This is a genomic window from Paenibacillus rhizoplanae, assembly GCF_042684125.1.
Taxonomy (GTDB): Bacteria; Bacillota; Bacilli; order Paenibacillales; family Paenibacillaceae; genus Paenibacillus_AQ; species Paenibacillus_AQ rhizoplanae.
On sequence record NZ_JBHUKY010000018.1, the window covers coordinates 1 to 57,671 of the forward strand.

General features: G+C 53.5%; 52 protein-coding genes. 34 read left to right on the plus strand and 18 right to left on the minus strand.

The features are described 5' to 3' along the window. Positions 1-467: 467 nt before the first annotated feature. Positions 468-1,334 carry an AraC family transcriptional regulator gene (locus tag ACFSX3_RS07260; RefSeq protein WP_209989433.1) on the minus strand — a complete coding sequence of 289 codons (867 nt, stop codon included), beginning with the start codon at positions 1,332-1,334 and terminating at the stop codon, positions 468-470. Positions 1,335-1,524: 190 nt separating this feature from the next. Between ACFSX3_RS07260 and ACFSX3_RS07265 the strand changes: the two genes are divergently transcribed. Next, a complete protein-coding gene (locus tag ACFSX3_RS07265) occupies positions 1,525-3,603 on the plus strand; it encodes a beta-galactosidase (protein WP_209989436.1) in 2,079 nt (692 codons plus the stop codon). A gap of 104 nt (positions 3,604-3,707) precedes the next feature. Here the strand turns inward: ACFSX3_RS07265 and ACFSX3_RS07270 are convergent, their stop codons facing one another. From ACFSX3_RS07270 to ACFSX3_RS07280, 3 genes are read right to left on the minus strand one after another with little or no spacing between them, the layout of a single operon-like run. Then, positions 3,708-4,349: an NUDIX hydrolase gene (locus ACFSX3_RS07270; RefSeq protein ID WP_209989439.1), complete on the minus strand. Its 642-nt coding sequence runs from the start codon at positions 4,347-4,349 to the stop codon at positions 3,708-3,710. 27 nt (positions 4,350-4,376) lie between these two features. Further along, positions 4,377-4,829 (minus strand): hypothetical protein, encoded by a 453-nt coding sequence (locus ACFSX3_RS07275; protein ID WP_209989442.1) that lies wholly within the window; start codon positions 4,827-4,829, stop codon positions 4,377-4,379. Further along, entirely contained in the window at positions 4,816-5,037 is a 222-nt protein-coding gene (locus tag ACFSX3_RS07280) for a helix-turn-helix transcriptional regulator (protein ID WP_209989445.1), read from the minus strand. The genes ACFSX3_RS07275 and ACFSX3_RS07280 overlap by 14 nt, the downstream gene beginning before the upstream one ends. A 167-nt stretch (positions 5,038-5,204) precedes the next feature. On the opposite strand from ACFSX3_RS07280, the gene ACFSX3_RS07285 reads away from it, so the two are divergent. Together ACFSX3_RS07285 and ACFSX3_RS07290 are read left to right on the plus strand one after the other, a co-directional pair. After that, positions 5,205-5,963, plus strand: coding sequence for an ABC transporter ATP-binding protein (locus ACFSX3_RS07285; RefSeq protein WP_209989448.1), 759 nt, complete (start codon positions 5,205-5,207; stop codon positions 5,961-5,963). Then, a complete protein-coding gene (locus tag ACFSX3_RS07290) occupies positions 5,956-7,380 on the plus strand; it encodes a hypothetical protein (RefSeq protein WP_209989452.1) in 1,425 nt (474 codons plus the stop codon). The genes ACFSX3_RS07285 and ACFSX3_RS07290 overlap by 8 nt, the downstream gene beginning before the upstream one ends. 64 nt (positions 7,381-7,444) lie before the next feature. On the opposite strand, the gene kduD is transcribed toward ACFSX3_RS07290, so the two are convergent. The 3 genes from kduD to kduI are packed head-to-tail and all read right to left on the minus strand — an operon-like array spanning position 7,445 to position 9,862. Continuing rightward, positions 7,445-8,200: a 2-dehydro-3-deoxy-D-gluconate 5-dehydrogenase KduD gene (kduD, locus tag ACFSX3_RS07295; RefSeq protein WP_209989457.1), complete on the minus strand. Its 756-nt coding sequence runs from the start codon at positions 8,198-8,200 to the stop codon at positions 7,445-7,447. Between the two features lie 38 nt (positions 8,201-8,238). Continuing rightward, entirely contained in the window at positions 8,239-8,994 is a 756-nt protein-coding gene (locus ACFSX3_RS07300) for a DeoR/GlpR family DNA-binding transcription regulator (protein WP_209989460.1), read from the minus strand. 34 nt (positions 8,995-9,028) lie between these two features. Then, entirely contained in the window at positions 9,029-9,862 is an 834-nt protein-coding gene (kduI, locus tag ACFSX3_RS07305; protein WP_036699154.1) for a 5-dehydro-4-deoxy-D-glucuronate isomerase, read from the minus strand. Between the two features lie 223 nt (positions 9,863-10,085). Here kduI and ACFSX3_RS07310 point away from each other — a divergent pair, with 223 nt between their 5' ends. From ACFSX3_RS07310 to ybaK, 4 genes are all read left to right on the plus strand, one after another. After that, positions 10,086-11,765, plus strand: a complete 1,680-nt coding sequence (locus tag ACFSX3_RS07310) for a hypothetical protein (RefSeq protein ID WP_209989463.1) — start codon at positions 10,086-10,088, stop codon at positions 11,763-11,765. Between the two features lie 240 nt (positions 11,766-12,005). Next, a complete protein-coding gene (aspA, locus tag ACFSX3_RS07315) occupies positions 12,006-13,430 on the plus strand; it encodes an aspartate ammonia-lyase (protein ID WP_209989466.1) in 1,425 nt (474 codons plus the stop codon). Between the two features lie 89 nt (positions 13,431-13,519). Continuing rightward, positions 13,520-13,792, plus strand: a complete 273-nt coding sequence (locus ACFSX3_RS07320; protein ID WP_209989470.1) for a YolD-like family protein — start codon at positions 13,520-13,522, stop codon at positions 13,790-13,792. A gap of 11 nt (positions 13,793-13,803) precedes the next feature. Next, positions 13,804-14,274: a Cys-tRNA(Pro) deacylase gene (ybaK, locus tag ACFSX3_RS07325; protein ID WP_209989472.1), complete on the plus strand. Its 471-nt coding sequence runs from the start codon at positions 13,804-13,806 to the stop codon at positions 14,272-14,274. A gap of 70 nt (positions 14,275-14,344) precedes the next feature. On the opposite strand, the gene ACFSX3_RS07330 is transcribed toward ybaK, so the two are convergent. The 3 genes from ACFSX3_RS07330 to ACFSX3_RS07340 form a co-directional block, all read right to left on the minus strand. Continuing rightward, complete coding sequence (locus tag ACFSX3_RS07330) at positions 14,345-15,184, minus strand: phosphotransferase (protein WP_209989475.1); 840 nt, start codon at positions 15,182-15,184, stop codon at positions 14,345-14,347. Positions 15,185-15,245: 61 nt separating this feature from the next. Beyond that, positions 15,246-15,998, minus strand: coding sequence for a YdcF family protein (locus tag ACFSX3_RS07335; protein WP_209989478.1), 753 nt, complete (start codon positions 15,996-15,998; stop codon positions 15,246-15,248). A 112-nt stretch (positions 15,999-16,110) separates the two neighbouring features. Further along, a complete protein-coding gene (locus ACFSX3_RS07340; protein WP_209989481.1) occupies positions 16,111-17,055 on the minus strand; it encodes a helix-turn-helix domain-containing protein in 945 nt (314 codons plus the stop codon). Positions 17,056-17,229: 174 nt separating this feature from the next. On the opposite strand from ACFSX3_RS07340, the gene ACFSX3_RS07345 reads away from it, so the two are divergent. Together ACFSX3_RS07345 and ACFSX3_RS07350 are read left to right on the plus strand one after the other, a co-directional pair. Beyond that, positions 17,230-19,347 carry a glycoside hydrolase family 52 protein gene (locus ACFSX3_RS07345; RefSeq protein ID WP_209989484.1) on the plus strand — a complete coding sequence of 706 codons (2,118 nt, stop codon included), beginning with the start codon at positions 17,230-17,232 and terminating at the stop codon, positions 19,345-19,347. Positions 19,348-19,470: 123 nt separating this feature from the next. Further along, positions 19,471-20,112 carry an alanyl-tRNA editing protein gene (locus ACFSX3_RS07350; protein WP_209989487.1) on the plus strand — a complete coding sequence of 214 codons (642 nt, stop codon included), beginning with the start codon at positions 19,471-19,473 and terminating at the stop codon, positions 20,110-20,112. Between the two features lie 155 nt (positions 20,113-20,267). Here the strand turns inward: ACFSX3_RS07350 and ACFSX3_RS07355 are convergent, their stop codons facing one another. From ACFSX3_RS07355 to ACFSX3_RS07365, 3 genes are all read right to left on the minus strand, one after another. Beyond that, on the minus strand, positions 20,268-21,374 hold the full coding sequence (locus ACFSX3_RS07355; RefSeq protein WP_209989489.1) for a glycoside hydrolase family 88 protein: 1,107 nt from the start codon (positions 21,372-21,374) through the stop codon (positions 20,268-20,270). A 118-nt stretch (positions 21,375-21,492) separates the two neighbouring features. After that, the gene (locus ACFSX3_RS07360) at positions 21,493-22,350 is read right to left on the minus strand and encodes a helix-turn-helix domain-containing protein (protein WP_209989492.1); all 858 of its coding nucleotides are present in this window, start codon (positions 22,348-22,350) and stop codon (positions 21,493-21,495) included. 100 nt (positions 22,351-22,450) lie between these two features. Continuing rightward, on the minus strand, positions 22,451-23,563 hold the full coding sequence (locus ACFSX3_RS07365) for a GerAB/ArcD/ProY family transporter (RefSeq protein WP_209989496.1): 1,113 nt from the start codon (positions 23,561-23,563) through the stop codon (positions 22,451-22,453). Between the two features lie 177 nt (positions 23,564-23,740). Here ACFSX3_RS07365 and ACFSX3_RS07370 point away from each other — a divergent pair, with 177 nt between their 5' ends. The 8 genes from ACFSX3_RS07370 (at position 23,741) to ACFSX3_RS07405 (ending at position 32,086) form a co-directional block, all read left to right on the plus strand. After that, complete coding sequence (locus tag ACFSX3_RS07370; protein WP_209989499.1) at positions 23,741-25,249, plus strand: spore germination protein; 1,509 nt, start codon at positions 23,741-23,743, stop codon at positions 25,247-25,249. Position 25,250: 1 nt separating this feature from the next. Then, positions 25,251-26,474, plus strand: coding sequence for a Ger(x)C family spore germination protein (locus ACFSX3_RS07375; RefSeq protein WP_209989502.1), 1,224 nt, complete (start codon positions 25,251-25,253; stop codon positions 26,472-26,474). 6 nt (positions 26,475-26,480) lie between these two features. Further along, positions 26,481-26,711 carry a hypothetical protein gene (locus tag ACFSX3_RS07380; RefSeq protein ID WP_339218205.1) on the plus strand — a complete coding sequence of 77 codons (231 nt, stop codon included), beginning with the start codon at positions 26,481-26,483 and terminating at the stop codon, positions 26,709-26,711. 187 nt (positions 26,712-26,898) lie between these two features. Next, entirely contained in the window at positions 26,899-28,416 is a 1,518-nt protein-coding gene (gene zwf / locus ACFSX3_RS07385) for a glucose-6-phosphate dehydrogenase (RefSeq protein ID WP_209989505.1), read from the plus strand. Between the two features lie 24 nt (positions 28,417-28,440). Then, the gene (gnd, locus tag ACFSX3_RS07390; protein WP_209989510.1) at positions 28,441-29,334 is read left to right on the plus strand and encodes a phosphogluconate dehydrogenase (NAD(+)-dependent, decarboxylating); all 894 of its coding nucleotides are present in this window, start codon (positions 28,441-28,443) and stop codon (positions 29,332-29,334) included. Between the two features lie 126 nt (positions 29,335-29,460). Next, the gene (locus tag ACFSX3_RS07395; protein WP_379256426.1) at positions 29,461-30,084 is read left to right on the plus strand and encodes a hypothetical protein; all 624 of its coding nucleotides are present in this window, start codon (positions 29,461-29,463) and stop codon (positions 30,082-30,084) included. A 420-nt stretch (positions 30,085-30,504) separates the two neighbouring features. Beyond that, positions 30,505-30,699, plus strand: coding sequence for a hypothetical protein (locus ACFSX3_RS07400; RefSeq protein ID WP_209989519.1), 195 nt, complete (start codon positions 30,505-30,507; stop codon positions 30,697-30,699). Positions 30,700-30,793: 94 nt separating this feature from the next. Next, the gene (locus tag ACFSX3_RS07405) at positions 30,794-32,086 is read left to right on the plus strand and encodes an L-cysteine desulfidase family protein (RefSeq protein WP_209989520.1); all 1,293 of its coding nucleotides are present in this window, start codon (positions 30,794-30,796) and stop codon (positions 32,084-32,086) included. Positions 32,087-32,117: 31 nt separating this feature from the next. Here the strand turns inward: ACFSX3_RS07405 and ACFSX3_RS07410 are convergent, their stop codons facing one another. Together ACFSX3_RS07410 and ACFSX3_RS07415 are read right to left on the minus strand one after the other, a co-directional pair. Next, on the minus strand, positions 32,118-33,173 hold the full coding sequence (locus tag ACFSX3_RS07410; RefSeq protein ID WP_209989523.1) for an ankyrin repeat domain-containing protein: 1,056 nt from the start codon (positions 33,171-33,173) through the stop codon (positions 32,118-32,120). 53 nt (positions 33,174-33,226) lie between these two features. Next, positions 33,227-33,982: a DeoR/GlpR family DNA-binding transcription regulator gene (locus tag ACFSX3_RS07415; RefSeq protein ID WP_209989526.1), complete on the minus strand. Its 756-nt coding sequence runs from the start codon at positions 33,980-33,982 to the stop codon at positions 33,227-33,229. Positions 33,983-34,247: 265 nt separating this feature from the next. On the opposite strand from ACFSX3_RS07415, the gene ACFSX3_RS07420 reads away from it, so the two are divergent. From ACFSX3_RS07420 to ACFSX3_RS07445, 6 genes are all read left to right on the plus strand, one after another. Then, a complete protein-coding gene (locus ACFSX3_RS07420) occupies positions 34,248-35,399 on the plus strand; it encodes an iron-containing alcohol dehydrogenase (RefSeq protein ID WP_209989531.1) in 1,152 nt (383 codons plus the stop codon). Between the two features lie 29 nt (positions 35,400-35,428). Continuing rightward, positions 35,429-36,901 (plus strand): rhamnulokinase, encoded by a 1,473-nt coding sequence (gene rhaB / locus ACFSX3_RS07425; RefSeq protein WP_209989535.1) that lies wholly within the window; start codon positions 35,429-35,431, stop codon positions 36,899-36,901. 15 nt (positions 36,902-36,916) lie between these two features. Beyond that, the gene (rhaA, locus tag ACFSX3_RS07430) at positions 36,917-38,173 is read left to right on the plus strand and encodes an L-rhamnose isomerase (protein ID WP_209989538.1); all 1,257 of its coding nucleotides are present in this window, start codon (positions 36,917-36,919) and stop codon (positions 38,171-38,173) included. Positions 38,174-38,251: 78 nt separating this feature from the next. Then, a complete protein-coding gene (gene rhaD / locus ACFSX3_RS07435; protein ID WP_209989543.1) occupies positions 38,252-39,097 on the plus strand; it encodes a rhamnulose-1-phosphate aldolase in 846 nt (281 codons plus the stop codon). A gap of 118 nt (positions 39,098-39,215) precedes the next feature. Next, positions 39,216-40,310, plus strand: coding sequence for an NADH:flavin oxidoreductase (locus tag ACFSX3_RS07440; RefSeq protein WP_209989547.1), 1,095 nt, complete (start codon positions 39,216-39,218; stop codon positions 40,308-40,310). A gap of 225 nt (positions 40,311-40,535) precedes the next feature. After that, positions 40,536-41,759, plus strand: a complete 1,224-nt coding sequence (locus ACFSX3_RS07445) for a BclA C-terminal domain-containing protein (protein WP_209989549.1) — start codon at positions 40,536-40,538, stop codon at positions 41,757-41,759. A 910-nt stretch (positions 41,760-42,669) separates the two neighbouring features. Here the strand turns inward: ACFSX3_RS07445 and ACFSX3_RS07450 are convergent. Beyond that, on the minus strand, positions 42,670-43,146 hold the full coding sequence (locus ACFSX3_RS07450; protein WP_209989554.1) for a hypothetical protein: 477 nt from the start codon (positions 43,144-43,146) through the stop codon (positions 42,670-42,672). Next, the gene (locus tag ACFSX3_RS07455) at positions 43,139-43,924 is read right to left on the minus strand and encodes a MerR family transcriptional regulator (protein WP_379312777.1); all 786 of its coding nucleotides are present in this window, start codon (positions 43,922-43,924) and stop codon (positions 43,139-43,141) included. The genes ACFSX3_RS07450 and ACFSX3_RS07455 overlap by 8 nt, the downstream gene beginning before the upstream one ends. A 169-nt stretch (positions 43,925-44,093) precedes the next feature. Between ACFSX3_RS07455 and miaB the strand changes: the two genes are divergently transcribed. The 9 genes from miaB to ACFSX3_RS07500 all read left to right on the plus strand — a co-directional run bounded on the left by miaB (position 44,094) and on the right by ACFSX3_RS07500 (position 55,081). Further along, positions 44,094-45,644, plus strand: a complete 1,551-nt coding sequence (gene miaB / locus ACFSX3_RS07460) for a tRNA (N6-isopentenyl adenosine(37)-C2)-methylthiotransferase MiaB (RefSeq protein ID WP_209989558.1) — start codon at positions 44,094-44,096, stop codon at positions 45,642-45,644. 24 nt (positions 45,645-45,668) lie between these two features. Continuing rightward, positions 45,669-46,121 (plus strand): RicAFT regulatory complex protein RicA family protein, encoded by a 453-nt coding sequence (locus tag ACFSX3_RS07465; RefSeq protein WP_209989561.1) that lies wholly within the window; start codon positions 45,669-45,671, stop codon positions 46,119-46,121. Between the two features lie 150 nt (positions 46,122-46,271). Next, positions 46,272-47,042 (plus strand): NUDIX domain-containing protein, encoded by a 771-nt coding sequence (locus tag ACFSX3_RS07470; protein ID WP_209989564.1) that lies wholly within the window; start codon positions 46,272-46,274, stop codon positions 47,040-47,042. A gap of 48 nt (positions 47,043-47,090) precedes the next feature. Continuing rightward, on the plus strand, positions 47,091-47,639 hold the full coding sequence (locus tag ACFSX3_RS07475) for a cysteine hydrolase family protein (RefSeq protein ID WP_209989566.1): 549 nt from the start codon (positions 47,091-47,093) through the stop codon (positions 47,637-47,639). Between the two features lie 18 nt (positions 47,640-47,657). Continuing rightward, a complete protein-coding gene (locus ACFSX3_RS07480) occupies positions 47,658-49,109 on the plus strand; it encodes a nicotinate phosphoribosyltransferase (RefSeq protein WP_209989568.1) in 1,452 nt (483 codons plus the stop codon). A 237-nt stretch (positions 49,110-49,346) separates the two neighbouring features. Further along, the gene (locus ACFSX3_RS07485) at positions 49,347-50,576 is read left to right on the plus strand and encodes a glycosyl hydrolase family 8 (RefSeq protein WP_209989571.1); all 1,230 of its coding nucleotides are present in this window, start codon (positions 49,347-49,349) and stop codon (positions 50,574-50,576) included. Positions 50,577-50,971: 395 nt separating this feature from the next. Further along, positions 50,972-51,982: a 2-oxoacid:acceptor oxidoreductase family protein gene (locus tag ACFSX3_RS07490; protein ID WP_209990189.1), complete on the plus strand. Its 1,011-nt coding sequence runs from the start codon at positions 50,972-50,974 to the stop codon at positions 51,980-51,982. A 26-nt stretch (positions 51,983-52,008) separates the two neighbouring features. After that, positions 52,009-54,315, plus strand: a complete 2,307-nt coding sequence (locus ACFSX3_RS07495) for a thiamine pyrophosphate-dependent enzyme (RefSeq protein WP_209989573.1) — start codon at positions 52,009-52,011, stop codon at positions 54,313-54,315. 166 nt (positions 54,316-54,481) lie between these two features. Then, the gene (locus ACFSX3_RS07500) at positions 54,482-55,081 is read left to right on the plus strand and encodes a DUF1349 domain-containing protein (protein WP_209989576.1); all 600 of its coding nucleotides are present in this window, start codon (positions 54,482-54,484) and stop codon (positions 55,079-55,081) included. Positions 55,082-55,509: 428 nt separating this feature from the next. On the opposite strand, the gene ACFSX3_RS07505 is transcribed toward ACFSX3_RS07500, so the two are convergent. Beyond that, complete coding sequence (locus ACFSX3_RS07505) at positions 55,510-56,025, minus strand: MogA/MoaB family molybdenum cofactor biosynthesis protein (RefSeq protein WP_209990192.1); 516 nt, start codon at positions 56,023-56,025, stop codon at positions 55,510-55,512. A 183-nt stretch (positions 56,026-56,208) separates the two neighbouring features. Here ACFSX3_RS07505 and ACFSX3_RS07510 point away from each other — a divergent pair, with 183 nt between their 5' ends. Further along, positions 56,209-57,207, plus strand: a complete 999-nt coding sequence (locus tag ACFSX3_RS07510) for a CobW family GTP-binding protein (protein WP_209989578.1) — start codon at positions 56,209-56,211, stop codon at positions 57,205-57,207. A gap of 94 nt (positions 57,208-57,301) precedes the next feature. Then, on the plus strand, positions 57,302-57,649 hold the full coding sequence (locus tag ACFSX3_RS07515) for a four-helix bundle copper-binding protein (RefSeq protein WP_209989581.1): 348 nt from the start codon (positions 57,302-57,304) through the stop codon (positions 57,647-57,649). Positions 57,650-57,671 lie beyond the last annotated feature (22 nt).

Sequence of the window (57,671 nt, forward strand, 5' to 3'; positions counted from 1 at the left end):
AAGCCTCTCTTTTGTGGTTTCATGATGATTCCTCCAAGTTAGGTCTTACCTGTTATTACCCGATTTCAGGATAGTTAGAGAGATAATCAACCGTAGTTTTTTTTTGCGTTATACAAGCAGTGCTTAGAGTTTTGCATAAGAATTAGCGGTGACTTTGTGAGAATCCTGCCTATGTTGCAACATTCTCCTCACTCATTCGAACCAAATAGAAAATGTTGCACCAAAAGCAGAATATCCCGGCCTTAAGGCGGCTGAGCAGTACAATTCCTGCATTTCGGGCAACAATCCTCTTGAACACCCTGATATTCAGGGGTCAAAGTGGCAATTAGAACAACAATATTGAACTGACAGGGGAGCCGTCGCGAAATGCGCGCGAAGCCTCCCGCTAGTTTGGTTAGGCAGCGGGAAAGGATGGCGGCACAGGGGGAATATAAACGGCTTGCAGAGCTATGATCGCTTCCGGACTGTCATTCTGTGCTCCTGTGCAGCCGGCTGCGCATCACCCCGGGAGTCACTCCATGGGCCTTGCGGAAGACGCGGATGAAGTAATTGGTCTCCATGCCGAGGTTGAGGGCGATGTCCTGCACAGGCCGCTCCGGGTCCTCGGTCAGCATCTGCATGGCGCGCTGCAGCCGCAGGTTCTGGAGATACTTATGCGGAGTGACGCCGTATTCCTGCAGGAACAGACGCTGGAAATGCTGGACGGAATAACCGACAGCCGCCGCCAGATTGGTGATCAGCAGCGGCTCGGTGAAATGCTCGTTGATCAGACTGACCGCTTTGTTCAGCGCCTCGTTGCGGACGTTTTCGTTCTCCAGCCGGGTCGCTGCACCTGTGGAGACTTCACTTCTGCGCAGCATCAGCAACAGCCGGTACAGCGTCACCGACAAGTCCTGCATCGCCTGTTCCTCCTGACGCGCCGAGCTGTTCCCGTTCACCGTGTGCCAGATCCCGCCCAGCAGCTCCCAGCACTCCTCGAACCGTTCGAGGCGGAACGGGGCTGGCGGCAGCAGGCCGAGACCCTCCAGAACAGAGGCGGACTGGCTGCCGTGGAACCCGATGAAGCCGACATGCCACGGTTCGTGGGATAACGGATAATATTCATGTCCGCGGTCGGGCGGAAATGCATAGGCCATCCCCGGCTGCAACACCGTTTCGGTGCCATCCTCCAGGTCGCGGAACCGCCCGCTGCCGCTGCGGATCAGAAAAATCTGATGCACCGGGAATCCGGCAGGACGCACATGGTGATACTGGATATGACGGCCGACAGAGTACGGATAGAGAGGGAAAGCATTCAGGTCACGCGGCATTTCAATCAGAGAGAAGGGGAGCATACGAACACCTCATATTCATTTTGTGCTATGCAAACGCTATTATTATCCTACCATTGATCACAGATTATCCTTTATTATAAATAGTATCAAACGTTACAAGCAAGAGGGACAGAGCTATAGAAGAAATTGTATCAGTGAAAAGTCCCATCCTGACATCTACCATCACACCTAATCGAGAGGATGAAATAATATGAGCAGCAAAGTTCCTGCAATCAGCAGCAAGGCTCCTGTAATGCTTCACGGCGCCGACTATAATCCCGAGCAATGGCTGAAATATCCGGGGGTGCTGGAAGAAGATATCCGTATGATGAAGCTGGCAGGCTGTAATGTCATGTCTGTCGGGATTTTCTCCTGGGTCTCCCTGGAGCGCGAAGAAGGGGTATTTAACTTTGAGTGGATGGACCAGCTGCTGGACCGTTTTGCGGAGAATGGAATTTACGCCTTCCTGGCTACTCCGAGCGGTGCGCGTCCGGCATGGATGTCCGAGAAGTATCCTGAAGTGCTGCGGGTGGAACGGAACCGGGTGCGCAACCTGCACGGCGTCCGTCATAATCACTGCTTCACTTCACCGGTCTACCGTGAAAAAACAGCGCTGATCAACTCCAAGCTGGCTGAGCGTTATGCGCATCATCCGGCAGTGATCGGCTGGCATATCTCTAATGAATTCGGCGGCGAATGTCATTGTAATTACTGTCAGGATGCCTTCAGAGACTGGCTCAAGGCGAAGTACAATAACGATCTGGATGAGGTGAACCACGCTTGGTGGGCTACCTTCTGGAGCCATACGTACACTTCGTGGGAACAGATCGAGTCCCCTGCTCCGCATGGTGAGACACAGGTTCACGGGCTTAACCTGGACTGGCGCCGGTTCGTAAGCGATCAGACGATCAACTTCTGCCAGCATGAGATTGACGCCGTGCGCGGGTTCAATCCTGATCTGCCTGTGACTACCAATATGCATATGATTGATGGCGTGGACTACCGCAATATGGCCAAGATTCTTGATGTGGTATCATGGGATGCTTACCCGGACTGGGGATATACCGAGGACGATGATGACGCCCGTCTGGCCGCTTGGACAGCCATGCACCATGACATGTACCGCAGCTTCAAAAAGAAGCCGTTCCTGCTCATGGAAAGCACGCCTTCCCTCACGAACTGGCAGATTGTCAGCAAGCTGAAGCGTCCGGGAATGCACAAGCTGTCCTCCCTTCAGGCAGTAGCGCATGGTTCTGATTCCGTACAGTATTTCCAGTGGCGTAAAAGCCGCGGCTCCAGCGAGAAATTCCACGGCGCTGTTATTGACCACAGCGGGCACACGGAGACCCGTGTCTTCAAGGATGTAGCTGAGGTGGGCCGTACCCTTGCAGGACTGGAGGATGTTGTAGGTACAACAACTCCTGCTGAGACAGCCATTCTGTTCGACTGGGATAACCGCTGGGCGGTGAAGGATGCCCAAGGTATCCGCAATTCCGGCCTGAAATATGAAGAGACTGTGCTTCAGCATTACCGGGGACTGTGGGAGCTGGGAATTCCGGTGGATGTCGTAGGCTCAGGCGATGACCTGTCCGGCTACAAGCTGGTGATTGCTCCTATGTTGTACCTGATCAGCGAAGAGAACGGGAAGCGGATTGAGAAGTACGTAGAGCAAGGCGGAACCTTCCTTGCCACCTATTGGTCGGGAGTGGTCGGCGAGACCGATCTGTGTCACCTGGGCGGCTTCCCTGGACCGCTGCGCAGAACGCTGGGCATTTGGGCCGAAGAGACAGAAGGGCTGCACAGCCGCGACCTGAACGGTCTGGTGCTGGACCCTGGCAACAGCTTGAAGCTGAGCGGCGAATATGATGCGCATGAGATCGCCGAGCTGATTCATCTGGAAGGCGCCGAGGCGCTGGGCCATTACCGCAGTGACTTCTACGCCGGACGTCCTGCACTCACTGTGAACAAGCTGGGAGCAGGTAAGGCATATCATCTGGCAACACGTGTGAAGGACGCGCAGTTCTATGTGGATCTATACGCCGCAATTACCGGAAAAGAGCGGATCAGCCGCACCCTGAACAGTGAGCTTCCGACCGGAGTAACCGCCCAGCTGCGTTCCGATGGTGAGCATGAGTATGTATTCGTGCAGAATTTCAGCGGCTCCGAGCAAGTAGTGACGCTGGACGGACAAGCCTACACCGATGTAGAATCCGGCGCAGCCGCTCCGGCCGAGCTGAAGCTGGCAGTGAACGGACTTGCAATTCTGAAGCGTGCAGCGGCTAAAGCATAAGTGAAGCGGCTTAATCGCGTAATATAGTTACATGTATCTGCAAAGTTACATGGAGTTACAGAAAAAGGCAGAACCCATCCACGGGTTCTGCCTTTTAGTTTTGGTTATATTTCTGGCTCTGGTTCTTTATACAACCGCTCAATCCCCTCAATCACCCGCCTGAAATATTCAAGCTCATGCGGGACAAAGTGCGTGAAGTCCACCAGCTCGTCGATGCCCGTTCGTTCGCCGTTCCCGTTGATCTGGAAGCCCTGCACATGAAGGTTGCTGTCTGCTCCCGAGATGAAGCTGCGGAAGTCAGCGAAGCGGGCCTCCACGATTCCTGCCACTTCTTCCACCTGCGGGGTGAATTCACTTAGTGCATAGCGGTTCTCATAGACATATACATGCGCCCGTTCACGGTCCATGAATCCTGCGGAGTCCATCTGGTAGGGGATGACCCCCAGCGGCTGCAACTCGTCAAAAGCAATCTCAAGCCCCAGCTCCTCCTGCACCTCGCGGATACCGTCCATAACGGTCTCGTCAGCCAGCAGATGTCCGGCAGCCGTAATATCGAGCAGCCCGGCATAATCTCGCTTCTCCGGACTGCGCAGCTGGAGGCATATCCTCAGCCCGCTGTCAGCTTTGCGGACAAACCAGCAGTGGAAGGTCTCATGCCAAAGGCCTTGGCGGTGAACCTCGTCCCGGGGAGCCGTCCCCGTCCGGTTCCCTTGTTCATCAAACGTAGCTAATAATTCCTCGTTCATACAATTTGCCTCCATTGCCCCAGTAAGTTAAATTTTCCGGGAGTAGTATGCCGATAACAGAAAGTACAAGCACAGAAGTGTAATCAAAGTCACAGCAATCGTTAAGAACACGGTTTGGTTAATCAAAGAGGCGACGACAGCAGAGAGAGCCAATAAAAGAAGGAAAAGACGTATAGCAGCCCGGCCAGTTTTTAAGGCGATCATCCGGTTCCGTTCATCTTGTGCTGCAATATGTAACGCTTCTAATGTTTCAGGGTCCTTGAGCGCCTTGCGGAGCCGGGCAATACGGAGAGCGGCAGTAATCCACGAACCGAACAATAAACCGGCGAGAATCCCTATATCCCAGCTGTCCAGCGTGTCAAGCCTGCCCCATACGAACGCTTTGAGTATAAACGCCACAATAACGGTTATCCCCATACCTGCCGCGTAGAATGAATTGATAACGATCCGCCGCCGCAGCTCCTTTTCAAAAGACTTCATAGTCGATATCCTCCACATCTGAAAAATCAAAAATGTCCTCGATCGGCAAACCGAAAAATTTTGAAATTTTATAGGCAAGCGGGAGGGAGGCGATATATTTTTCGTTCTCAATTGAAGTGATGGTGTGGCGTGTGACGCGTAAGGCCTTAGCCAACTCCTCTTGGGAAATCCGCCGCTCTTTTCGCAGCTCGCGTATTCTTGTTTGCACTAACTTGCCACCTCCCCCGAAATAATACTGTTCACCTCAGCTCTATTATTATGTTGCACGGATAAGAGCTTAGTCAAGTTCACTACACCATTTATGTATAGTTGACTATACTAATTATGTGCAGTAAGCTATACATATTGATAATCTAAAAGGTGAGGCGGAGGAGTATGAGAAACATACAATTCGAAGGTGTCAGAAAGTCCTTTGGCGGTGTGGCTGCCGTAAACGGCCTTGATCTGAGTATTGCGGAGGGCGAGATCTATGCACTGCTTGGGCATAATGGAGCGGGAAAGACGACAACGCTTCGCTTGCTGCTTGGTCTGCTGGAGCCGGACGAAGGGGATATCCTTGTTTTTGGGAGCAATCCTATACGGGACGGGAATACCGTGCGGGGAATGTGCGGCGTTTTATCCGAAGATGTTGGGCTGTATGAGTCTTTGAACGTCTGGGATAACCTGATGTATTACGCTGATATTTATGGTATGAGCCGTGTCGAATCGAGTAGCCGTATTGACGGGCTGCTGCGGACATTTGAACTGCATGACAAGAAACGAACGATTGTTAAGGGCTTGTCTACCGGCATGAGAAAAAAGGTTGCCCTGATCCGGGCTATGCTTCATAGACCGCGCCTTCTGATCCTGGATGAGCCTACGAATGGCCTTGATCCTGTCAGCACAACCGATCTAAGGAAGATGTTATCGCGGCTGGCGAAGGAAGAGGGAACCACCATCATTATGACCACGCATCATCTGGAAGAGGTCCAGAAGCTGTGTGATAGAATCACGATTCTGCGGCACGGGCGAAATATTTTTACCGATTCCATCTCAGTGCTCCAAGACAGCAAACATTACCTGGAGAACGGGCAATTCAGTCTTGAAAAGCTGTATATGGATATGGATATGGAGCAGGGGGAGGACGATGAATAGATCCTATCCCGTTGTTCGAATGCAGTGCGCTGAGTTTACAAGTGACAAAGGGATGCTCTTCTTTTATGGCCTATCCATCGGCATTACCGGTATAATCGTTCCAATATTCATGCACGGGGTAGAAGTCTCCTTAAGCTTAGCTGCATTACTTACGGCAATCTTAGTGAGACCCATGTTATCTGACAGCATCGCGGGAGAACGGGAGCACCGCACTTTGGAGACACTCCTGTCCAGTCCCATCCATGGAAAAAGCATGCTCTGGAGGAAGTTTGAATTCTGCTTCTTTTTTGCGCTGGGCTACTTCACTATTACCGTCCTTTGCTCCGCGTTAACGAGCTTTCTTGCCGGCGGCGAAGCGGCGTTGATTCCTTGGCAATGGATGTGCATCATGATTGTAGCTGCATTGAATTATAGTGCAATATGCATGGGCGGGGTGTATGCTTCCTCCACATCAGGGGATTTGCGGGCTGCCAACCAGCGGGTGTCGCTATTGGCTTATCCTCTGAGCTTTCTGTTTGTCATCTGTCTATCGGTTATAGGAACCGTGGACTTGTTATCGGCGCTGATCATAAGCTGTATCTCTGCATTGATTTACCTTTGGGTTATTTCGAGGATCGCAGCGAAGATCTGGAGGATGAAGCAGCCGGATTTCTTCCAGCCCATCACCATCCAAAAGCCGGAGAGAGCACATCAGCAGCGTTTATCATTAGCTCTGCCGAGATCTCAGTTTGGCATGGTTTTGAGATTGGAATGGAAGGTGCTAATGACCTTGAAAAGGATGCTCCTGAGCTTTGTTTTTCTGTGCTTCTCGCCGGTTGCTATGGTGTGTCTGCTGCTGTATTTTACGGGAACGCTTGACCTCAACTACGCCGTGCTGCTAACCGTGCTAATGATACCAAGAGTGCCGACTAACTTAATAGCGTACTCCGTAGGCGGGGAGAAAGTATATAAGACAGGGGAAGCCTTATTGTCTACACCTCTGCAGATCCGGCCGGTCTTTCTGGCAAAATGTATGATTCCAGTGCTTGTAACGGCGGTCATGCTGACCCTCTCATCGCTGCTGACGCTGGCGGGCATAACTATTGCAGCGCTGATCAGGCCTGATCTTGTCTCCATCCAAGGCTATACGGCTGCACAGCTTATCCTGCTGTTTCCCGTTAGTCTGCTCTCATCCATAGCCATGATGTTCATAGCAGCTATTCTTTCTCTGCGGCTCAGAACTCCGCGTCAGGGCTTGTATGTGACAAGCCTTCTGTCATTTTTGTTTGTGTTCCCGGTATTGAATATCATCTACTTGGCTCCGAACATGCTAATGGGGTCGATGATCTATCTAGCGGTTCTTGGAATTGGCAATCTGATCTGTCTCCAAAGGATTTCGGACAACATAACCCGTCCTCAACTCATGAGCAGACTATAAGGAACATACAAAACCCCCGGCCATGCTTCATAAGAAGCAACCGGGGGTTCTTTGTATTAGTTCTTTATCTAGCCAACCAGCCGCCGTCCACATTCAGAATGTGGCCGTTCAGGTAGTCGGAAGCGGCGGAGGCCAGGAATACGGCTGGGCCCTTCACATCTTCGGCAGTTCCCCAGCGTCCGGCTGGAATACGGTCAAGGATAGAGTCGGAGCGGCTCTGGTCCGCACGGATTGGAGCAGTGTTCTCGGTAGCCATGTAGCCTGGAGCAATCGCGTTGATGTTAAGGCCCGAGCCTGCCCATTCATTGGCGAAGGCTTTGGTCAGACCGGCTACGGCATGCTTACTTGCTGTGTAGCCCGGCACGTTAATGCCGCCTTGGTAGGAGAGCATGGAGCAGATGTTGATGATTTTACCGTTGCCTCTTTCGAGGAAGTGGCGGCCGGCAATCTGGGACAGCAGGAAGACGGTGTTCTGGTTAAGGTTAATGACGTCGAACCAGTCTTTCTCACTGTGGTCCTTGGCTGGAGTGCGGCGGATCATGCCTGCGCAGTTGACGAGGATATCCACTTTGCCGGTGAAGGCAACGGCTTCGTCGAACATGCCTTGAAGCTTGGAATGGTCGCTGAGGTCAGTGGCGATGCTCAGTGCTTTGACGCCAAAAGCTTCACAGGCTGCTACGGTCTCGTCACTGGAATTAAGAGATACGGAGACTACGTCTGCACCGGCTTCTGCGAAGGCGATGGCAATCCCTTGTCCAAGACCTTGCGCCGCACCTGTTACGATTGCTGTTTTACCTGCCAAGCTGAATAAAGATGACATATGATTAATCTCTCCTTTGAGCTAGATGAATTGTACAATTACCCGCATTCAATGTTGACGCCAGCCTTGCGGAACAGCTCGGCAGTCTCCGGGGCAAGCCCGCTGTCTGTCAGCAGCACATCGACCTCCTGCAGGGAAGCGAAGGTACGCAGCGCGGTCTGACCGAACTTGTGATGATCGCATGCGGCGAACACCTGGCGGGCCGTGGAGACTAACGCCTGTTTGAAATCTATAAGATCGCCGGTATAGATGGACAGGCCGTGTTCAATATGAACGGCTGTGGCTGAGAGAAAGGCTTTTTGAATATTAAGCTTCTGTACATAGGACACGGCTTCCGGACCAGCCAGCATATTGCGGACACGGTAACCGCCGGGAACGACCAGACGAATGTTGTCTCTGGGAACCAGCTCGCTGATGATGTAGACATCATTGGTAATGACCGTAAGGGGAATATTGTCCAGCCGCCGGGCAATCTCAAGCGTTGTGCTTCCGCCGTCCAGGGCAATGATGTCATCCGGAGCGATATGCGCCAGCGCACGCCGGGCAATCTCCGTCTTCTCCTCGGCGTATTTATCCAGCGGATTGCGCAGGGGCAGAATGCCGAACTGATCGCTCTGTGCCAGCACGGCGCCGCCGTGGACGCGCATAATCAGTCCTTGTTCCTCCAGCTTGCTTAAGTCCTCGCGGATCGTTTTGCCTGTGACCTGGAGCTTGTCGCTCAGTTCGTTCACGGTTACATCCTTCTGGTTCAGCATAACTTCCATAATCATCTCGTGCCGCCGTATCGGGTTCATCCGCCTGCCTCATCTTTCCGTAGTTGATTTGCTTCTATTGTAATTCTTTCATCCCTACGGGGTCCATATCATCATACCGCTTGTTGTCTCCGGCCATGCTCCAGATGAAGGTATAGTTATGCGTACCCACACCGCTGTGAATGGACCAGCTTGGCGAGATGACGGCCTGTTCATTGTGCATTACGATGTGGCGGGTCTCGGTCGGTTCGCCCATCAGGTGGAAGACGATGGAATCGTCCGGCAGATCGAAATAGAAGTAGGCTTCCATCCGGCGCGGATGCGTGTGCGATGGCATGGTGTTCCACATGCTGCCCGGCTTCAGTTGAGTCATCCCCATTACAAGCTGTGCGCTCTGCACGCCGTTCGTGTGGATGAAGCGGTGAATCGTCCGTTCGTTGGAATTCTCCAGACCACCCATGGCCCCGGATTCGGATTCAGCCAGCGTAGTCTTCGTAGTCGGGTAGGACTGGTGAGCCGGAGCGGAATTCAGATAGAATTTTGCCGGCTTAGCGCTGTCCGCACTCTTGAAAATAACATCCTTCGAGCCTTGGCCCACATACAGGCATTCCTTGAAATCAACCTCATATTCAGTACCGTCCACAACCACCGAACCTGGGCCGCCGACATTGATGATCCCCAGCTCACGGCGTTCCAGGAAGTAAGTTACGCCAAGCTCCTTGAGATCCGTAGTCAGAGCCACCTCGCCGTTTACCGGATTCGCTCCGCCAACAATCATGCGGTCTTCATGCGTCAGGACAAGCTTCAGCTCGTCTGGTGCAAAGATAACCGGGATATGGAACTCCTTACGCAGGCGCTCAGTGTCAAACTGCTTCACTTCATTCGGATGTGATGCAAAACGTCTTTCCATCGAATATTCAGTCTCCTTAGAAAACATATTTTCGTTCGTATAGGTACAATTTAATCCATTTGCGTTCATTTATCAAGCATAATCTTTTTTAGTACGTTTATTTTAGTTTATTTGTTCCGCGATATGATTGCCATATGTACTGAAAGCGTGCACAATAGAGCAGGAGAGAATGGATTGTATTGTAAGTTACAAGACAGAACTATCACTGTGGAGGGTGAGCGATATGACAGACCAGCTTAAGCATCAGCAAGAGACTTCTTATAAAATACGCCAGCGGGAGATTATGTACGCAGCCGCAGTGGAGGCAGAGGGCCTTCCGCTGTTGGACAGCGGGCTATGGTTCCATGATGATGTGCGCAATAACTTCTATTATGCTTCTTATCTGTTTGCCGCTGCTGTGGACGATACCCTGGAGCTGCCGTTCAGCCGGGAGGAAGCGCAGCGGAAGGCGGATGCCGTCCTGCTGGAGACCGTTCTTCTGCAGAACCGTCAGCCTGGCACGAAGCTGTACGGACACTGGCCGCTGGGTCTAAGCCCGGCTCCCCGGGATGCAGCACCGCATGAGCTGCCGGTTGAGATCATGGGCAGTCTGATGGTCTGGTTCTGCAAGCAGTATTCCGCCCAGTTCAGCGCGGGACTGCGCGTGGCATTCCATACGGCACTCGGGCATATCTACCGCAGCGGATTCTTCCGTAAGCAGGTAGCGACCTTCGGCCATCATGAAGCAAAATATACGGCAGCCAAGCTGATCTTCGGCCAGCTGTATGAGGATGAAGAGCTGCGGGAAGACGGGCGGCACAGCCTGGAGATTACGCTTGCGCATATCCGTACGAAGGGCATGCCGGAGTATGGCAGCCTGCCGTGGTTCTGGCACTGGGTGCAGGCGTTCACCTGCGCCTGGGAGCTTGAAGCGGACAGCAGCGTCAGAGAGACTCTTGGCGAGATGCTGGACTTCCTGTGGACCGAGCGTAGCCAGTGGTATCTTCAAGGAGCCTGGGCGGGCGGGCATTCCCGGGGCTGGCCGCATGATGTTCCGGCAGACGGCAACCTGCTGCACGACTATGTGCAGTTCGGGGATTTCGCTCTGCCTGCGGAGATGCCCCGTACTGAATATGCAGGATTTCTCTTTTATGAAGCGCCCGAAGAGGTGCGCTCCGCTGCTCTGAACCGCCAATTACCCGTAGAGGTCTGCAAGAAGACCGAGAAGGTAGTTGCCGGATCCCCTGAGCGCCAGCCGGCGCTGCATTCCTACGCCTATATCTGCAAGGATTACGCGGCAGGCGGGATGTGGGAGCGGGTGGAGGAATTCGACAATGAGCAGCTGCGCTGGGCCTTCTCGCTGCCGGTTCCGGCGGCGGCGGGCGTGAACCGGCTTTATTTTTTCCATCCGGGTCAAGGCTACCAGCCGGGCGATCCCCGGCACCAAAGTTCTTATATGGAGGTGCTGTATCATCGGAACACGATCCTGTCGCTGTTCCCGGTGCCCGAAGGAGAGGATACGGCCATCGTCGGGGTGCTTCCGTTAGGCGAATGGATCAGACAGCCCAAGGCGCTGCTTGGGTATGCGGGCAATGTGTATTTTTCCGTCTATGTATCACATGAATATGATCTGCTGGAGCGGCCATCCTATCTGGAGGTAACGTCCAAAAACATGCCAGGAGGCGTCGTGGTCGAAGCGCTTAGCGCAGATCAGGCGGCGGAGCTGGGAATACGCAGTCTTGAGGAATTTGCATTAGCCGCTATACAGCGGGCACCGGAATTTACGGAGGGAGAGATCCTGTCGGCAGCGTATACGGTCTGGAGCGGGAAGGAGCGCCTACAGCTCAGCATAGACCATAAGCATACGGGAATAGAAGCGCTGATTAACGGCAAACCGGTATCATTTGAACATTATAAGGTCTAAACGGGACGGTTCGCTCCCGGTGGATATGATGATTTTTTCGGATTGGAACTATCTTAAATTTTAAGCTACAATGACATAGAGCCCGGGGGTCAGCAATGGCTGCCGGTTTTTTTTGCGCTACCCGCATAGACCCTAAGCATGGCGCAGCAATGAAGGTAATATCTTTGGAGCTGCAAGGAGAGAATAAGTTGACTAATTTGCAGCAGACGATCTACTACTGAAGACATGGGGGAGAGCAGGATGACAGAGACAGAATATCGGCTGGAGAAGGATTTTTTGGGCAGCAAGCAGGTGGAGCATCAGGCCTATTACGGGATACAGACGCTCCGGGCGGTGGAGAATTTCCCGATTACCGGCTACCGTGTGCATCATGAATTAATCAAGGCGATGGGAATTGTCAAAAAATCCGCTGCGCTCGCCAACATGGAAATCGGCCGCCTCTATAAGGGCTTGGGTGAGGTCATCGTCCAAGCGGCAGATGAGGTGATCGCTGGGAACTGGGATGAGCAGTTCATCGTTGATCCGATTCAAGGCGGCGCGGGCACCTCGCTGAATATGAATGCCAATGAAGTGATTGCGAACCGTGCGCTGGAGCTGCTGGGCAAGGCCAAGGGGGATTACCTGCAGCTGAGTCCGAACACTCACGTGAATATGGCGCAATCGACGAACGATGCTTTTCCGACGGCGATCCATATTGCCACGTTATCTCTGCTGGAGCAGCTGCTGATCACGATGCGGACGATGCACGGTGTGTTTTTGCAGAAGGCGGCTGAATTCGATTCGGTCATCAAAATGGGGCGGACCCACCTGCAGGATGCGGTGCCGATCCGTCTGGGACAGGAATTCGAGGCGTACAGCCGGGTGCTGGAGCGTGACATTCAGCGGATCGAGCATACGCGGGGCCATCTCTATGAGGTGAACATGGGCGCGACCGCCGTGGGTACCGGACTGAACGCCGATCCCCGCTACATCAAGCGGGTCGTCGAGCTGCTGGCTGAGATCAGCGGTCTACCGCTGGTGGGTGCGGAGCATCTGGTCGATGCTACGCAGAATACGGATGCCTATACCGAAGTCTCGGCCTCGCTGAAGGTCTGCATGATGAATATGTCCAAAATCGCCAACGATCTGCGGCTAATGGCCTCCGGCCCGCGCTCCGGCTTCAATGAAATTACGCTGCCGGCCCGCCAGCCGGGATCGTCCATCATGCCCGGCAAGGTGAATCCGGTGATGGCCGAGGTGATTAACCAGGTGGCTTTTCAGGTGATTGGCAATGATCATACGATCTGTCTCGCCGCTCAGGCCGGTCAACTGGAGCTGAACGTCATGGAGCCGGTGATGGTATTCAATCTGATTCAGTCGATCAGCATCATGAACAATTCCTTCCGGGTGTTCACCGACTATTGTCTGGCAGGGATTGAAGCCAATAAGGAGAAGCTTGCGCGTGAGGTGGAGAGAAGCGTCGGCATCATTACCGCCGTGAACCCGCATCTGGGATATGAAGTCGTCTCGCGGATTGCCAGAGAAGCTATTCTGACCGGAGAATCGGTGCGGGCCTTGTGTCTGAAATACAATGTGCTGAGCGAAGAGGAACTGAGTCTGATTCTGGACCCGTATGAAATGACCCACCCCGGAATAGCGGGGGCGGCGCTTTTGCATAATGACTGAATAATAATCGTGATTTGTGTAAAATCAGGCTTCCTCTCATGGTATAATAGACAGGAGCATTTACACCGGGCATTATCCTATATTCTGTAATGGCTTACTGGAGGCAAATTGTGGCGAAGGCAAAAGTGGCAAAACGTCCAACCCGCGACGAATTCGTGCTTGAGGAGCTGGGCAACCAGCTGGTAGAGGCGAAGCAGGAGGATTCCGAGATTCTGCTGACAGTCTGGGGGAAGGAAGAAGAGGTGCGCGGAGTGATTGTAGAGATGGATTCGCGTACCGGCAGGGTGCATGTCAGAAATAACGAAGAGATTATCAAGGTGCCGTTCATGGACATTATGCAAATCAATTACCCCCGGGATTAGGGGAGTGGCAGATGAACAAAACGAATGCCATGCGCATACTGGATGCAAGGAAGATAAGCTACACCATTCATAGCTACGACAATGAGGACGGGCTCATTCACGGAACAGCGGTTGCTGAGAAGATTGGTCTGCCATCTGAAGTGGTATTCAAGACACTGGTCGCACACAACGGACCGCAGCCGTATGTCTATGTGATCCCGGTTGCTGAGGAGCTGGATCTGAAGCGAGCCGCCAGAGCTGCCGGAGTCAAGAAGATCGAGCTGCTGCCGCTGAAGGAGCTGCTGAAGCATACTGGTTATGTGCGCGGGGGCTGTTCCCCTGTCGGCATGAAGAAGCTGTATCCTACGTTCATTCACAGCAGTGCGGCGGAGCTTGAGACAATCGCGGTCAGCGCAGGCCGGATCGGCGTTCAGATGGAGCTTGAGCCGAAGCTGCTGGCTGAAGCGGTGTCTGCGGTTTTTACGGAGTTGATTAAAGAGTAGATTAAGCGGGATACAAAACAAGCAATAATAAAAGCAGCAATTCTCCAATAATTAGAGAATTGCTGCTTTTTTACTTTTTGCGCTTTTCAAAACGAGAAGCATTAGTCCATTCACTATAATGATCCGCTATGAATTGAAGCTCGCGTTCATAGTGGGCCAGGTGGCCTTCTTTCACCATTTTGACAAAAGCAGGATTGTTCGCCTCGGCCTCCTTCTTCAGTGTATCGCACATAGCTGTGAGCCGCCTGGTCAACCAGTCATGCAGATCTTCTGGGACAGGCAGTCCATAGGCTTCAAAAAACAGCTTAATCCGTCGCTGCCTGTCTGCTGCATGGAGGTCTGCCTGATAAGGTACCGTGGAACCTGTCAGATAATCAGGAGCAAAACCGGCGAGCGGAACTGAGGTGTAGAGGGTATAGGCAATGTCCCACAGGCGCGGGCCTGGACCAGCCATGTCAAAATCAATCAGCGCCACGGGCACACCATGCTGAAACACCACGTTATACAGCGCCGCATCATTATGGCAGATCACTTCATGTTCCTCAGGATCGGCATAGGGGAGCTGCCACTCCGTATGTATACTATTCGGTACGAAGCCTACCGTGGCATCATGATAGCTGCGTAACAGGCGGGCCAGGCCCGTAAGGGTCTCTTCAGACCACATGTACGGCTCCAGCTCAGGATAAGCGTTGCCCGGAACCTCGCCGGGAAGAAAGGATAGAATCTCGCGCCCTGCATCATCCGTGCCCCTGAACTTGGGCGCTCCTGCGAAATTCTGCTGCTCCAAATGCTGAAGCAGTCCATGAATACTTGGGCTCCAGCTCCCTATAGGACGGCGGACGGTGTCAGCCTGGCGGATGATCTCATTTACATTACCGCCGGTTAACTTCTCTTCATCATACGGGTTCATCGGTTAAGGGAACCTCGCTTTCTTTGATGGGCGTGCGGCCGCGTGCAGTCAGCTGCATGGGCTAAGGCAGCAGCTTCGCGGCTATTAACCCCAGATACTCCTTCAGCGCCAGCCCGGTTGTGGAGACGGCTCCGGCGGACGGAGTGAATTTGCTTACATAGAGTGACATGGGACGGCTGGCTTGGAAATCTACCGGAAAAGCCTGCGGCTTAAGTCCGGCATGCTCGAACTGGACCATGCTGCGCGGCATATGGAAGCCGGAGGTTACCAGAACGGGACGGCTTAAGCCATGCTCCTGCATGAGCTTCGCGGTGTTGACCGCATTCTGCTCCGTGTTGAGCGAGCGGCTCTCCGGCAGGATGTCCTCTGCGGGAATGCCGAGGCCGATGAGCTGCCGCCGGGCGATATCCGCTTCATTGCCGCTGTCGGCGAATACCTGTCCCCCGGAGAAAATGATCGGCAGGCCGGTCTCGCGGTACAGCCGCGCGGCCGCCAGCAGCCGGTTCGCCGCCGGACCGGACATATTGCCCTGCCCGTCCAGATCCGGGGTGCCGGAGGTGGCCCCGCCGCCCAGGATTACGATCACATCCCCCTCTGCAGCAGCAGGCTGAGGGTACTTCCGCTCCAGGCTCCCGATCAGCATGTCGCTGACCGCAGAGGTCATCGACAGATAGAGCAGGAGCGTGACCGCCAGCAGCACGATCGCGGGACGGCGGCTGCTTCTCCACAGCCAGACCACCATGCCCAGCAGCAGCAGGACAAATATCCCTGGAGGCAAGACAAAGCTGTATACGAATTTAATGAGATAGATCATAACGTTCACCTGCTTTTACAAATGTGATATAAGACATTTAACAAAAAATCCACCCGCATAGCAGGTCATTTCTGGTTGTATGGCCATGAAACGCCTCCCTGTCATGTATGTCTTAAGTAAATAACGCCTGGCCGTCCGTCTTGCCCGGCTCCTCCGTAAGCTGGCGGTAGCCCATGGGAGGCAGACCGGTCCACCGCTTGAACTGCTTGCTGAAATGGGAGACATCGCGGTAGCCCAACCGGTAGGCGATGCTCTCTACAGACAGACTGTTATCCAGCAGCAGCAGCTTGGCATGGCGGATAATGAGATCGGAGAGATACTGCCGGGGCGGCAGCCCGTAAATCTGCCGGAAGGCGCGGTTACAGTGGTTGGGGCTGTAGCCGAGCCTGGCCGCGATCTCCTCGATGCTTCCGGCTCTGCTGCCGGATGCCGCAGCCGTGAAGACGGATTCCTGCAGCAGCCCTTCAATGGCATTCGCCAGGGCGACGGTCTTCTCCGTCACTCCCGGCAGGGTGCTCCGGGCAGGGGAAGGCAGGGCAGCCAGCACCCAGCCGGTAAGGGCGGCGAAGAACTGGAGCGAAGCGTTCAGCATCACAAGCCGCCCGCGCTGTGCATCACTGGCCTCCGGGAGAATGGTCGAGCGGATGATGTCATCCAGGGAGGAACGGATTGCCTTCAGCTCCGGGGTGTCCCCGCTCAGACTGACGGTATCCATCGTCATTAAGGAGCGGCGCAGAACCAGATCGTCAATGTCAAAGTGCAGGCAGTAATAAGACATCTCGTCACCTGCGGCTGCGCCCAGACTGGAGTGCTGCACACCAGGGCGGATGAACAGAATGTCGCCGCTCTCCTGGATGTAGGATTGTCCGCCTACGGCCATGCGCTGCGAGCCCTGCAGAACGACGTTGATCTCGAACATCGGGTGAGTGTGTGCCGGATATTGCCACTCCTTGTTCACCTTGCGCCAGTGGGCGGCAAAGAGATGGAAGGCAGCCTGAACATCCGGGGACATGCGTCCATCCATGGAGTGCTGTGTGCCGGGATCTAATACGTTCATGTTCAACCTCTTCTTTGTTAAAAGATGGATCTATTATAGCATAGGCCGCTGCGTCCGATTGATTTGTCCAAATAATTGGCGGCTTTGCGCCTGTTGCCTGAGGGGAGGGTAGCGCTAACATAGAGCTAGAGCCCGGCACTGCCGGGACAAAGCTGGAGGGAGTGTATATACTGTATGCCAACGAACAAATTCTTCAATGCCCATCATTCACCGATTGGATCATTCTCAAGCTTCACCCTCGGATTTCAAGGAGCGTCCGGCGGCTTTGACCTTGAACTCGGCAGGCCGCCGAGACAGAACATATATATCGGCCTTGCGCGCAAGGATGGCCGAGGTTATGATACCTTGCCCTTCCATGAGCAGGGTAGTGACGATGAGAGCAAACGCTACGACATCGAGAACCCGGACCCGAGTCCGGACAAGCCGCAGACTCTGTTTCACTTCGGGGAAGATGAAATTACGCGCGATTTCCGGCTTACAACGGACAGCTGGCAGGCCGGCGATCTGACCTTCCGCATTCTGTCACCAGTCTGGCCCGTTCCGGACCCGGAGACGGCCTCGGACGCAGAGTTGAAGGAAGTGCTGCTGCCAGCCGTGCTGGTAGAGCTTGAAGTCGATAATACTGCGGGCAGCTCTGCGCGCCGTGCCTTCTTCGGCTTCCAGGGGAATGATCCGTATAATGCCCTGAGAAGATTCGATGGCGGCCAAGAGGAGCTGACTGGTGTAGGACAGGGCCGGTTCCTGGCAATCGCCGCGAAGCAGGGAAGCGTTAAGGCGGCAATGCATTTTACGATGGAGGATATTCTTGCAGCAGAGCTGGAGGAGAACTGGACGTTCGGACTGGGTCAGGTTGGCGCGCTTATTATGGATGTGCCTGCCGGTGAACGCAAGGTGTACCAGTTCGCCGTTTGCTTCCACCGCTCCGGTTATGTGACTTCAGGAATGGATGCGAGCTACTACTATAACCGCTATTACAGTAACGTGGAAGCTGTTGCAGAATACGCGTTATCCCAGTTCGACACGCTGAAAAAGCAGGCCGAAGAGGCGAACGGGATGCTGGAGGGAACGGGCCTCAGTGACGACCAGACCTTCATGCTCGCTCACGCTATCCGCAGCTATTACGGCTCCACCGAACTGCTGGAGTACAAAGGCCAGCCGTTCTGGGTCGTCAACGAAGGCGAATACCGGATGATGAACACGTTCGATCTTACGGTAGACCAGCTGTTCTACGAGCTGAAAATGAACCCGTGGACCGTACGCAATGAGCTCGATATGTTCGTGGACCGGTTCAGTTATGTGGACACCGTCCGTTTCCCGGGAGATAGCACCGAGTATCCGGGCGGGCTTAGCTTCACGCATGATATGGGAGTAGCCAACGCCGTGTCGCGTCCGGGGTATTCCTCCTATGAGCTGTACGGCATTGACGGCTGCTTCTCGCATATGACCCACGAGCAATTGGTCAACTGGATTCTCACAGCGGCAACCTATGTGGAGCACACGGGCGACCGCAGCTGGATGGAGCGCAATCTGACGGTACTGGAGAGCTGCCTGCAAAGTATGCTGAACCGGGATCATCCGGACCCGGCGAAGCGCAATGGTGTGATGGCCCTCGACAGCTCACGGACTATGGGCGGTGCAGAGATTACGACCTATGACAGTCTGGATGTCTCCCTGGGCCAGGCGCGCAACAATATTTATCTGGCGGGAAAATGCTGGGCTGCTTATCTGGCTATGGAGCGTATTTTCCGCGACAATGGCAATACGGAGCTGTCCCAGACTGCCGGCCGGCAAGCTGACCTCTGTGCGGCTACCATCGTGGCGAGTGTGACCGAAGGCGGCTACATTCCGGCGGTCATCGGCGAAGGCAATGATTCAAAGATTATTCCGGCCATCGAAGGCCTGGTATTCCCTTACTTCACTGGCTGCAAGGAAGCCTTGGAGCGCGGAGGACGGTTCGGCGAATATCTCGAGGCACTGGACACTCATCTGAAGGCTGTGCTTGTAGAGGGAGTCTGCCTGTTCGAGGACGGCGGCTGGAAAATCTCCTCCACCAGCAATAACAGCTGGCTGAGCAAAATCTATCTCTCCCAGTTCATCGCCAGAGAAATTCTCGGCTTGAAATGGGATGAGAAGGGACGCGCAGCAGACCAGGCCCATACGGCCTGGCTTACGCATCCTGAGCTCTCCATCTGGAGCTGGAGCGACCAGATTATCTCCGGCGAGATCACCGGAAGCAAATATTACCCGCGCGGGGTAACGGCCATTCTGTGGCTGGAGGAGCAGCGTGGGTAGGTAGTTGAAGCCGGATGTCCGGCGGTGTTGACTTACACAGCGAATCTCCCATGGCGGGATTCGCTGTTTTTTATTATATTGTTATTTTTGTATAATATAATAAACAAAAATAGAGGTGCTGATATGGTTGAAAAAGTATTTTGGACTAACCCATATTTAACAAAATTAGATACTCGTATATCCAGTGTTAATGGCAATGAAATTACAGTGGAAAGAACCATACTGTATGCTTTCTCTGGAGGACAAGAGAGTGATACAGGATGGATTCACGGGTATTCTGTACATCAAGCCAAAAAAGAGGGTCATGATATCATTTATACCATTGAAGAAGGGCATGACTTAAAGGTTGGTGATATAGTATCTATGACCGTAGATTGGGATCGTCGTTACAGACTTATGAGACTACATTTTGCTGCGGAGGTTGTATTAGAATTAGCTTATAAACAGTTGACAGGTATTGAGAAAATAGGCGCTCATATCTCTCAGGATAAAGCCCGAATCGATTTTGCATGGCACGAGAATATTTCAAAATCATTTTCTTTGATCGAGAAAGAATTCCTTGAGATCATTGAGGCAAACCTAGATATTATTAGTGCCTTCAGCGATGAAGGAAATGGAAGAAGATATTGGGAAGTTAAAGGCTTCTCAAAGGTTCCCTGTGGTGGAACTCACTTGAAGAAAACAGGTGAAGTTGGAGAAATGAAGTTAAAGCGTAACAATATCGGGAGAGGGAAAGAAAGAATCGAAATTTATTTATGTGATTAAAACAACTGTGCAAACGCGCTCATACAGCGCCGAGTATGATCGGTTTTCCGATTACATTGGCCCCACATGCTTGCGCAACGCCAAATGTGGTCGGTTTTCCGATTACATTTGGCTCGCGCGTCCATGCAAGCTGTCTGTGCCTGCTGCCAGCCAGACTAGAACACCCGGTGCTTCCAGCCGTTCAGCTTCGCTACAGCTTCAACATAGTAGTAGTCGCCGTAGATCAGCGACACATCTGTGAGCGAATCGCCGCTGGCGGCTCCATGCAGCAGAATGGCTTCGTGGTCCGGCTGGTCCCAGGTGGCATAATTCTCTGTAAGTGAACGCAGTATGCGCTCTGCGGCATCCGCATACACACGTTTCTCGCCAAGAGGTACCATGTCCGCCAGCTCCAGCAGGCCTGATGCCGCGATCGCTGCGGCAGAGCTGTCTCTGAACATGCGTTTGTCAGCTCCAAGCCGGAAGTCCCAGTGCGGCACGTGATCCTCCGGGAGAGCCGCGATGAAATAATGGGCAATCCGCTTTGCAGTATTCAGGAAACGTTCGTCCCCGGTGTGGCGGTAAGTATTAATGAAGCCGTACAGTCCCCAGGCTGAACCCCGGCTCCAGCAGGATTCAGGGGAATATCCCTGTCCGCCGAAGTTCTCCAGATAAGCGCCGGATTCTGCATCGAAGGAGAGAATATGCCTGGTTGACCCGTCCTCGCGCACACCATAGGTCATTGCTGTCTCCGCATGGCGGGTAGCGATATGGCTGTAGCGCGGATCGCCGGTGATCCGGCTGGCCCAGAACAGCAGTGAGATGTTCATCATACAGTCGATGATCACCCAGCCGTGCTTGTCCCCGTTCCAGGCGCGGATGAACCGGCCCGCAGGATTATAACGTGCAGCCAGGTAGTTAGCCGCTTCAAGTCCCCGGCGCAAGCCCTCCGCATCACCTGTAAGCGTATGCTTGATCACCGCAGTAGCCAGGAACTGAAAGCCGACGTCGTGATGCAGCTCTTCGGTCGGCTTCGCAAACCACTGTCCAATCGTTTCGTCCCAGGGCCAGGCTGTATCCTTATAAGCTTCCTTGCCGGTCATATCATACATGACCCAGAGTATTCCCGGCCAGAAGCCGGAGGTCCACCAGTCAGTCCCGGGATTATCGAATCTGCCGTCTGCTCCCGCAGCATGAGGACTCCGCGTCCCGAACTGCTTGATCATGCCGTTCACTTTCGGTTCCAGACGGTTCATTACTTCCTGCCAATAAGCTGTAGTCATCGCTGATGCCTCCACATGAATTAGATTATGGCCCCAGTATAACGCCTCTGACGAACAGGAAGTTGTCATTTGATATCACGAAATGTTGTTATATTGTCCTATTCCTCGCAAGTGCCTCTCAGCTTCCTTTGCGGTATTGCAGCGGAGAAAGGCCAAGCACCCGTTTGAACAGCTGGTTGAAATAGGAAGAATTCGGAAATCCGACAGTCCTGCCGATTCGCTCTACCGTCAGGTCCGTCGTTTCGAGCAGACGGCAGGCCTGCTTCAGCCGCCGGGCTGTAAGATAATCTACGAGCCGACCGCCGGTTTCCTGATGGAAAATCCGCGACACGTAAGATTTTGACAGATGGGTCTCGGCTGCCAGCTGATCCAGAGTAACCTCCTCCTGGTAATGGGCTTCAATCCAGTTCATGATCTGCTCCGAATAGCGGAGATTCCGCCGTTCCCCGGTATGAATCAGTGACCGCTCCCCTGTTCCAAGACAGCTTAACAACTGCAGAAGCAGCATCGTGATATCCTCCGCATCTTCTCCGGCTGATTTGCTCCGGCACTGATTGTAATTCCCATAGATCCATTCCATAGTCTCCAGGTGGTCACCAAGATCGAAGCCGCAATAGGGATTGTTGCCTTGCCATAACGCAGTGAATACCGCCTTACGTTTGGCGAAGCCCTGCAGCAGTTGTTCTGCTGTCAAGGGATCAAGATAGAAGATCGTCCGTATGAACGGACGATCCGGTGAGACGTCCGAGGAGATCCGGTGCAGCTGATAAGGCTGGAAGAAAAACAGCATACCCGGACGGATATCATACATCTGCTGGTTAACCACAATACTGCCTTGTCCGCGGTGCACGAACATAATCTCACAGCACTGGTGCCAATGGTAATACCCTTTATAATGATCATCAGTATAGAGTTGATAGTCCCAGATCAGAGTTTGCCTGCCCGCAAACAGGACAGGTTCGAACAGCTGTTTCATCCTTGGTTTACGCTCCTGTCATGACAAAATAAAGACATTTCATGGTTTCTATTATAACGTTGACCCCACCAGGGCGCTACAATAAAACAGGAGCTTCACTCTATGGATTAGCTTGGGAGGCAGCGGCGCGCTGCCTCACTTTGTATACTACGAGAATAAGCAGGGGAAGTCCGAGCGAAAGAGTTAGATTCCAGTCCACCCAGAATGGGGGAATTTCTTTGACATAGAAGATGATGTCCTTGGAGATGAGCTGTGAGAGTCCGTAGATCAGGAACGCGACAGGGAAGATTAGAGGGCGGTGGCTTTTCAGCTTGAATATTTGCGCGGTTCCGAGTACAAAGGCATAGAAGTAGAGTGCTGTTTTGAAATAGGTCGTGATAATCCAGGCGGTAGCCATAAGCGCTTCGAGCCGCTGCAAGAAGTTGGCGATATTGATTTTTTGGGCCAGGACATAGGCGGCATAGAAATTATGCTCGGAGAAATAAACGCCGAGAACGGTCAGCGAGAGAAACAGAATCAGGTTCAGACCTGCTGCACCCAGGCAGAGCGCAATGAAGATATCACGGTTAATCTTACTGTTCTTGCGGGTGTAAGGATAGACCATGAAGAAGACGCAGATCTCTCCGAAGGGATAGAATACGCCGATCATGATCGTATGCAGCATATCCGGCAGGGGTGTAGTCATCATGGGATAGACACGGTCCAACTGGACCTGCGGAAATAAGAGCACCATCAGGGCCACCAGGAATAAGGCAAACAGCGGAAAGAACACCTGCGCTGCCCGGCCGACCGTCTCAAGCCCCAGACGCAGACCATACACCAGCAGAACAATGCTCATGAACCGGATTACTCCGCCGGGAGTTCCCTCGTAGATCTGGGTACACATGAAATCCTCAATTTCCCTGATATACGTAGAGGCCGCGATGATGAAGAAGAACAGATAATACCCGCCTACCGCGCTGCCTATCCATTTCCCCAGCACCTGCTGGCTGATCTCAATAATATTTTGGTCCGGACTGATATTTGCTACTACAACAAACAGGAAGACTAGTGCAATCCCCGGCGGAATACTGATCAGGGCGGCGATCCAGGCATCCTGATGGGCTTCGGAAGTCATGGCTGCAGGATAGACCAGGGCCATATCCCCGATAAAAGTGAAAAGACCGAGGATTACCAACTGCGCTGTGCTGATCCGCTCTTTTTCAATACTCATCTCTATCCCCCCTTTACATGTGACCTCCAGGGCCTATGAACCCGGAACCCTCTTAGTATGGCATCCCCTTCCAGAATTATGTGAATCAAGTACGGGTCTGAATTTGAGGAATAATTATCAAGCGATGCTACCAAACTAACCGGAATAGAATGTTCACGGGAAGGAGAGGTGATCCGGATGAAGGGTACGGTGGAGGGGAAGTTATCCAGCAGGCTGGAGGTCAATCATGAACAGCTGTACAAGCTGCTGGGCGAGAGCACTGACCTGGTGAGAAAACAGCTGAAGCTGGGAAAGCATACGGAACTGGCTATTTTTTATATTGATGGCCTGATAGATAATCAGCTGCTGCATAATTCGATTCTGTATTCGCTTCAGGAGGGACGGACCTCGGTTCTTCTGGAAGAACAGGACCCGGACAAGAAAATAGAAATCTTGACCAGCCGTGTGCTAATGGCCGGGGATCTTACCGTGGTTCAGGATTACGCCCAGTTCGTACACGACCTGTTATCCGGCAACGTGATGCTGATGGTGGAGGGGACGGCCTCAGCGCTGCGGATCGGGCTGCCCGGCTGGGAAGACCGGGGTGTAAGTGAGCCCAGCTCGCAGTCTGTGGTCCGCGGACCGATGGAGGGGTTCAGCGAGAATCTGCGGACCAACACCGCGCTAATCCGCCGCAAAATCAAGGACAGTCAGCTGTGGCTGGAAACGATGCAGATCGGCCGCGTCACCCAGACCAGTGTCTCGATTATGTATCTCTGTCATATTGCGAATAAAGAGCTGGTGCAGGAAGTGAAGCGGCGCCTGAACAGCATTGATACGGACAGTATTCTGGAGAGCGGCTATATCGAGGAATTTATTCAGGATAAGGTGGCGACACCCTTTCCCACGATCTATAACAGTGACCGGCCGGATACCATCGCGGCGGGCATCCTGGAAGGGAAGGTGGCTATCCTGGTTGACGGGACCCCTTTTGTGCTGCTGGCCCCGACCGTATTTGTCTCCTTCTTTCAGTCGGCGGAGGACTATTACCAGCGGGCGGATATCTCTACCCTGTTGCGGTTCATCCGGTTTCTGGCTTTTTTTATCACCTTGTTTGCCCCTGCGTTCTATGTGGCTATCACAACCTTTCATCAGGAGATGATCCCGACCAATCTGGTGATCAGCCTGGCGGCCCAGCGGGAGACGGTGCCGTTTCCGACTTTTGTCGAAGCGCTGATGATGGAATTGACCTATGAGATTCTGCGGGAAGCAGGGGTACGGATTCCTAAGAACGTGGGCCAGGCTGTCTCCATCGTCGGTACGCTGGTCATCGGGCAGGCGGCGGTTGCGGCGGGGTTCATCTCCTCGGCGATGGTTATCATTGTATCCATTACAGCGATCTCAAGCTTTGTGATTCCCGAAGCCGGGATGTCCATCGCCGCACGAATTATCCGGTTTTTCCTGATTGCACTGGCCGGGTTCATGGGGCTGTACGGAATATTGTGCGGAGTATTCATAGTGGTGCTGCATCTCGTCAGCCTGCGTTCCTTCGGCGTTCCTTATATGAGTCCGCTGGGGCCCTTCCGGCCGGCAGACCTTAAGGATTCTATCTTCAGGTTCCCCTGGCCGTTCCTGAGAACTAGACCGCAAGAGAATAGAATACAGAATCTGCACCGCCAGAACAGATCCAAACGCGGAGGTTCCTGATATGACAAGCCGAATAAAGAGAGCCGTTGCTGCTTGCCTTCCCCTCCTGCTGATTTCCCTGCTGCTTAGCGGGTGCTGGGAGAGGAAGGAACTGAATGAACTGGCTTTTGTGCTGGCGCTGGGCCTCGATAAAGCGGAGAACGGCTACAACGTAACGATGCAGGTGGTTATCCCCTCTTCTATCTCTTCACAGAATTCGGGAGGAACAGGGGGGAGCGGGGTTCCCGTAGTTGTCTATAATTTCACAGTGCCAACAGTCTATGAATCCCTCCGCAAGTTCAATCTGGTCAGCTCCCGCTCCCCGTATCTGGGCCATATCCGGGTACTGGTGATCGGAGAAGAGCTGGCACGGGAAGGGGTGGGCGAGACGCTGGATGTGATCAAAAGAAGCCGGGAGCCGCGTATGGACTTCTATGTGATGGTTGCACGGAAGACAACTGCCGAGAATGTGCTGAAGGTGCTGACCCCGCTGGACCGGCTGCCGGCTACTAAATTATTCAGTTCCCTGGATAAGTCCTACAAAATTTCCTCCAAGACTGTTGCGGTCACGCTGGATGAATTCATCGAGGACCTGCTCCTCCAGGGGGAGAGTCCGGTGTTAACCGGAGTGGAGGTGGAGGGTGATCCCGAGGCAGGCAGTAAGAAAAGCAATGTGGAACAGACAGACCCCGGAACGAAACTTCACTATGAGGGTGTTGCCGTATTCAAAGGGGACAAGCTGCTTGGCTGGATAGATGATGACTATACGGCTGGCTTCAATTATGTGACTGATAATGTCACCAAAAATACGGGGCACTTCAAAGACGAAACCGGAAGCCTGATCATTATAGAGGCGCTTACCTCCACTACCAGCCGGAAGGTGAAAATCATAGACGGCGACCCGCATATATATTTGAGCGCGGAAACACTATGCAATGTGCAGGAGGTTGAAGGCGCGGATAAGCTGGATACGGAGGCCAAGATCAGATTACTTGAAGAGAAGACGGAGGATCGGATTGTAAAGCGGATGGAAAAAGCTGTAGAGGGAATCAGCAAGCAGTTCAATGTGGATATCTTCGGCTTCGGCCAGTCGATATACCGTAAGAGTCCGAAGGCATGGGAGAGGCTGAAGGAAGGGAAGGGAGAAGACTATCTCAGAACACTCCCTGTCCATTACGAGTCTAGTGTAACGATCAACCGGATCGGTACGATTGATAATTCTTTTCTTGAAGATATTAAGGAGTGAGGCTGTATGCTGCTGGTGCTGATGTTTGCTCTGATTGCTGCAGGCTGTGTAGCCATTGATCTGTCCTCTCTGAAGGGCAGGCAGAAGCGGCGTGACCGTGTGGTCTGGGGTCTGCTGTGGATCGTTGGAATGGCTGCCACGATATGCACGCTGCTCAAAATCCAGGTTCCCAGCCCGCTGCTGCTGATTATATTCATCTTCAAGCCGATCAATGATCTGGTCGCTTCGTGGTTCTGATCATGGCTTCGGTCTCATTGCAGGTCTTCTTCATGAAGGCCTGCTATTTGGCATGTTTGGGTAATTATCGTAAATGTCGAATTGAGATTGACGAATTGAGTTTATAGTCGTATGATGTGTGTTATAAAAGTTCCTGAGTAATATTAAGTAACTATATAATAAAATGATAATAACGGGAGGAATGAAAGTGGACTCATCTACATTTGTACTTTTTGGCGCAACCGGGGACTTGGCGAAGCGAAAAATCTTTCCCGCTCTATACAACCTGTTCACGGATGGCAAGCTTTCCGGTCCTCTCTCAGTCATTGGGCTGGGCAGAAGGGAACTCACTAAAGAGACGTTCCAGCGTCAGGTGCTGGATTCCCTGCGCACCTTCTCGCGCCGTCCGGTAGAGGATACAGCGGCGCTGCAGAATTTCCTGCAGGCTTTTGAATATAGTGTGCTGGATGTCGGGCGTCCTGAGGATTATGTGAAGCTGCTTGGGCATGTACAGCGCCGGGAGGAAGAGCTGAGGCTTCCGCAAAACCGGATGTTCTATCTGTCGGTCGGTCCCGAATTCTTCGGGGAGATTGCCGCAGGCATCAATGCCAGCGGCCTTGGGGATACCCAGGGCTGGAAACGTCTGATCATCGAGAAGCCGTTTGGACGGGATCTGCAGTCGGCACGCGTGCTGAATGAGAGCTTGAGCGAAGCTTTTGCAGAGGAGGAAATCTTCCGTATAGACCACTTCCTCGGCAAGCCGATGGTGCAGAACCTGGAGGTGCTGAAATACTCTAACCCTGTGCTGCGGGCCTTGTGGCAGAACCGGTATATCGCCAATGTTCAGATTACCGCCAGTGAAACGGTAGGGGTGGAAGAGCGGGCGGGTTACTATGATAAGGCTGGCGCGCTGCGTGATATGTTCCAGAACCATATGCTCCAGTTGCTCATGATGATGGCGATGCAGCTGCCGAAGGGCAGTACACCGGAGGATGTGCGCAGCAAAAAACGGCATGTCATCCGTTCCGTCCGGCCCCTGCTTCCGGAAGAGGTAGCACAGCATGTAGTGCGCGGCCAGTATGCAGCGGGGGCGATGCGCGGACAGCAAGTGCCTGCGTATACCGTTGAACCGGGGATCGCAGCCACCTCACAGAATGAGACGTATATTGCTGCACGCCTGTGGATCGATGATCCGCTGTGGAATGATGTGCCGTTCTATATTCGTACAGGTAAGCGCATGAAGGAGAAATCCACACGGATTGTTATAGAATTCAAAGAGCCGTTTAATGATGTGCATAACAAGAACCGTAACAAGCTGCCGCTTGACCCTAATCTGCTGGTGATTGATATTGGCCCGCATGAGGGCATCTCCCTGACTCTGAATACCAAGAATCCGCTTCAGCACGGGCAGCTTGAGCCGGTTAGCATTAAGCATGAGCCGGTCAATCCTGATGTGCCGGAAGCTTATGAGAATCTGATCTATGATGCGATGCTCGGCGATGCCACGTTCTTCGCCCATTGGGAGGAAGTTGAGTTGTCCTGGCAGTGGGTTCAGCCTATAATCGAAGCAACAGCAGAAGGCAGCCTGCCGCTGCACCTGTATCCTGCCGGATCTAATGGCCCGGCGGCAGCAGACCAGCTCCTTGGCGAGTTCCACTGGTGGCTGGATGAACCGGAGAATGCAGAGCCTGCACACGTTCATCGGACAGAGTTAGCTTTTATATGACAACACTATTCGGAGGGATTCATTATGAAAGTCGGATTAATCGGACTGGGCAAAATGGGCTTCAATCTCGGCCAGAATCTATTGGAGCATGCTCACGAAGTAGTAGCGTATGATGTGAATGCCGCTGCCGTGCAGGAACTGGCCGAACGCGGGGCGTCCGGGGCAGCAAGCCTGGAGGAGCTTACGGGTTTGCTTGATTCCCCGCGCGTTCTCTGGATCATGGTTCCCCATACTTTTGTAGATTCAGTGATTGCTGAACTGACGCCCCTATTATCCAAGGGAGATATCATTATCGAAGCCGGGAACTCTCATTATAAAGAGTCGATCCGCCGTCATGACGAGCTTGGCGCCCACGGGATTCATTTCCTGGATGCCGGAACGTCCGGCGGAATGGAAGGCGCGCGGAATGGCGCATGTTATATGGTTGGCGGAGATGAGGAGGCGTGGGCGGTGGCCGAACCGCTGTTCCGGGACACCGCTGTGGAGAACGGGTACCTGTATGCCGGCAAATCCGGCAGCGGACATTTCCTCAAGATGGTACACAACGGCATTGAATACGGGATGATGGCCGCCATTGGCGAGGGCTTCGAGGTGCTGGAGAAAAGCGGGTATGACTTCGACTTCGAGCAGGTGGCCCGCGTCTGGAATAACGGCTCGGTGGTCCGCTCCTGGCTGATGGAGCTGATCGAACGCGCCTTCTCCAAGGACGCCAAGCTGGAGGAGATCAAAGGAATCATGCATTCCTCCGGGGAGGGAAGATGGACGCTGGAGACTGCATTTGACCTGCAGGCGGCGACCCCGGTCATCGCCATGGCTCTGCTCATGCGTTACCGGTCGCTGGAGACCGACACCTTCACCGGCAAAGTCGTCGCCGCCTTGCGCAACGAATTCGGCGGCCATGCGGTGGAGTCGAAGTAAGCAGCAGCAATTAGGCTGAAGCGGTGATATCAGGGGGCTGTCCCAAAGCCATGAAATGGCTGTTTGGGCAGCCTCTTCTGTTTCGGCTTCGGTCGAAAGTCGGGCTGGAAGCGGGACATACGGGAAGTGAAAGGGATAAATCCCATTAAATCGGCCGGAAGCGGGCCGGATGGGAAAATGAAAGGGATAAATCCCATTAAATCGGCCGGAAGCGGGCCGGATGGGAAAATGAAGGGGATAAATCCCATTAAATCGGCCGGAAGTGGGCCCGATGGGAAAATGAAAGGGATAAATCCCATTAAATCGGCCGGAAGTGGGCCGGATGGGAAAAAGAAAGGGATAAATCCCATTAAATCGGCCGGAAGTGGGCCGGATGGAGAACTGAAAGGGGCTGTCCCAAAAGTAATTTTCTATGAGCGACGACAGCCACTTGCAGAAATCCCCGGAAGCCTCGATTGTTCTTCAGTTGTCCAAGCAATTTCCGGTTCTGTCATTCAGCGTACAGCTAATGGGTCGTCTTTTAAGGCAACACCTCCTTACGCAACTGCCGAACGCTCTCTGAGCGATTTTTTTGTTTCTTTTTTAGCATGGATGATCGTGTCCCACTTAAACAGCGGAGCGGACGGAACGACCCGCGTAAAAGCGGAAGCGGTCGCCTTTGTGTCCGGATTTTCACCGCTAAGGGGAATGAAAAAAATCTGGACACAACAGTTATTGGAGCAACGGTCCGTTTGCGGAGCGTCCACCTAAGTGCTCACGTTGGTCCTACTCCGCAATAAAGAGCTGTCCCAAGCAGCCATTTCATGACTTTTGGTTCAGCCCCATTGAATCCGCCGAATACCCGCCAACCGAGCAAATGAAGAGCACTAGTGCACCTGAATTCACCGAATACCCGCCAATCGAGCAAATGAAGAGCACTAGTGCACCTGAATCCGCCGAATACCTGCCAACTGTGCAAATGAAGAGCACTAGTGCACCTGAATCCGCCGAATACCTGCCAACCGTGCAAATGAAGAGCACTAGTGCACCTGAATCCGCCGAATAGCCGCCAACCGAGCAATCAAGCCAATGGAGAAGTGCTGCTCTTTGTTGTGCCTGGCACAGAGAATCAGACAACCCGCCCGAAGCATATAAGTACAGAAACATGAAAATGGGCGGGGGAGATGGCAGGTGTCCCGTAATCAGGAATTCAGAGTCTATCTGATCACGAAGAGAGATATTTTACGGTTTATTGTGGTTGAGATCATAATCGGCAGTATGACGTATAAGCTGGCTTTGAACCTTTGTCATAATACGATTCTGGCGGGGGCGGGGGGCTGGGCCTGTACGGAAGGGCTGAAGCGGCTGGTGAAGCTGGTCGGGTGATGGGTAATAACGGGGATTCCCCGGACTGTCTATCTGATGTACTATATATAGAAACAGACATAGATCGACAGACAGAGGGAATGGTGATGCACAGATGGTTAACCTACTGGAAGTATTACACAAAGAAATTATGCCGGCAGAAGGCTGCACCGAACCGATTGCGGTAGCTTATGCCGTCTCGTTGGCGGCTGAACTGGTGGAGGAGGAGATTACGGCGATTCAGCTGTTCCTCAGCGGCAATATCATCAAGAATGCGATGGGCGTAGGGATTCCTGGTACAGGCCAGACGGGCTTGCCGATAGCGGCGGCCTTGGGTGCGGTGGTGCGCCGCTCGGAGCGGAAGCTTGAGATTCTGTCCGGGCTGACCCCGGAGGAGCTGGCAAGTGCAGAGGGACTGCTGGAGCGTAAGCTGCTGGAGGTTGAGCTGAAGGATACGCCGGAGAAGCTATATATAGAAGCGAGAGTACACAGCAAGAACCATACCGCCACAGCGATCCTGGTAAAAGAGCACACGAATGTGCAGTTTCTGGCGAAGGATGGCCAGCGGCTTGAGCCGAAAATGGACAAGGCCGACTGCGGAGACCCGCTAAGTCTGGACCCTGAGGTATACTCGGTCACACTCGAAGATATCTATGCATTCGTTGAGAATACATCATTCGAGGATCTTCGCTTCCTGCTGGAGGGAGCGGTTATGAATAAGGCGATCTCGGAGGAAGGGCTGCGCGGGGAGTATGGCCTTCAGGTGGGCCGGAAAATGAGCCAGCAATCCGCCCTCAATCTGTTCGGCGCGGATGTGGCGAACCGGATCATTGCCGCAACGGCAGCCGCATCCGATGCACGGATGGACGGCAGTGCCATGCCGGTAATGACGACGGCGGGCAGCGGCAATCAGGGGATTGCCTGTACTATGCCGGTCATTGCTCTGGCCGAGCTCCTCGGCAAAGATGAGGAGACCCTGGCAAGAGCAATGGCGCTCAGCAATCTGATTACCATCCATGTGAAGCATTACATTGGCCGTCTGTCCCCGCTTTGCGGTTCAGGCATTGCAGGCGGTGTAGGGGCGGGCAGCGGCATTGTCTATCTGATGGGCGGGACGCTTGCGCAGATCAAGCACTCCATCCAGAACACGATAGCCTCTACTTCCGGCATGATCTGCGATGGCGCCAAGCCAACCTGTGCACTCAAAATCTCCACGGCTACCAACGCGGCCATTCAGTCCGCCACCCTCGCCATGAACAATATCTCCGCGAGTCTCAATGACGGTGTCATCTTCGAGAAGGTGGAGGATACGATCAAGAATATGGAGACCTTGGTCCAGGAGGGGCTTGCCGCCACAGATCAGGCCATTCTGAATATTATGCTCTCCAAGGGAGCCTCTTCTTCATAGATAGCAGGACAAGTACTGGATGTCTCAGCGTTTAGCGTTTGTAATCCGGTTGCGGCAACGAAACGGGCTGTGGATTGGCAAGTACCCAATTCACGGCCAATTCGCATAATCTGGCCGGCTCATCATTGCCGTTGCCATGGCGCAGGTATCCGGCTAAATCCGCCGCTTCCTTCAGGTGCGTAGGGTCCAGTGGTGTGCCCGAGGCGAAGTGCAGGAGCAGCGCCTTCAGCATTTTACGGAAATCGGCATCCCAGTTGCCTCCGCCGTTATTCATGATTTCATGTGAGATCCGGCCGGTGATGCGAATGACCTCTCCCTGTACGGTGAGCGCATGTCCTGATGCCGGGATTAGTAATTCCCATAGCTCCTGGTGCTGATCCTGCCATCTTGTGCTGTTTACCTCGATCCTGGAAACGCCGTCATGCATCACCCGCGCTGCTACAGGCTCCACATCGAATAGCTTGTACAGTGAGTCCAGGGCCTCGGCGGTTTCGCTTAAGCGCTCTTTATTGAAATTGGATCTGGCGAATTCAAAGCTCTTGCCGATATTCTTCACAGATTCCTTCATCTCCGGTGTGATCACCGCCCCGGCATCCAGCAGGATGTGCGAGATTTCCAGCATGTCGGCGATATCGCTATTCCGGCATTGCAATAGGGCCTTAGACAGCGGTGTGTTCCCCGACTTATTCACCGCATGGACATTGGCGCCGTGGGCCACCAGATCCCGTACCGCCTGTGTACGGTAATAGTTGACCGCAGCGTGCAGCGGGGTCTGATTCTGATAATCTACGGCTTCCAGCTCCGCACCAAGCTCCAGGAACAGAGGGATATTGCCGGACCAGGTTCCGGCCTGCGAATACAGCGGGGTGCGCTGATATTTGTCCCTGGCGTTAATGTCGGCACCCTGCTCCACCAGCCAGCGGACCAGCTCGTCCGGAATCTGCCGGATGCTGAGTGCGGGTTCTTTGTAAGACCCCAAGGTGGCATTCCAATCACATTTCTCAAAAACAGCCTTCAGTGCATCGATATCCCCTGATTTAACCAGCTCGCGGAAGTCCGCGGGTAAGGTTATTCTCTTTTTGCCCATTTGATTATTTCTCCTCCCTAAGATGAATCTCCCATGACAGATCTCCCATAAACTTAGTACAATACTTCCACATTCTGCTCGGACAACAGCTTCAGCCACGCTTCCGAAGGCTTGCGGTCGGTAATCAGCACATCGATCCGGCTTAGCTCTGCGAGCCTGGCGAAGGCCGTCTGGTCGAACTTGGTATGGTCCGCGAGCAGCACAACCTTCTGTGCCTGGCGCAGCATATATTTCTTCAGCTCACATTCCGGTTCATTGGAATCGGTGACCCCGCGGCCCATATCGAGGGCCTTGCAGCTGATTACGGCGGTGTCCACATTGTAGCGCTGGATGGTCTCATGGGCTACGGGGCCGACAAGCGACAGGGAACGGTGGCGGAGTGAGCCGCCTGTAGAAATAATGCTGTGGCTTGAACTCGCGAACTCATGAAGAATATTGATCGAATTGGTGATGATCGTCAGATTACTTTTATTACCCAGCAGCTTCAGGAATTCAAACGAAGTCGAGCTGGGGTCGACCATCAGGGTATCCCCGTCATTAATCAGATCCAGCGCCTGGATCGCTATTGCGCGTTTGATATCCGTATTGAGTGCTCCCCGGGTCAGAAAAGGCAGATCCTCATTGGTATGCCTGTTCAGCATGGCTCCACCGTAGGTACGGCTCACAATGCCATCCTTCTCCAGCTTCTCCAGGTCTCTGCGGATCGTCTCCTCAGTAACCTCGAACATCCGGCTCAGATCGGACACCAGTACCCGTTTGTCCTGATGGACAAGGTCGATTATTTTTTTGCGTCTTTCGGCAGCGAGCATAGGTATCACCTTTCCAGAGTTGATAGTCTTAATATAGACTGTTATTTCTGTGTTGTACAACATGGTGAGCCTCATTTGCTCTGAAACCCACAATAATGATCGTTTATTTCCCACGAAACAAATAATAAACAAATAAAAACAACTTATTTAGTGTTTAAAATGTTGACAACACAGATTAACGGCGATACGATGAGAAGGTCAACAGGTGGAGTGTATGCTTACAGTGTTCATTAACTATTTATGTGCCCGGGAGGCTGGTTAAGCAATGAGTACTCATGTCTATTATGTGCCGTCGATTAACATTATGGGAAAGGGCTGTCTGAAGGACATCGCCCCGTACATTCAAGAGCTGAAGCTGAACAAGGCGCTTGTGGTCACAGACAAGTTCCTGATGAAGAGCGGAATCGCCGGAAGACTGCTGGCTGTGCTGGATGAAGCGGGAATTCAGTATGTGATATATGATGAAGTGAAGCCGAACCCTACCTGCAAAAATGTCCATGACGGCGTAGACTTCCTGAAGCAGCACGAATGTGACTATCTGATCTCTATCGGCGGCGGATCGCCGCAGGATACGGCCAAGGCCATCGGCATTGTTGCCACTAACGGCGGGCATATTGCCGATTATGAAGGCGTTCACATATCCAAAAATAAATCTCTGCCGATTGTTGCGGTGAACACGACGGCCGGGACTTCAAGTGAAGTGACGATCAACTACGTGATTACGGATGAAGAGCGCAAGATCAAGATGGTCATGGTAGACAAGAACAGCATCGCCACCCTCTCGGTGAATGATCCGGAGCTGATGGTCGATAAGCCTGCTGCGCTGACGGCAGCAACGGGCATGGATGCACTGACGCATGCGATTGAAGCGCTGGTCACTCCAGGCGCATATCCGGTAACCGATGCTACCGCACTGGCTGCGGTGGAGCTGATTTTCGCCAATCTGGCGCGGACAGTAACGAATGGACACGATATTGAGGCGCGTGAGCAGATGGTCTATGCAATCTTCCTCGGCGGCCTCGCCTTCAATAACGCAGGCTTAGGCTACGTGCATGCCATGGCCCATCAGCTCGGCGGGGTCTATGATCTGCCGCACGGCGTGTGCAATGCAATGCTGCTGCCTTACGTGGAAGAAGAGAATGCCAAGCATGTGCCGGAGAAGTTCAGAGCGATTGCCAGAGCGGCCGGTATGCATACTGAAGGACGCAGCGACAAGGAATGTGCGGATTACGTCATTGAAGCGATCAAGGCCTTGTCCAAGGAAGTTGGCATTCCTGCCAAACTGTCCGAGCTGGGGGTAGCGGAAGTAGATCTCGATCTGCTGGCTGAGAACGCCATGAAGGATGCCTGCGCGCCCGGTAACCCTTTTATTCCTACCAAAGATGAAGTAATCGCGTTATTCCGCAGAATTCTGTAAATCACCTCCCATAGAATAGGAGATTCCCAATGACCCATCATATCGCCGTCGATATCGGCGCCTCCAGCGGACGGCTGGTACTCGGACAGCTCGTGGACGGGAGCCTCACGCTTGCGGAGCTTCACCGTTTCAGCAATGCCTTCACGGAGCAGGAAGGCTCCTGCTTCTGGGATATGGATTATTTATTGAATGAAATTATTAACGGTCTGCAGCAGGCGAAGCTAAGAGGCATTCACGAATGCACCCTCGGCATTGATACCTGGGCGGTAGATTATGTGCTGCTGGATGCCGAAGGCAAGCGGATAAGCGCGGTCTATGCCTACCGTGACCACCGGACCGACGGGGTGATGGAAGAAGTCGGGCGGCTCCTTCCGCCAGAGAAGGTCTACGCCAAAACGGGCATTCAGCAGCTTCCCTTCAATACGCTGTATCAGCTATATGCGCATGACCGGGAAGAACTGGAGACGGCGGATCAGATCCTGCTGGTGCCGGATTATCTCTACTACCGGCTCGGCGGACGGAAGATGAACGAGGTTACCAATGCATCCACGACACAGCTATTGAATCTGGCGACCCGAGATTTCGACCCTGAGCTGCTGGAATTCCTGGGTCTGCGGCGTGAACAGTTCGCCCCATTGACTGAGCCGGGGAAAGAGCTTGGCTTCCTCTCAGCGGAGCTGGTGGAACGGTATGATCTGCCGGAATGCCGCCTGATCTGCGTGGCTACACATGACACGGCATCTGCGGTACTTGGTGTGCCTGCTCAGAAGGGCCGTGCGTCAGCCTATCTTAGCAGCGGAACCTGGTCTCTGCTGGGAGTAGAGCTGGATCACCCCCTTAATGACCGCAGAGCGATGGCAGCCAATTATACCAACGAGTGGGGCGCTAACGGGACTTACAGGTTCCTGAAGAATATTATGGGCCTCTGGCTGATCCAGGAAATGCGCAGGCTGGACGGAGAAAGGTTTAGCTTCGCGGAACTGGCAGAGCAGGCCGGTGTATGCGCAGGCTTCCGCAGCCTGATTCCCTGCAATCATCCGCGGTTCCTGAACCCGGACGATATGATTCAGGAGATCCGCCAGGCCTGCCTGGAGAGCAGCCAGCCTGTGCCGCAGACGGCGGGCGAGCTGGCCCGCTGTATCTTCGACAGTCTGGCGCTATCCTACCGCAGCTATCTGTCTGAATTGGAAGACCTCATCGGGGGGCGCATCGAAGTGCTGCAAATTGTCGGCGGCGGCGCTAACAATAGGCTGCTGTGCCAGCTGACGGCGGATGTGACCGGCAGGGAAGTGCTGGCCGGACCAACCGAATCCACAGCCTTGGGTAATCTGGCTGTGCAGATGATTGAGGCGGGCCGCATGGCAGACATCCATGAAGCCCGGCGGATCATCGGCCAGTCCTTTGCGATCCAGTCTTATCTGCCGCAGCCGGTTCCTCAGCTAACGGAGCTGCTAGACCGCTGGAAGCAGCTTCATCCGGGAGCAAATATTCACAATATGTAATTAGGAGGCAACAGCATGGATCAGAGCATCATTAACAGCTACAACGAAGCGAAGAAATTATATGCAGCCCATGGGATTGATACGGACGGGGTGCTGAAGAAGCTGGCCCGGATCAAAATCTCACTCCATTGCTGGCAGGGCGACGATGTACGGGGCTTCCTGTTCAAGGATAAAGAGCTGAGCGGCGGCATTGCCGTGACCGGCAGCTACCCCGGCCGGGCCGGTACACCGGATGAGCTGCGTCAGGATTTGGAGAAGGCCCTCTCGCTGATTCCCGGCAAGCATAAGGTCAATCTGCATGCGATCTATGCTGATACGAAGGAGCAGGTGGATCTGGATGAGCTGGCGCCGCGCCATTTCACGAACTGGGTGGAATGGGCCAAGGAGCAAGGTTTAGGTCTTGATTTCAATCCGACCTGCTTTTCGCATCCGAAGGCGGCAGACGGCTTCACCCTCAGCCATGCGGACGAAGAGATCCGCAGCTTCTGGATTAAGCACTGCAAGGCTTCCCGCAGAATCGCGGAGAATTTCGGCCGTGAACTGGGGCAGCCCTGTGTAACGAACTTCTGGGTACCGGACGGCTATAAAGATACTCCGGTGGATCGTCTGGCACCGCGCGTACGTCTTAAGGAATCGCTGGATGAAATCTTCAGCGAGGAGATTGATCCGCAGTACAATATTGATGCCGTGGAGAGCAAGCTGTTCGGTATCGGCTCGGAGAGCTACGTTGTCGGATCACATGAGTTCTACATGGGCTACGGCCTGACACGCGGTAAGGCCATCTGCCTGGATGCCGGGCATTTCCATCCGACGGAAGTGATCTCGAACAAGCTCAGCTCCATCCTGATGTTCAGTGAGCAGCTGCTGCTGCATGTCAGCAGACCGGTCCGCTGGGACAGTGATCATGTGGTCACGATGGACGATGAACTGCTGGAGATTGCCCGCGAGCTGGTTCGCGGGGAGCTGCTGCCGCGCACGCATATCGGGCTCGACTTCTTCGACGGCAGCATCAATCACCTGGCGGCTTGGGTAATCGGCACGCGCAATACGATCAAGGCCCTGCTGCGCGCTATGCTGGAGCCGATTGAGGAGCTTCGGGCCAATGAACAGGCCGGAGATTACACCTCACGGCTGGCCCTGGTGGAAGAATTCAAGTCCTACCCGTTCGGTGCTGTCTGGGATTACTACTGCGCTTCGCAGGGGACTCCGGTCCGCGAGCAATGGCTGGCTGAAGTGAAGCGCTATGAGCAGGACGTATTGTCTCTAAGATAAGATCAGGCTGCTGAAATCACAAAATCACAAAATAACAAGTACCCGCACGCTGAAGGTGCATATAGAAGGAGAGAGTATATGAGTACTTCCGTAATTGAATCCAAAGGGTATATATCCGGCGTCACCGCGCCTTTTATTGAGGAAATGTCCGAAATTACCCATCACATGTGGTCGTTGGGCTGGGATGAGCTGAACGGGGGCAACGTCAGTTACCTCCTGGATGAAGAAGAGGTAGCCAAGTATATCAATATCCGTGAGCCGCTGCGTACGATCAGCCTTACCTTCCCTGTAGCGGAGCTGGCGGGCAAATACTTCATCGTTACCGGATCAGGCAAGTATTTTCGTAATGTGATCAAAGACCCGGAGGCCAATCTGGGTGTGCTGCGTGTAAGCAGCAGCGGTGAGAGTGTGGAGGTGCTATGGGGACTGCGGGGCGGCGCTGTTCCGACCAGTGAGCTGGCTTCCCACTTCATGAGCCATATCGAACGGCTGAAGGTAGATCCGGCGCACCGGATTGTGCTGCATACCCATGCAACGAATGTCATTGCCATGACCTTCACCCATGATCTGGATGAGCTGAAATTCACCAAGACGCTGTGGGAGATGTGCACAGAATGTCTAGTGGTCTTCCCGGATGGCGTCAGCGTCATTCCCTGGATGGTGCCGGGGAGCAGCGAGATCGGCCGGGCCACCGCTGACCGGATGAAGGAATACCGCGTGGTCATCTGGCCGCAGCATGGGATCTTTGTGACCGGTGCGACGATGGATGCCACCTTTGGACTGGTCGAAACGATAGAGAAAGCTGCGATTGTGTATAACCTGATCGGCGGAAGAGAGGTTCGGCAGAAGATCACCGATCAGCAGCTGGCAGATCTGGCGACAGCCTTCCGGGTGACTCCAAAAGCCGGAGTGCTGGACTTATAAGACTTATCGAATCTCTTAGACTGGCAGTCATTTGCATTTGCCGCCGGGAACCGTCATACTAATGCTTACTTAAAGTAATCATCAAGTAATCATCGTATGAAATGGAGGCTAATGGATTATGAACGTTGCTGCATTGTTTGAACCTTTTGAAGGCGGAGGCTTGTCCCTAAGCAACCGCGTAGTTATGGCACCGATGACCCGGGTGCATTCTCCTGAGGGCGTACCTGGGCCTGAGGTGGCGGCGTATTACCGCCGCCGCGCGGAAGGCGGAGTGGGCCTGATCATTACCGAAGGCACAGCCATCGATCATCCGGCGGCAGTCAGCCATCAGGATATCCCGAACTTCCATGGCGAAGCCGCCCTCGAGGGCTGGGCGCAGGTCGTGAGCGGGGTGCATGCTGCCGGGGGCAAGATTATGCCTCAGCTCTGGCATGTCGGCATGGCCCGCAGCATTGGTGAGCTGCCTAACGCTTCGGCGCTGCCGATCGGCCCGTCCGGGCTGAATCTGGCTGGAGAACAGGTCACGGAGCCGATGACTAAGAGCGAGATTCAGGTCATCGTCAGTGCCTTTGCCAAGGCAGCGAAGGCGGCCAAGGCCATCGGCTTCGACGGCATTGAGCTGCACGGTGCCCATGGCTATTTGATCGACCAGTTCTTCTGGGAGAAGACCAACCACCGGACCGATGAATACGGCGGCGATCTGGAAGCGCGCACCACCTTCGCGGTGGAAGTGATCGATGCCTGCCGCCGCGCGGTAGGACCGGATTTCCCGATCGTACTCCGCTTCTCGCAGTGGAAGGCCGGGGCCTATGACGCTAAGCTGGCAGCGACTCCCGAAGACCTGGCCCGCTTCCTCACCCCGCTCAGCAATGCCGGTGTGGATATCTTCCACTGCTCGACCCGGCGGTTCTGGGAGCCGGAATTCGCAGGCTCGGAGCTTAACCTGGCAGGCTGGACCAAGAAGATTACAGGCAAGCCTGCGATCACAGTAGGTTCTGTCGGCCTGGACAGCGCATTCACCAGTGCGGTTACGGAGAAGAATGAGGATGACAACCTTGAGCGGCTGCTGCTCCGGCTGGATAAAGGCGAGTTCGACCTGGTAGCGGTAGGCAGAGCCTTGATCAGTGATCCGGCTTGGCCTGCGAAAGTGCAGGCAGGCAAGATTAACGAGATTATTCCGTTCACCTCGGAGTCTACCAAGACATTGTATTAATCAATAGAGCTTGATCTGTAACACCCTGTGCCAAGCCATTAGGTTAGACTTCAAGTCTAGCAGCTCATGGCTGCCCGCATGGGGTGTTTTTTTTGCGGGTGAATCTTTGAAGATGTACTGATTGTTACTGTTTCTAATAATAATACCAATATGCCAACACTCTTCTGTATTCTCTCGAATATTGCTATTAATATAGCTGGATTTAGATTGAGAGGGGAGCTGGAAATGGCAATTTTATCTACAGGACCGATTGAGAATAATATTGCAAGCAATACGGGGACCCGCCCGACTCAAAGGGTAACACTCAAAATAGACGGCCGCAATATAACCGGATTCTTCGATATTCTTATTTTGGGTTATACCCTGAACGGCATACGCACCTTATATGTGCAGGAGGAGATCAGTGTGGCTCCCTCCCAAGTGGTTACCAGAATTTACTATGCGGACCTGGATGCTTTTGAATTCGTGTTCAACACGACAGGAACGGCAGTCTCGGAAGCGCAGGTATCCCTATGGGGCCAAAATGCCAGCGGGCAGTTGGTAACAGCACACCGGCTGGTCTCGCAGGAGTTGCTGGGAGAAGGGGCAACAGGAGTCACCGGAGCCACAGGTGTGACGGGAATAACGGGGGCCACGGGTGTGACGGGTGCAACAGGAGTCACCGGAGCCACAGGTGTGACGGGAGTAACGGGTGTGACGGGTGCCACGGGTGTGACGGGTGTGACGGGTGTGACGGGAGTGACGGGAGTGACGGGAGTGACGGGAGTGACGGGAGTGACGGGAGTGACGGGAGTGACGGGTGTGACGGGTGTGACGGGAGTGACGGGTGCGACGGGGGCAACAGGAGTCACCGGAGCCACAGGTGTGACAGGAGCCACGGGTGTAACAGGTGTGACGGGGGTAACGGGTGTGACGGGGGCAACAGGAGTCACCGGAGCCACAGGTGTGACAGGAGCCACGGGTGTAACAGGTGTGACGGGTGCAACAGGTGCAACTGGAGCCACGGGTTTGACTGGTGTAACGGGAGCCACAGGCGCACTGGCGTCATCTTATGCTTATATTTTCAATACGGCGGCTCAGACCGTGGCTACCGAAGCGGATGTTACTTTTGACAGCAATGAGAGTCTTGTCGGCTTCTCGCATACCCCTAATACAGCTCAGATTAATGTTGAGAATGCAGGAGATTATGCGGTAATCTTCATTGTCACCGCAGTGGAACCGAATCAGTTCACTTTGTATCTGAACGGTGCACCTGTAGGTGGCAGCGTCTATGGTTCAGGAGCGGGAACACAGCCTAACCCCGGGATGGTGATTATCTCTGTAGTCCCCGGCGATGTAATTACTTTAAGGAACCATTCCAGTGCCGCTGCAATTACTTTACAGACCCTGGCCGGAGGAACGCAGATCAACTCCAACGCATCGATTTTGATCTATAGGCTTGGGGATTAAGACGTCTGGCGGCAAGCTGGTTATAATAAATAAGTCCGGGACCTTACATTAAAGGCCGGGCTTTTTTGTCGTATAGGAAATTATATTATCCGTCTGTTGTGGATAAGGGGGCGTAGCGTGGGGAGAAGTACTCTTTGAATGATCCGGAGGCCGCATGAGTATATGAGGAGCTCAGAATGTATGGCGTGAAGGCTTGTGGCCCGAATGTATGCGGAAAACGGCATACATTTGCTAGCGCGCAGGTAATCTCATTCACCCGCAGGGTGATTTTGTTCAAACATATAGAATTTATATGTTGCACATGATAAATTATCCTTCTATTTCTCGCTGAAACGGTACCGTCCTTTAAAAGGACGGCAAAGCGTTTCCACTTGCGCTGGAGATACTCCTGAGTTGCGTGCCTCATACTGAAGCTCTAAGCAATAAGTTATTTTAAATCTGATGTTATACAAGACGCAATAGTCAGACTACTGACTTGCCCTCTCTTCCTGCCGCCGCGCGATAGGACCGGATTTCCCGATCGTACTCCGCTTCTCGCAGTGGAAGGGCGGGGCCTACGACGCTAAGCTGGAGGAGACGCCGGAGGATCTGGCCCGTTTCCTGACCCCGCTCAGCAATGCCGGGGTAGATATCTTCGCATTCACCAGTGCGGTTATGAAGAATAATGAGGATAACAACCTTGAGCGGCTGCTGCTCCGGCTGGATAAGGGGGAGTTCGATCTGGTGGCAGTAGGCAGAGCCTTGATCAGCGGTCTGGCTTGACCTGCCAAGGTACAGGCGGGTGCGATTCATGAGATTAATCATTTTACCTATGATTCCACTAAGACTTTGTATTATTAGATAGCTACCCTGTGAAGCGTCCTGTGCCCATGGCATGGGGTGTTTCTTTTTGCCCAGCCATCCCAATCCATTATCCAGGGCCCAGGCGGAACTTCTTCTCGCATACAGACTTCGCAATATCCCCTCTGGATTTATGAGTCGCTACTACCTCTCCGTCATACAGGATTGTGCAGCTTATCCAAGTGGCATCGGCATCCTTTTCTGCTTGTACCCTGGTAGAGGTTAACGGTATGAACGTGTCTTTGGGGACAGCAAATTCCTCTCTGTAAGGGAGTTGGATAGAATCGAAATACACACTCTGCGGATGGTCACGGGCATTGACTTCTACCTCCAGATTAAGTGCTGCATCACTATCACTTTCAATTAGCACCTCTACGAGTATAGCGTCCGCTTCCGGTTCAACCGTTGCTGTTGACTCCTCAGCTTTCTTTTCAGGTATTGGATCTGTAGCTGTTCCACAGGCTGACAATAGGATCACTACTCCTGCCAGTACAGCCAGCATCCAAGGATTCTTAAGAATGCCCAGTGATTGTAGCCCTCTATTCATGCCGGTTCTCCTCTCTATGCCCAAGATAATATCCGATCATCTCATCTACAAAAGACATCATTGCGCTATCCATGCCCATCACGACAGGAGTCGCACCGTCAGCGGGCCGGATCATTTCCCAATATCTATCCAGCAGCGTCTCATTACCTTCAAAAAGGTCCAGCGCCATGTTATATAAACGGCCAGCCAGCGTTTGAGCTTCTGAAGAATAGGGGGACGAGGCCATCAACGATACGGCTTGCTCTAAAAGGCGTACAAGCTCCTCCGCTTTGTTGCTGCCGCCGCCCAGGATAGGGAGACGCTTAAGCAGCTCAACCTCCTCAACAGTTAGTGACGGCTCCTCCCTGAATTCGGCTGGAATGATTCCATCGCTTAGAGGACGGTCATTCATAGCTGCAAGGACCTGCATTAAATCTTGCAGATGCTCTGTACCTTTGAGCCGGACGGTATGAAGAGTAGACCTGAGATAATACTGCTTGCGGCTTAACTCTTCTTTTTTTCGTTCGATCAGCTCGATCTGCTCATGCAATGATGCTATCCAATGGTCATGTTCATCCGCAGGACTCTGATTCTGTAACAGCTCTTTTATTTGCTCTAAGGTGTAGCCGATCGATTTCAATAACAGAATTTTTTGAAGCCGGATTACAGCTTGGTTATCGTAGAAGCGGTAACCGTTCTCAGAGACCCTTGTGGGCTGCAGCAGTCCTATATGCTCATAGTGGTATAAGGTTCTTTTGCTGATATTCGCTGTCTTCGCTAAATCGCCAATACGGATCATAGTCACGACTCCCTCCTTATCATCACTTTAAACGATAACGTATACGTTACAGTAAAGCCCCTAGCTCCTGAAATGTTCAGAATGGATTATCTTGGGAGCGGTATGATATAATTTCTCATTAGAAAAGCACGAAAAATACGGGGACATCAGCAGAGGATGTGACTTTAGCATGGCGAAGGGGAGCAAGGATTACGGGCAGTATTTCGATTTCACGGATGCCAAGATCATCAGCGAGACCGAGGGCAAGACCACCTACCGGATCAAAGGCAGAAACGTGCAGATCAACAGCCAGCCCGATTACAAGGAAGGCAAGCGGCGGGGCAAGGAAGAGATTGAGGTGCTGTATCATTTCGACATTCCACCGGAGATGGCAGATTTCGGTGCAGGCAAGAGCTATCATATTACCACTTACGGCTGCCAGATGAATGAGCATGACACGGAGACGATGAAGGGAATGCTGGAGCAGCTCGGTTACCGGGCGGCTGAAGACCGCAGTGAGGCTGATATTATTTTACTTAATACATGTGCGATCCGCGAGAATGCGGAGGATAAGGTATTCGGAGAGCTGGGCCATCTCAAAACGCTGAAGCTGGAGAAGCCCGGCCTGCTCCTGGGGATCTGCGGCTGTATGTCCCAGGAGGAGGGCGTGGTCAACCGGATCATGAGCCGGTACGGCTTCGTTGATCTGATTTTTGGCACACATAATATCCACCGCCTGCCGGAGCTGATCAAGGAAGCGGTATTCAGCCGCGAGCTGGTCATCGAGGTCTGGTCCAAGGAAGGCGATATCATCGAGAATCTGCCGAAGAAGCGGGAGGGTCTGCGCGCCTGGGTGAACATTATGTACGGCTGCGACAAGTTCTGTACCTACTGCATTGTGCCGTTCACCCGGGGGAAGGAGCGGAGCAGACGTCCGGAGGATGTCATTGCCGAGGTGCGGGAGCTGGCCCGCCAGGGGTTCAAGGAAGTGACGCTGCTGGGGCAGAACGTGAACGCCTACGGCAAGGATTTTACGGACATTGAGTATACCTTCGGCGACCTGATGGACGACATGCGTGGGATCGACATTCCGCGTATCCGGTTCATGACCTCGCATCCGCGTGATTTTGACGATAAATTGATTCATGTGCTGGGCAAAGGCGGCAATCTGGTGGAGCATATCCATCTGCCGGTGCAGTCGGGAAGCACAGCCGTGCTGAAGCGCATGAGCCGCAAATATACCCGTGAAGCCTATCTGGAGCTGGTCCGCAAAATTAAGGCAGGCGTGCCGGATACGGTGCTGACTACTGATATTATCGTCGGCTTCCCCGGTGAGACAGAGGAGCAGTTCGAGGAGACACTGTCCCTGGTGCGCGAAGTAGGGTATGATATGGCGTATACCTTCATTTATTCTCCGCGCGAAGGGACTCCGGCAGCCGGGATGGAGGATAATGTTCCGCCAGAGGTCAAGAGCGCGCGTCTCCAGCGTCTTAATGATCTGATCAAGGAGCAGAGCCGGCTGGGGAATGAGCGGATGCTGGGCCAGCAGGTGGAGGTTCTGGTGGAAGGCGAGAGCAAGAATAATGCCCGGATGCTGGCCGGACGTACCCGTGACAGTAAGCTGGTGCATTTTGAAGGCCCGTCCTCCCTGATTGGCACGCTGGTGCAGGTGAGCATTACGGGCGCGAAGACTTGGTACATTAGAGGGGACTATCAGGCGGAAGCCGCAGCGGTCCTCTAATTATAGAGAAATGGGGCGAGAAGAATGAGCCAGGAAGAAGCACGACTGAATGAATATGGCATGCAGACCCATAATACCCGGGATTTAATTGTTCGTGAGGATATTATGGGCAAAGCGAAGGACTTGGCTGCACTCATCTCCACCAGTGAGGAGGTCCGTCATTTCCAGCAGGCCGAGCAGAAGATTCTGAATCACGAGCGTGTGCAGGGACTTATTGCTACGATTAAGAAGAAGCAGAAGGAGATCGTGGCGTTCGAGAGCTTCAAGAACCAGACGATGGTCGAGAAGATTGAACGTGAGATTGAAGAGCTGCAGGATGAAATTGACAGTATCCCGGTTGTGAACGAGTTCCAGCAGAGCCAGAGCGATATCAATTATCTGCTGCAGATGGTAATTTCGGTGATCAGGGATACCGTTTCGGATAAAATCAATGTGGAAGCAGGCACCGAGGCGCCGCCCTCCACATGCGGAGATTAATGCAGAACCCCCGGGGGGCGGATGTGAATCCGTCCCTTTTACATATTTTAACGCAATCTTCCGGCCCTGGCGGTTGATTTTGTGCGGACAGGTTTGGTACATTAAAAGATACGAACAACAAACAATAGCTGCGGCAAAGGATGATCTATAGTGACTGAGAACGCGGAACAAACCTATAACGCCAAGAAGTACCGCACTCCGGATGGCGTTCCGGCGGATATTGTCATGTTTACACTGACCAAGCGCGAGCGGAAGACCGTCACGAAGACGCTGCCGCTGCGCGAGCTGAAGGTGATGCTGGTCCGGCGCAAAAAATGGCCGTGTGCGGGCATGTGGGCCCTGCCGGGCGGCTTTTGCCAGGAGGATGAATCGATCTATGATGCTGCCACGCGCGAGCTGAAGGAAGAGACGGGCGTAGACGGCGGACATTTGGAATATCTCGGCGTCTACAGCCAGCCGGGCCGTGATCCGCGCGGCTGGATTATCAGCCATGCCTTCTTTGCGCTGGTGGAGGAGTGGATGCTGGAGCAGCGGCAGGCCTCGGATGATGCAGGCGAGGTTGGCCTGTTCACACTGAAGGAAGCGCTGGAGGAGCTGGAGCTGGCTTTTGACCACCATGACATTATTACCGATGCCTACCTGCGGATTCAGCAGCAGATGCTGCAGACGACGATTGCCCGGCAGTTCCTGCCGCGCCATTTCACACTGAGTGAGCTGTACCAGGTGATTCAGACAGTGGTGCCGGAATTCAAAGAACCGAATTTTATCCGCAAAATTACGTCAACACGCAGCCGTCAGGGTATATTAAAAGAAGTGAGCGATGAAGCGGGGAATCCGCTCAGCTCCAATCAATACTCCCAGCGCCCGGCACAGCTCTATATGTTCACGGACCATGAGCCGTTATTATCCATCTATACGTAAGGTGCCGGGAAGTGCAAGCCCATTAACCTTTTAGGAGGCTGACCTATCATGAGAGCACTGATTGTAATTGATTTCACGAATGATTTCGTTGACGGGAACCTGCCTGTCGGCCAGCCCGGCATCGATATTGCGCCCAGAGTCAGTGAATTGACGGAGCAATTTGTGCGCAGCGGGGATTATGTAGTGATGGCTGTAGATTTGCATGAAGTGGATGATCCGTACCACCCGGAGACCAAGCTGTTTCCGCCGCATAATCTGCGGGGAAGTCAGGGGCGTGAGCTCTACGGCAGCCTGAAGGCTGTCTACGAGGCGAACCGGGAATCCATCTACTGGATGGACAAAACGCGTTACAGCGCCTTCTGCGGCACAGATCTTGCCTTGAAGCTGCGTGAGCGGGGCATTACCGAGGTGCATCTGATCGGGGTATGTACGGATATCTGTGTGCTGCATACGGCGGTGGATGCCTACAATCATGGCTTTGGGATAACGGTGCATGAGGATGCCGTCGCCAGCTTTAATCCTGACGGTCATGTATGGGCGCTTGGACACTTCCGCGGCAGTCTTGGCGCGAAGGTTGTCACAAATACAACAGTGTAACTACTAGGAGATGAGGACTTGAGGAGAGAACTTGCTCTACATACAGACAAATATCAGATTAATATGATGTATGCCCACTGGATGAATGGTACACACAAGCGCCGGGCAGTATTCGAAGCCTATTTCCGCAAGCTGCCGTTCGGAAACGGGTTCGCCGTGTTCGCCGGGCTGGAGCGGATCGCCCAGTACATCGCGGAGCTTCGGTTCACGGAAGAGGATATCCGCTACCTGTCGGAGCAGGAAGAGAACTATGCGCCGGCCTTCTTGGAGGAGCTGCTGCAGTTTCATTTCCAAGGCAGTATCCATTCCATGAAGGAAGGGGCTCTGGTCTTCCCCGATGAGCCGCTGATCCGGGTCGAAGGCACGATTATGGAGGCGCAGCTTGTCGAGACAGCAATTCTTAACTTCATGAACTATCAGACGCTGATTGCTACCAAGGCATCGCGTATCAAGCAGGTGGCCCCGCATGATACACTGCTGGAGTTCGGCACGCGCCGCGCGCAGGAAGCGGATGCCGCAGTCTGGGGCGCTCGCGCTGCTTATGTCGGCGGTTTCCACGCGACCTCGAACATGCTGGCCGGCAAAAAGTTCGGCATCCCTACGAAGGGCACCCATGCCCATTCCTGGGTGCAAAGCTTCCCGAGTGAGCAGGAAGCGTTCGACGCCTACGCGAGAGTGATGCCGGACGGCGTGACGCTGCTGGTGGATACCTTCGATACCCTGCGCAGCGGTGTGCCGAATGCGATCAACACGGCGAAGAAGCTGGAAGCGCAGGGCAAACGGATGAACGGCATCCGGCTGGACAGCGGTGACCTTGCTTATCTGTCCCGCAAGGCGCGCGAGATGCTGGATGAAGCCGGGCTGCAGTATGTGAAGATCGTGGCCTCCAATGATCTGGATGAGAACACCATCATGAACTTGAAGTCACAAGGGGCGGCGATCGACACATGGGGGGTTGGAACCCAGCTGATTACCGCTGCGGATCAGCCTTCGCTGGGCGGCGTCTACAAGCTGGTTGAGATTGAAGCTCCAAGCGGCGAGATGATCCCTACGATTAAGATCTCTTCCAACCCCGAGAAGGTATCTACGCCGGGCAAAAAGGAAGTCTACCGCATTATCGGCCAGAACGGCAAGGCGCTGGCGGATTATATCAGCTTCGCGGATGAGCCTGCGCCCCGCAGCGGTGTCCGGCTGAAGCTGTTCAACCCGCTGCATCCTTATATGAAGAAGCATGTGGAGCGCTACGACGCGGTGCCGATGCTGGAACCGATTGTGGTGAACGGCTTCCAGGTCTATACCCTGCCGGATCTGGCGGAGATCCGCCGCTACCATCAGGAGCAGCTTGACCTTTTCTGGCCGGAGTATCTGCGTAAGCTGAACCCGGAAGTCTTCCGCGTGAACCTCAGCGAACAGCTGTGGAACCGCAAGCAGCAGCTGATTGCGGAGCATATGATTACCGATGTCGAGTAGAAACTGTTCCAAATTTCATTAGAGCAAGAGTATAGTCAGCCCTCTCAGGCCTGCCGTGTGAATTCTGCGGTTTGAGAGGGCTTTTCGTGTGAGCGGCCATCTGCTCATTGACAGCAAGTCTCTGAAATCATATATTGAATATGTTACAAATGGAAGAATTGGAAGAAAGAGATCGATTTTTGCTACAAGCAAATCTATACCGAATCAATCCACTAACTGTTGAGGAGTGAATGAGTTATGAACAAGCAAGGTAAGCGCAAGCTGCACTGGACAAGTCTGCTGCTTCTATGTTTGGCCGTCTTTATCCTGCCCGCCGGGTCTGCATTCGCCGCCGTGAACAAGCCGTTCCCGCAGCATACGACTTACACCAGCGGAACCATCAAGCCGAATCATGTAAGTCAAACTGCACTGGATAATGCGGTCAAGAGCAAATGGGATGCCTGGAAGGGGACGTACCTCAAGCCGGCCGGCACCGGAAAATACTATGTGAAGTATAACTCGAACGGGGAAACCGTATCTGAAGCGCAGGGCTACGGGATGCTGTTCACCGTCCTGCTGGCCGGCTATGACGGCAATGCGCAGACCTACTATAATGGACTATATAATTACTACACGGCACACCCCAGCTCCATTAATCCGTACCTGATGTCCTGGAAACAGAACAGCAGCTTCCAGAATGTCGAAGGCCAGAATTCGGCTACAGACGGCGACATGGATATTGCCTACTCCCTGCTGCTCGCCCACAAGCAATGGGGAAGCAGCGGAACCGTTAACTACTTGCAGGCTGCGACCAATATCATTAACGCCATCATGAATAATGATATCAATCAGTCCCAGTGGACAATCCGCCTCGGAGACTGGGCGAACAGCGGCTCCTATAACACAGCCACCCGCCCTTCGGATTTCATGGTGAATCACTTCAAAGCCTTCCAAGCCGCTACCGGGGATGCCCGCTGGCAGAATGTAACGAACAAGACCTACACCTTAATCAACAGCCTATATACCGGCTATAGCTCCACAACCGGTCTGCTTCCTGACTTCGTAGTCTACTCTAACAATACGTATAAGCCTGCTGCCGCGAATTTCCTGGAATCTCAGCGTGACGGGGATTACAACTATAATTCGTGCCGGGTTCCATGGCGGATCACCACCGATTATCTGCTCACCGGCGACAATCGCGCCTTATCCCAGCTGACCCAGCTCAACAGCTGGATCAAGACCAAGACAGGAGGCACGCCAGGCAATATTAAGGATGGCTACAAGCTGGACGGAACCACCTTTGGCAGCTACAACAGCGGCGCCTTTTACGGCCCCTTCGGTGTGGGCGCAATGACCTCATCCGCGAACCAGAGCTGGCTGAACTCCCTCTGGAGCCATACGGCTGACAGCGCGGCAGAGAACTATTATGAAGACAGCCTCAAGCTGTTCTCGATGATTGTCATGTCAGGCAACTGGTGGGCCTACTAAGCAGGAATAGTAATGAAGACGAAACTCCTTCCTTCAACGGACAGGAGTTTCTTTCTTTTGGCAGCAGGCACCTGTGATATATATCATTATTTCTGTGATATTTTTAACATCTTAATTTTTAATTTTATTGCTAAATTAAGGATGACATCTCATCCACAGTTTGCTTGGGAAAGTGCGGAATTACACAGAATTTTCACATTTTGTCGTTTTCATGGAAGCTTTCCTTCTATTGAAATAACACCGCACTGTCGCGTATAAAGAAATCTGCATAAATCTATAAAGAACTGTGATTCCCTGAGCGTGGAAAATGCAAGATATGTCACTTCGCGGCTTGCAAAATCAAGTTACAATCGTTGAAAAAGTCAAAAGGATGTACTAAGAAAGGGGTTATGTCGGTGGTACAATTGCCAATAGTAAATGAGCTGGGATTCTTTGAGATTCGTCTGGAATCCATTGGAGGCCTGGGCGCGAACCTGGCAGGTAAAATGCTGGCGGAAGCAGGAGTGGTCGGCGCAGGTCTGAACGGCGTCAGCTTCTCATCGTACGGTTCGGAGAAGAAGGGGTCTGCGGTTAAGGCTCATATCCGCTTCTGTGATATGGATACCCATATCCGCGATACTTCACCGGTCGAGCGTCCGCATGTTGTCGGCGTATTTCACGAAGCACTTGCCAAGACCGTTAATGTAACCAGCGGAATTCATGAACACAGCACCGTTCTTGTGAACTCGGCCAAGACGCCGGAAGAACTCAGAGAACTGCTGAAGATGAAGGCCGGCACGATTGCAGTGATCGATGCTACCAGCATCGCACTCAAGGAGAAGAACCGCGTCAATATGGCTATGCTGGGGGCACTATTCCGGCTCTGCCCGTTCCTCGATACGGATATTATGAAGGGCGTCATTGAGAAGTCCCTCGGCAAAAAATATCCGCAGGCCGTCCAGTCGGCCATCACGACCTTCGAGCGCGGCTACAATGAAGTGAAATTCATGCAGTTCGAGCTGGCTGCCGGCGACCGTATGCCGGAATATGTCCGTTCCGATATCTCGGCTCTTGGTTACGAGACTCAGCCGATGGGCGGTACGATCACCAACCCGGGCAGCAGCTTCCTGAAGAATCTCAGCATCTCCCGTTCCGGTATGCTTCCGGCATTTGAGATCGAGTCCTGTATCAACTGCGCACAGTGTGACACGGTATGTCCTGACCAATGCTTCGTGTGGGAAGAGCGCCTGGACCGCAAGGGCCGTTCGCAGATGTTCCTGCTCGGTATTGACTACCAGTACTGTAAAGGCTGCCTGAAATGCATCGGTGCCTGCCCGACCTCGGCATTATCCAGCATGAGGGAGAAGGAAGGCTATGCGGACAGCCATGCCGTGAAGCATCAGTTCGATCTGGTAACTCCAGTCTAAAACCCGGAAGAAAGGTGGAATACATTGTGGCTATTGATTATGAAAAAGAACTAGGCTCAGCCAAGGTAGAGCAGAAATTCCTATACGAGTCCGGCAATGAAATGGCGGCCTATGCCGCGCATCAGATTAACTATCATGTCATGGGTTATTTCCCGATCTCCCCATCGACTGAGGTGGCCCAGTTCCTCGATACGATGAAAGCCAGCGGCCAGCACGATATTATGCTGGTACCGTCCGACGGCGAGCATAGCTCCGCAGGGATCTGTTACGGCGCTTCGACGGCAGGCGGCCGTGTGTTCAACGCAACCAGCGCTCAAGGTTATATGTTCATGTTGGAGCAATTGCCTGTACAAGCAGGTACGCGGATGCCAATGGTCATGAATCTGGTTTGCCGTTCAATCTCAGGACCGCTGAATATTCACGGAGACCACTCGGATCTGTATTTTGCCCTGAACACCGGCTGGCCGATCCTGATGTGCCGTGATCCGCAGTCGGTCTATGATATGAACCTGATGGCCCTGAAGCTGGCGGAACACGCCAAAGTCCGGCTACCGGTGATGGTGGCCTCTGACGGTTACTTCACTTCGCACCAGAAGCGCCGGGTACAGGCTTTTGCCCACCGTGAGGATGTACACAAGTTCGTGGGCGAACAACCGCCTGCAGGCTTCACCGATACCCTGGACCGTAATAATCCGGTTACTGTGGGACCTTACATGAATGAACCGGATTATATCAACAACCGTTATCAGCAATCTGTTGCAATGTATAACGCCGGTGAAGTGTTCGAAGAGATCGCGCAGGAATTCGCGGTGCTTACCGGACGCCATTATGAGATGATCGAACAGTACCGGATGGAGGATGCCGATGTCGCTGTCTTCCTGATGAACTCCGCTTCGGAGATCATTAAGGATGTAGTCGATCAGCTCCGTGACCAGGGAATCAAGGCAGGAGCGATCTCCCCGAACATGATTCGCCCGTTCCCGCAGAAGCAGATTGCCGAAGCGCTGAAGAATGTCAAAGCCATTACTGTAGGTGACCGTGCCGATTCGGTTGGCGGACACGGCGGTAACATGGTGAACGAGATTAAGGCGGCACTGTTCACTTACGGCAACACAACGACTAAGGTGATTAGCCGGATCTACGGACTGGGCGGTAAAGACTTCTATGCCGAAGACGGACACCACTTCTTCCAGCTCGCTATGGACGCAGTAATAGCTGACCGTGTTGAGATTCCGTTTGATTACTATGGCCACAATCCGGGAGCGCTGGAGAATGCGCCGAAGCGCCTTTTGAAGCCGATGGACTTTGATAAGCTGAAGACCGGCCTGATTACGGTAACCCAGAATGAAGAGACCGGCAAGCTGAGTGTACGGGTTCCGCCGGTCCGCTCGCTGATGAAGAAGCCAAGACGTTTGTCTCCAGGGCACGGCGCATGTCCGGGCTGCGGGATTTTCTCCGGGCTGGAGCTGTTCTTCAAAGGGATCGAAGGCGATATCGTAGCGCTCTACCACACCGGCTGCGCGATGGTAACGACTACCGGCTATCCGTATTCCTCCCATAAATCGACGTTCATCCACAATCTGTTCCAGAACGGTGCAGCTACGCTGTCCGGTGTGGTTGAGATGTTCTGGGAACGTAAACGCCGCGGCGAGCTTGACGGGCTGGGGCTGAAGGAAGACTTCACGTTCGTTATGGTTACTGGCGACGGCGGGATGGATATTGGTATGGGACCAGCCATCGGAGCAGCACTGCGCGGCCACAAGATGATCATCGTGGAATATGATAATGAAGGATACATGAATACAGGTGCACAGCAGTCCTATTCGACACCGCTGGGACACCGGACTTCCACTTCAAGCATCGGCAAAACCCAGCAGGGCAAGCTGACCCAGCATAAGGATACCGCGCAGATTATGGCGGCTACCAACATTCCTTATGTATTCACTGGCTGTGAAGCTTATCCGCAGGATATGCTGAAGAAGGCGGCAAAGGCCCAGTGGTACGCGCAAAATGAAGGTCTGGTCTACGGCAAGATTCTCATTGCCTGTCCGCTGAACTGGATGAGCGAAGACAAGGACGGCACAGATATCGTGTCCCTGGCTGTCGAATCCTGCTTCTTCCCGCTCTACGAAGTAGAGCAGGGGATTACTAGTATCACCTACAATCCGGAAGACAAGGACAAACGGATCGAAGTATCCGCCTGGCTGAAGACAATGGGCAAGACCCGTCACCTGCTGAAGCCGGAGAACGAGCCGGCCCTGCGCAGCTTCGAGGGTGAAGTGCAACGCCGCTGGAGCCGTCTCAAGGCGAAACATGAGCATCCGGATCTATAAGGCTTAACCTGACATCATTATAGTAACAATCGTAGCTATCCGCCCGGCAGAGATTCTCTGCCGGGCTATTTTAATCCCCACAACAGCCATCCGGGCAAGCTGACAAGGATTGGGATATGGTATACTTAGCTGTGATGAGCAAACGGCAAGGAGAGGTGAGCCTGTAATGAGATTCATAGAATGGCAGGATGGAGTATGGAGTAATAAACCGGTATCAAGCGGGAACGCGAACGGCCAATTTGTGGTCGAAGCGGCGGAGGCCAGCGATTACTGGCAAAAGACGATGTACGGCTTCCAGCATGACAACGGTCATGCGCTGCTTGCCCCCTGGGATAAGGCAGAGGCGGTAGAGATCAGCTTCGCGCTGGACGGGTTCACGGAGCTGTACGACCAGGCAGGCATTATGTTATGGCAGAGCGGTGAGCAATGGATCAAGGCGGGTATTGAGCTGAATGACGGTGTCCCGCATATCGGCGCAGTCGTGACTGACGGATATTCTGATTGGTCGTTGTCCCCTGTTCCCGAGTGGAAGGGGGAAGTGATTACCCTCCGGGCTTCGCGGATGAAGGATGCGGTAATTCTCAGAGCACGAACAGAGAATCATCCCTGGCGGACCATCCGCGTTGCCCGGTTCCCGTATGAGACGGGCAGCCAAGCGGGACCGTTCCTGTGTGCTCCAACGCGGGCCGGGTTTCAGGTCACCTTCACACGCTGGGCGGCTACAGTACCCGATGCAGACGTTCATACAGACCCGCCAATCGTATAGCCTCCCCGAAAAAGGCAAAACCGCCGCTGCGCGTATCCTTCACGCGCAGACGGCGGTTTTGCTTTTTGCAATAAACTATTATAGACCGGAGAGGCAGACTAGACTATCTTCTTCTGCTGCGCACCATTGCGGTAGGACCGCACATTTCATCCCGGACGGAACAAGTGTAGATATGGTGAGGGACCGGAACACAGTGGTGGCGTCTGACGACCTCGACATGGTGGACCACCTGGACCACCTGGGGATGATAGTAATCTTCATATACAACCTGTGTGGGATCTGTAACCGTTTCAGTAGGACACTTCGGACAATTTCTCATTACACTCAGCTCCTTCGCAGTGGACTTATGCCAGTATACGCGTTATGCAGGAGCCTGCTTGTTCATTCGTCTATTTTTCGGCAAAATAGGTGTCCGTCCATGCTTCGCTTCAGGAACGCTTGTAGATCTCGCGCATGACATGCCGCAGCTCGGGCAGGATCAGCCGTTCCATGGCCAGCTTGATCGCACCGGGGGAGCCGGGCATGGAGAAGACGGCAGTACTGCCGATCGTCCCGGCAATGGCCCGGCTGAGCATAGCGGCAGAGCCGATATCTTCGGTGAAGCTGAGCAGCCGGAAAATCTCCCCAAAGCCCGGCAGCGACTTATCCAGCAGGGAGGCTACGGCCTCACAGGTGGTGTCACGGGGGGAAATGCCGGTCCCTCCGGTCAGAAGCACAGCTTCGATGCCGGAATGGACGGAGCTTTTGTAGACCAGTTCCCGGATATCCTCATAATCATCCTTGACGATGGTACGGCCGGTTACGGTATAACCGGCGGCTTCCAGCAGACTCTGGATCAGCGGCCCTCCGGTGTCCGTATCCACGGTCCGGGTATCCGAGACCGTTATGATGTAGCAAGCGACTGAATCCGGGGCTTCGCTCCGGTGTTCTTGGGCGGATGATATACGAACCAGCTCCTTTAGGTATCTGATGTGCAGCTTATATTTCCCATGATAGGCCAAGGCAGCGGCAATAACAAGCTCCGGGGGAAGCTGTTGTAAGCTTCAATAGGCAATGCCGCCTTGCACAGAAGCGGTCATTGTAGTACACTCGCTACCATAACCGATTGAGGCAGGGAGAGAGTAAACTTGGAACAGTCATTACCAGTATATATCTTGTCGGGATTTCTCGGCAGCGGCAAGACCACGTTACTGCAGCGTCTGCTGGATCATTGGAATCTTCAGGGCCTGCGGCCGGCCGTAATTATGAACGAGCTGGGTGAAGTGAATCTGGACGGCCTGCTGGTCGAGCAGTCTGTGCCGATGGCAGAGCTGCTGGGTGGTTGTATCTGCTGTACGAGCCGCGGGGATTTAAGCACCGAGCTGACCACACTGGTCAAAAAAGAATCGCCGGATGTAGTCATCATTGAGGCCACTGGCGCCGCCAATCCGCTCGAAATTGTAGATGCCGTTACGGAGACTTCACTGTATCAGCAAGTGGAGCTGAAGGGGCTGATTACTGTCGTTGATGCCGCCCATCTTCTGGAGCTGTACCGCTCTCAGCAAGGGGCTACCTACCGTCTGATGCAAGAGCAGATCCGCTGTGCATCCGTCCTCATCCTGAACAAGACAGACCGGATTCAAGCCGCAGAGATTGCAGAGATCTCGGAGGTGCTGCGCAAGTGGAATGCCTACGCGGAGATTCTGCCGGCAGTGCGCTGTGAACTGGAGCCGGAAGTGCTGCTCGGCAGTGTGGGAGCCGTTCATATGGAAGACCGTCCCGCCGGGGAAGCGGGGGACAACGGAGCTGAGGGAGCGATGCACTCCTCGCATGATCATGTGATGGCCTACACGCATTATTTCCAGAATCCTGTGAACAGCGAGGAATTCGAGCGGTTTGTGAAGGAGCTGCCGCGCGATGTGTACCGGGCCAAGGGGATTGTAACTTTTACCGATACCTCCAGCCGTTTTTTGTTTCAGTACGCCTACAGGGAAGCGGATTTCATGAAAATTACGCCCCAGGGCGAGGTGCCGGATGTGGCTGTATTCATCGGGGAGCACTTCTCGTCCGGTGAGCTTCGCACGGGGCTGCTGCGGCTGGAGAAACGCCTGTTAACCAGACCGGCGGCGGTCAAAAGAAGCCTGTAGCTGAACGCTGCGGCTCCTCGCGAATGGTTCGTTCTTATTCTTGCAGGTTAATACATTGGCATACCCTATAATAATTGCAGGAGGTTGTAAGGTTATGACCCGAATTCAATATCAGGAATGCATTAGTGCTTTGATTAAATGTATGGACGCCTGTAACTATAGCTATGTCTCAAGCCTGAAAGAATATGATCTTGCCGATCTGCGGGAGAGTATCCAGCTGGACCGTGAATGCGCAGACATCTGCTCCTTCGCCATCCAGGCGATGACCCGCCGCAGCCCGTTTGTAGCGGAAATTCTCACTTTATGTGCTGACATCTGTGACCGCTGTGCGGATACAAGCAGCCGGCATAAGCATAACCATTGTCAGGATTGTATTGATACCTGCCGTAACGCAGCCGAGGCCTGCAGAAGGGTCAGTGAAGCTGTTGAAGTCTACGCCTGACCTAACCTTTTAGGATGTCCAT

Bases quoted from the DNA above. Each gene is read 5' to 3' on its own strand.
- ACFSX3_RS07260 (WP_209989433.1), bottom strand. From the start codon at position 1,334: ATGCTCCCCTTCTCTCTGATTGAAATGCCGCGTGACCTGAATGCTTTC.
- ACFSX3_RS07265 (WP_209989436.1), top strand. From the start codon at position 1,525: ATGAGCAGCAAAGTTCCTGCAATCAGCAGCAAGGCTCCTGTAATGCTT.
- ACFSX3_RS07270 (WP_209989439.1), bottom strand. From the start codon at position 4,349: ATGAACGAGGAATTATTAGCTACGTTTGATGAACAAGGGAACCGGACG.
- ACFSX3_RS07275 (WP_209989442.1), bottom strand. From the start codon at position 4,829: ATGAAGTCTTTTGAAAAGGAGCTGCGGCGGCGGATCGTTATCAATTCA.
- ACFSX3_RS07285 (WP_209989448.1), top strand. From the start codon at position 5,205: ATGAGAAACATACAATTCGAAGGTGTCAGAAAGTCCTTTGGCGGTGTG.
- ACFSX3_RS07290 (WP_209989452.1), top strand. From the start codon at position 5,956: ATGAATAGATCCTATCCCGTTGTTCGAATGCAGTGCGCTGAGTTTACA.
- kduD (WP_209989457.1), bottom strand. From the start codon at position 8,200: ATGTCATCTTTATTCAGCTTGGCAGGTAAAACAGCAATCGTAACAGGT.
- ACFSX3_RS07300 (WP_209989460.1), bottom strand. From the start codon at position 8,994: ATGAACCCGATACGGCGGCACGAGATGATTATGGAAGTTATGCTGAAC.
- kduI (WP_036699154.1), bottom strand. From the start codon at position 9,862: ATGGAAAGACGTTTTGCATCACATCCGAATGAAGTGAAGCAGTTTGAC.
- ACFSX3_RS07310 (WP_209989463.1), top strand. From the start codon at position 10,086: ATGACAGACCAGCTTAAGCATCAGCAAGAGACTTCTTATAAAATACGC.
- aspA (WP_209989466.1), top strand. From the start codon at position 12,006: ATGACAGAGACAGAATATCGGCTGGAGAAGGATTTTTTGGGCAGCAAG.
- ACFSX3_RS07320 (WP_209989470.1), top strand. From the start codon at position 13,520: ATGGCTTACTGGAGGCAAATTGTGGCGAAGGCAAAAGTGGCAAAACGT.
- ybaK (WP_209989472.1), top strand. From the start codon at position 13,804: ATGAACAAAACGAATGCCATGCGCATACTGGATGCAAGGAAGATAAGC.
- ACFSX3_RS07330 (WP_209989475.1), bottom strand. From the start codon at position 15,184: ATGAACCCGTATGATGAAGAGAAGTTAACCGGCGGTAATGTAAATGAG.
- ACFSX3_RS07335 (WP_209989478.1), bottom strand. From the start codon at position 15,998: ATGATCTATCTCATTAAATTCGTATACAGCTTTGTCTTGCCTCCAGGG.
- ACFSX3_RS07340 (WP_209989481.1), bottom strand. From the start codon at position 17,055: ATGAACGTATTAGATCCCGGCACACAGCACTCCATGGATGGACGCATG.
- ACFSX3_RS07345 (WP_209989484.1), top strand. From the start codon at position 17,230: ATGCCAACGAACAAATTCTTCAATGCCCATCATTCACCGATTGGATCA.
- ACFSX3_RS07350 (WP_209989487.1), top strand. From the start codon at position 19,471: ATGGTTGAAAAAGTATTTTGGACTAACCCATATTTAACAAAATTAGAT.
- ACFSX3_RS07355 (WP_209989489.1), bottom strand. From the start codon at position 21,374: ATGACTACAGCTTATTGGCAGGAAGTAATGAACCGTCTGGAACCGAAA.
- ACFSX3_RS07360 (WP_209989492.1), bottom strand. From the start codon at position 22,350: ATGAAACAGCTGTTCGAACCTGTCCTGTTTGCGGGCAGGCAAACTCTG.
- ACFSX3_RS07365 (WP_209989496.1), bottom strand. From the start codon at position 23,563: ATGAGTATTGAAAAAGAGCGGATCAGCACAGCGCAGTTGGTAATCCTC.
- ACFSX3_RS07370 (WP_209989499.1), top strand. From the start codon at position 23,741: ATGAAGGGTACGGTGGAGGGGAAGTTATCCAGCAGGCTGGAGGTCAAT.
- ACFSX3_RS07375 (WP_209989502.1), top strand. From the start codon at position 25,251: ATGACAAGCCGAATAAAGAGAGCCGTTGCTGCTTGCCTTCCCCTCCTG.
- ACFSX3_RS07380 (WP_339218205.1), top strand. From the start codon at position 26,481: ATGCTGCTGGTGCTGATGTTTGCTCTGATTGCTGCAGGCTGTGTAGCC.
- gnd (WP_209989510.1), top strand. From the start codon at position 28,441: ATGAAAGTCGGATTAATCGGACTGGGCAAAATGGGCTTCAATCTCGGC.
- ACFSX3_RS07405 (WP_209989520.1), top strand. From the start codon at position 30,794: ATGGTTAACCTACTGGAAGTATTACACAAAGAAATTATGCCGGCAGAA.
- ACFSX3_RS07410 (WP_209989523.1), bottom strand. From the start codon at position 33,173: ATGGGCAAAAAGAGAATAACCTTACCCGCGGACTTCCGCGAGCTGGTT.
- ACFSX3_RS07415 (WP_209989526.1), bottom strand. From the start codon at position 33,982: ATGCTCGCTGCCGAAAGACGCAAAAAAATAATCGACCTTGTCCATCAG.
- ACFSX3_RS07420 (WP_209989531.1), top strand. From the start codon at position 34,248: ATGAGTACTCATGTCTATTATGTGCCGTCGATTAACATTATGGGAAAG.
- rhaB (WP_209989535.1), top strand. From the start codon at position 35,429: ATGACCCATCATATCGCCGTCGATATCGGCGCCTCCAGCGGACGGCTG.
- rhaA (WP_209989538.1), top strand. From the start codon at position 36,917: ATGGATCAGAGCATCATTAACAGCTACAACGAAGCGAAGAAATTATAT.
- rhaD (WP_209989543.1), top strand. From the start codon at position 38,252: ATGAGTACTTCCGTAATTGAATCCAAAGGGTATATATCCGGCGTCACC.
- ACFSX3_RS07440 (WP_209989547.1), top strand. From the start codon at position 39,216: ATGAACGTTGCTGCATTGTTTGAACCTTTTGAAGGCGGAGGCTTGTCC.
- ACFSX3_RS07445 (WP_209989549.1), top strand. From the start codon at position 40,536: ATGGCAATTTTATCTACAGGACCGATTGAGAATAATATTGCAAGCAAT.
- ACFSX3_RS07450 (WP_209989554.1), bottom strand. From the start codon at position 43,146: ATGAATAGAGGGCTACAATCACTGGGCATTCTTAAGAATCCTTGGATG.
- ACFSX3_RS07455 (WP_379312777.1), bottom strand. From the start codon at position 43,924: ATGATCCGTATTGGCGATTTAGCGAAGACAGCGAATATCAGCAAAAGA.
- miaB (WP_209989558.1), top strand. From the start codon at position 44,094: ATGGCGAAGGGGAGCAAGGATTACGGGCAGTATTTCGATTTCACGGAT.
- ACFSX3_RS07465 (WP_209989561.1), top strand. From the start codon at position 45,669: ATGAGCCAGGAAGAAGCACGACTGAATGAATATGGCATGCAGACCCAT.
- ACFSX3_RS07475 (WP_209989566.1), top strand. From the start codon at position 47,091: ATGAGAGCACTGATTGTAATTGATTTCACGAATGATTTCGTTGACGGG.
- ACFSX3_RS07485 (WP_209989571.1), top strand. From the start codon at position 49,347: ATGAACAAGCAAGGTAAGCGCAAGCTGCACTGGACAAGTCTGCTGCTT.
- ACFSX3_RS07500 (WP_209989576.1), top strand. From the start codon at position 54,482: ATGAGATTCATAGAATGGCAGGATGGAGTATGGAGTAATAAACCGGTA.
- ACFSX3_RS07515 (WP_209989581.1), top strand. From the start codon at position 57,302: ATGACCCGAATTCAATATCAGGAATGCATTAGTGCTTTGATTAAATGT.